At 47.8% G+C, this 57,671-nt stretch carries 49 protein-coding genes (1 of these 49 running past the window's edge); 38 read left to right on the top strand and 11 right to left on the bottom strand.

The window, feature by feature from the left end; translation table 11 throughout:
• Nucleotides 1-129: 129 nt before the first annotated feature.
• The 16 genes from C8R30_RS09640 (at nucleotide 130) to C8R30_RS09710 (ending at nucleotide 17,473) form a co-directional block, all read left to right on the top strand.
• Entirely contained in the window at nucleotides 130-363 is a 234-nt protein-coding gene (locus C8R30_RS09640; RefSeq protein WP_107790022.1) for a restriction endonuclease subunit S, read from the top strand.
• On the top strand, nucleotides 360-1,067 hold the full coding sequence (locus C8R30_RS09645) for a DUF3800 domain-containing protein (protein WP_107784150.1): 708 nt from the start codon (nucleotides 360-362) through the stop codon (nucleotides 1,065-1,067). Before C8R30_RS09640 ends, C8R30_RS09645 begins: the two co-directional genes overlap by 4 nt.
• 2 nt (nucleotides 1,068-1,069) lie before the next feature.
• A complete protein-coding gene (locus tag C8R30_RS09650) occupies nucleotides 1,070-1,558 on the top strand; it encodes a hypothetical protein (RefSeq protein WP_107790023.1) in 489 nt (162 codons plus the stop codon).
• A 139-nt stretch (nucleotides 1,559-1,697) separates the two neighbouring features.
• Nucleotides 1,698-4,166, top strand: coding sequence for a type I restriction endonuclease subunit R (locus C8R30_RS09655; RefSeq protein WP_258191986.1), 2,469 nt, complete (start codon nucleotides 1,698-1,700; stop codon nucleotides 4,164-4,166).
• Nucleotides 4,163-4,765: a hypothetical protein gene (locus C8R30_RS16430; protein ID WP_258191987.1), complete on the top strand. Its 603-nt coding sequence runs from the start codon at nucleotides 4,163-4,165 to the stop codon at nucleotides 4,763-4,765. The genes C8R30_RS09655 and C8R30_RS16430 overlap by 4 nt, the downstream gene beginning before the upstream one ends.
• On the top strand, nucleotides 4,755-5,480 hold the full coding sequence (locus tag C8R30_RS09660) for a M48 family metallopeptidase (RefSeq protein WP_258191988.1): 726 nt from the start codon (nucleotides 4,755-4,757) through the stop codon (nucleotides 5,478-5,480). The genes C8R30_RS16430 and C8R30_RS09660 overlap by 11 nt, the downstream gene beginning before the upstream one ends.
• Nucleotides 5,481-5,888: 408 nt before the next feature.
• Nucleotides 5,889-6,359: a hotdog fold thioesterase gene (locus C8R30_RS09665; RefSeq protein WP_090666528.1), complete on the top strand. Its 471-nt coding sequence runs from the start codon at nucleotides 5,889-5,891 to the stop codon at nucleotides 6,357-6,359.
• A 248-nt stretch (nucleotides 6,360-6,607) separates the two neighbouring features.
• On the top strand, nucleotides 6,608-10,384 hold the full coding sequence (hrpA, locus tag C8R30_RS09670; RefSeq protein WP_107790025.1) for an ATP-dependent RNA helicase HrpA: 3,777 nt from the start codon (nucleotides 6,608-6,610) through the stop codon (nucleotides 10,382-10,384).
• A gap of 268 nt (nucleotides 10,385-10,652) precedes the next feature.
• On the top strand, nucleotides 10,653-11,600 hold the full coding sequence (locus tag C8R30_RS09675; protein ID WP_090666524.1) for a DnaJ C-terminal domain-containing protein: 948 nt from the start codon (nucleotides 10,653-10,655) through the stop codon (nucleotides 11,598-11,600).
• Nucleotides 11,601-11,927, top strand: a complete 327-nt coding sequence (locus C8R30_RS09680; protein WP_181257798.1) for a chaperone modulator CbpM — start codon at nucleotides 11,601-11,603, stop codon at nucleotides 11,925-11,927.
• Between the two features lie 152 nt (nucleotides 11,928-12,079).
• Entirely contained in the window at nucleotides 12,080-13,201 is a 1,122-nt protein-coding gene (locus C8R30_RS09685; protein WP_090666522.1) for a D-alanyl-D-alanine carboxypeptidase family protein, read from the top strand.
• 14 nt (nucleotides 13,202-13,215) lie between these two features.
• A complete protein-coding gene (locus C8R30_RS09690) occupies nucleotides 13,216-14,067 on the top strand; it encodes a D-amino acid aminotransferase (RefSeq protein ID WP_107784144.1) in 852 nt (283 codons plus the stop codon).
• A 51-nt stretch (nucleotides 14,068-14,118) separates the two neighbouring features.
• Entirely contained in the window at nucleotides 14,119-14,385 is a 267-nt protein-coding gene (locus tag C8R30_RS09695) for an HP0495 family protein (protein ID WP_090666519.1), read from the top strand.
• Between the two features lie 53 nt (nucleotides 14,386-14,438).
• Nucleotides 14,439-15,056 carry a lipoyl(octanoyl) transferase LipB gene (gene lipB / locus C8R30_RS09700; RefSeq protein WP_258191989.1) on the top strand — a complete coding sequence of 206 codons (618 nt, stop codon included), beginning with the start codon at nucleotides 14,439-14,441 and terminating at the stop codon, nucleotides 15,054-15,056.
• Nucleotides 15,057-15,066: 10 nt separating this feature from the next.
• Nucleotides 15,067-16,011: a lipoyl synthase gene (gene lipA / locus C8R30_RS09705; protein WP_090666517.1), complete on the top strand. Its 945-nt coding sequence runs from the start codon at nucleotides 15,067-15,069 to the stop codon at nucleotides 16,009-16,011.
• A 22-nt stretch (nucleotides 16,012-16,033) separates the two neighbouring features.
• Nucleotides 16,034-17,473 (top strand): cyclic di-GMP-binding domain-containing protein, MshE-related, encoded by a 1,440-nt coding sequence (locus tag C8R30_RS09710; protein ID WP_090666514.1) that lies wholly within the window; start codon nucleotides 16,034-16,036, stop codon nucleotides 17,471-17,473.
• 464 nt (nucleotides 17,474-17,937) lie between these two features.
• Here C8R30_RS09710 and C8R30_RS09715 read toward each other — a convergent pair whose 3' ends face one another.
• The 5 genes from C8R30_RS09715 to C8R30_RS09745 all read right to left on the bottom strand — a co-directional run bounded on the left by C8R30_RS09715 (nucleotide 17,938) and on the right by C8R30_RS09745 (nucleotide 31,287).
• A complete protein-coding gene (locus tag C8R30_RS09715) occupies nucleotides 17,938-20,682 on the bottom strand; it encodes a multicopper oxidase domain-containing protein (protein ID WP_107790026.1) in 2,745 nt (914 codons plus the stop codon).
• A 43-nt stretch (nucleotides 20,683-20,725) separates the two neighbouring features.
• Complete coding sequence (locus C8R30_RS09720; protein WP_177182270.1) at nucleotides 20,726-21,742, bottom strand: multicopper oxidase domain-containing protein; 1,017 nt, start codon at nucleotides 21,740-21,742, stop codon at nucleotides 20,726-20,728.
• 679 nt (nucleotides 21,743-22,421) lie between these two features.
• Nucleotides 22,422-23,705, bottom strand: a complete 1,284-nt coding sequence (locus C8R30_RS09730; protein WP_338065853.1) for an efflux RND transporter periplasmic adaptor subunit — start codon at nucleotides 23,703-23,705, stop codon at nucleotides 22,422-22,424.
• Nucleotides 23,692-28,113 (bottom strand): CusA/CzcA family heavy metal efflux RND transporter, encoded by a 4,422-nt coding sequence (locus C8R30_RS09735; RefSeq protein ID WP_107790028.1) that lies wholly within the window; start codon nucleotides 28,111-28,113, stop codon nucleotides 23,692-23,694. Before C8R30_RS09735 ends, C8R30_RS09730 begins: the two co-directional genes overlap by 14 nt.
• An 843-nt stretch (nucleotides 28,114-28,956) precedes the next feature.
• Nucleotides 28,957-31,287: a heavy metal translocating P-type ATPase gene (locus tag C8R30_RS09745; RefSeq protein ID WP_107790050.1), complete on the bottom strand. Its 2,331-nt coding sequence runs from the start codon at nucleotides 31,285-31,287 to the stop codon at nucleotides 28,957-28,959.
• Nucleotides 31,288-31,583: 296 nt separating this feature from the next.
• On the opposite strand from C8R30_RS09745, the gene C8R30_RS09750 reads away from it, so the two are divergent.
• From C8R30_RS09750 to C8R30_RS09780, 7 genes are all read left to right on the top strand, one after another.
• A complete protein-coding gene (locus tag C8R30_RS09750) occupies nucleotides 31,584-31,853 on the top strand; it encodes a hypothetical protein (RefSeq protein WP_107790030.1) in 270 nt (89 codons plus the stop codon).
• Nucleotides 31,854-32,294: 441 nt separating this feature from the next.
• The gene (locus C8R30_RS09755; RefSeq protein ID WP_107790031.1) at nucleotides 32,295-33,080 is read left to right on the top strand and encodes a hypothetical protein; all 786 of its coding nucleotides are present in this window, start codon (nucleotides 32,295-32,297) and stop codon (nucleotides 33,078-33,080) included.
• Nucleotides 33,081-33,408: 328 nt separating this feature from the next.
• A complete protein-coding gene (locus C8R30_RS09760) occupies nucleotides 33,409-33,888 on the top strand; it encodes a hypothetical protein (protein ID WP_258191990.1) in 480 nt (159 codons plus the stop codon).
• Nucleotides 33,889-34,004: 116 nt separating this feature from the next.
• Nucleotides 34,005-34,499, top strand: coding sequence for a TlpA family protein disulfide reductase (locus C8R30_RS09765; protein WP_107790032.1), 495 nt, complete (start codon nucleotides 34,005-34,007; stop codon nucleotides 34,497-34,499).
• Between the two features lie 44 nt (nucleotides 34,500-34,543).
• A complete protein-coding gene (locus tag C8R30_RS09770) occupies nucleotides 34,544-34,774 on the top strand; it encodes a DUF4266 domain-containing protein (RefSeq protein WP_107790033.1) in 231 nt (76 codons plus the stop codon).
• 26 nt (nucleotides 34,775-34,800) lie between these two features.
• Nucleotides 34,801-37,446: a DUF3570 domain-containing protein gene (locus tag C8R30_RS09775; protein WP_258191991.1), complete on the top strand. Its 2,646-nt coding sequence runs from the start codon at nucleotides 34,801-34,803 to the stop codon at nucleotides 37,444-37,446.
• 241 nt (nucleotides 37,447-37,687) lie between these two features.
• Entirely contained in the window at nucleotides 37,688-38,608 is a 921-nt protein-coding gene (locus C8R30_RS09780; protein WP_107790034.1) for an FAD:protein FMN transferase, read from the top strand.
• Nucleotides 38,609-38,620: 12 nt separating this feature from the next.
• On the opposite strand, the gene ubiE is transcribed toward C8R30_RS09780, so the two are convergent.
• Both ubiE and C8R30_RS09790 read right to left on the bottom strand, forming a co-directional pair.
• The gene (gene ubiE / locus C8R30_RS09785; protein WP_090666495.1) at nucleotides 38,621-39,355 is read right to left on the bottom strand and encodes a bifunctional demethylmenaquinone methyltransferase/2-methoxy-6-polyprenyl-1,4-benzoquinol methylase UbiE; all 735 of its coding nucleotides are present in this window, start codon (nucleotides 39,353-39,355) and stop codon (nucleotides 38,621-38,623) included.
• 65 nt (nucleotides 39,356-39,420) lie between these two features.
• Nucleotides 39,421-39,792, bottom strand: coding sequence for a gamma-butyrobetaine hydroxylase family protein (locus C8R30_RS09790; protein WP_090666493.1), 372 nt, complete (start codon nucleotides 39,790-39,792; stop codon nucleotides 39,421-39,423).
• 124 nt (nucleotides 39,793-39,916) lie between these two features.
• Between C8R30_RS09790 and phoB the strand changes: the two genes are divergently transcribed.
• Nucleotides 39,917-40,642, top strand: a complete 726-nt coding sequence (gene phoB / locus C8R30_RS09795) for a phosphate regulon transcriptional regulator PhoB (RefSeq protein ID WP_090666491.1) — start codon at nucleotides 39,917-39,919, stop codon at nucleotides 40,640-40,642.
• A 248-nt stretch (nucleotides 40,643-40,890) separates the two neighbouring features.
• Nucleotides 40,891-42,273: a phosphate regulon sensor histidine kinase PhoR gene (gene phoR / locus C8R30_RS09800; protein ID WP_107790035.1), complete on the top strand. Its 1,383-nt coding sequence runs from the start codon at nucleotides 40,891-40,893 to the stop codon at nucleotides 42,271-42,273.
• Between the two features lie 8 nt (nucleotides 42,274-42,281).
• Here the strand turns inward: phoR and C8R30_RS09805 are convergent, their stop codons facing one another.
• Entirely contained in the window at nucleotides 42,282-44,258 is a 1,977-nt protein-coding gene (locus C8R30_RS09805; protein ID WP_107784134.1) for an aminotransferase class I/II-fold pyridoxal phosphate-dependent enzyme, read from the bottom strand.
• A 438-nt stretch (nucleotides 44,259-44,696) separates the two neighbouring features.
• On the opposite strand from C8R30_RS09805, the gene C8R30_RS09810 reads away from it, so the two are divergent.
• Nucleotides 44,697-45,110, top strand: a complete 414-nt coding sequence (locus tag C8R30_RS09810) for a CopD family protein (protein WP_107790036.1) — start codon at nucleotides 44,697-44,699, stop codon at nucleotides 45,108-45,110.
• 45 nt (nucleotides 45,111-45,155) lie between these two features.
• Here C8R30_RS09810 and C8R30_RS09815 read toward each other — a convergent pair whose 3' ends face one another.
• The gene (locus C8R30_RS09815) at nucleotides 45,156-45,608 is read right to left on the bottom strand and encodes a DUF2231 domain-containing protein (protein ID WP_181258728.1); all 453 of its coding nucleotides are present in this window, start codon (nucleotides 45,606-45,608) and stop codon (nucleotides 45,156-45,158) included.
• Here C8R30_RS09815 and coxB point away from each other — a divergent pair.
• The 4 genes from coxB to C8R30_RS09835 are packed head-to-tail and all read left to right on the top strand — an operon-like array spanning nucleotide 45,600 to nucleotide 49,989.
• A complete protein-coding gene (coxB, locus tag C8R30_RS09820) occupies nucleotides 45,600-46,352 on the top strand; it encodes a cytochrome c oxidase subunit II (RefSeq protein WP_219908841.1) in 753 nt (250 codons plus the stop codon). The genes C8R30_RS09815 and coxB overlap by 9 nt on opposite strands.
• On the top strand, nucleotides 46,345-48,861 hold the full coding sequence (ctaD, locus tag C8R30_RS09825) for a cytochrome c oxidase subunit I (protein WP_107790037.1): 2,517 nt from the start codon (nucleotides 46,345-46,347) through the stop codon (nucleotides 48,859-48,861). Before coxB ends, ctaD begins: the two co-directional genes overlap by 8 nt.
• A gap of 1 nt (nucleotide 48,862) precedes the next feature.
• Complete coding sequence (locus tag C8R30_RS09830; RefSeq protein WP_090666479.1) at nucleotides 48,863-49,213, top strand: hypothetical protein; 351 nt, start codon at nucleotides 48,863-48,865, stop codon at nucleotides 49,211-49,213.
• Nucleotides 49,210-49,989, top strand: coding sequence for a cytochrome c oxidase assembly protein (locus tag C8R30_RS09835; protein ID WP_107790038.1), 780 nt, complete (start codon nucleotides 49,210-49,212; stop codon nucleotides 49,987-49,989). The genes C8R30_RS09830 and C8R30_RS09835 overlap by 4 nt, the downstream gene beginning before the upstream one ends.
• 89 nt (nucleotides 49,990-50,078) lie before the next feature.
• Here C8R30_RS09835 and C8R30_RS09840 read toward each other — a convergent pair whose 3' ends face one another.
• Both C8R30_RS09840 and C8R30_RS09845 read right to left on the bottom strand, forming a co-directional pair.
• Nucleotides 50,079-50,450, bottom strand: coding sequence for a diacylglycerol kinase family protein (locus C8R30_RS09840; RefSeq protein WP_219908842.1), 372 nt, complete (start codon nucleotides 50,448-50,450; stop codon nucleotides 50,079-50,081).
• Nucleotides 50,451-50,630: 180 nt separating this feature from the next.
• Nucleotides 50,631-51,458: a thermonuclease family protein gene (locus C8R30_RS09845; RefSeq protein ID WP_177182267.1), complete on the bottom strand. Its 828-nt coding sequence runs from the start codon at nucleotides 51,456-51,458 to the stop codon at nucleotides 50,631-50,633.
• Between the two features lie 107 nt (nucleotides 51,459-51,565).
• Between C8R30_RS09845 and C8R30_RS09850 the strand changes: the two genes are divergently transcribed.
• The 8 genes from C8R30_RS09850 to C8R30_RS09885 all read left to right on the top strand — a co-directional run.
• Nucleotides 51,566-53,008: an alanine/glycine:cation symporter family protein gene (locus C8R30_RS09850; RefSeq protein ID WP_258191994.1), complete on the top strand. Its 1,443-nt coding sequence runs from the start codon at nucleotides 51,566-51,568 to the stop codon at nucleotides 53,006-53,008.
• 115 nt (nucleotides 53,009-53,123) lie between these two features.
• Complete coding sequence (locus C8R30_RS09855; protein ID WP_107790040.1) at nucleotides 53,124-53,933, top strand: ABC transporter ATP-binding protein; 810 nt, start codon at nucleotides 53,124-53,126, stop codon at nucleotides 53,931-53,933.
• Nucleotides 53,926-54,723 (top strand): lipid asymmetry maintenance ABC transporter permease subunit MlaE, encoded by a 798-nt coding sequence (gene mlaE / locus C8R30_RS09860; RefSeq protein ID WP_090666469.1) that lies wholly within the window; start codon nucleotides 53,926-53,928, stop codon nucleotides 54,721-54,723. The genes C8R30_RS09855 and mlaE overlap by 8 nt, the downstream gene beginning before the upstream one ends.
• Nucleotides 54,723-55,181, top strand: a complete 459-nt coding sequence (gene mlaD, locus C8R30_RS09865) for an outer membrane lipid asymmetry maintenance protein MlaD (RefSeq protein WP_107784127.1) — start codon at nucleotides 54,723-54,725, stop codon at nucleotides 55,179-55,181. The genes mlaE and mlaD overlap by 1 nt, the downstream gene beginning before the upstream one ends.
• Nucleotides 55,182-55,219: 38 nt before the next feature.
• On the top strand, nucleotides 55,220-55,840 hold the full coding sequence (locus C8R30_RS09870; RefSeq protein WP_090666465.1) for an MlaC/ttg2D family ABC transporter substrate-binding protein: 621 nt from the start codon (nucleotides 55,220-55,222) through the stop codon (nucleotides 55,838-55,840).
• Nucleotides 55,841-55,872: 32 nt separating this feature from the next.
• Nucleotides 55,873-56,172 (top strand): STAS domain-containing protein, encoded by a 300-nt coding sequence (locus tag C8R30_RS09875; RefSeq protein WP_090666463.1) that lies wholly within the window; start codon nucleotides 55,873-55,875, stop codon nucleotides 56,170-56,172.
• Between the two features lie 47 nt (nucleotides 56,173-56,219).
• A complete protein-coding gene (locus C8R30_RS09880) occupies nucleotides 56,220-57,134 on the top strand; it encodes an ABC transporter ATP-binding protein (protein ID WP_107790041.1) in 915 nt (304 codons plus the stop codon).
• Nucleotides 57,131-57,671, top strand: the 5' portion of a protein-coding gene (locus C8R30_RS09885) for an ABC transporter permease (RefSeq protein ID WP_107790042.1). The gene runs 215 nt beyond the window's last position; the window shows 541 of its 756 coding nt (coding positions 1-541); it begins with the start codon at nucleotides 57,131-57,133; its stop codon lies beyond the right edge, outside the window. The genes C8R30_RS09880 and C8R30_RS09885 overlap by 4 nt, the downstream gene beginning before the upstream one ends.

Below are 57,671 nucleotides of genomic sequence, written 5' to 3' on the forward strand. Positions count from 1 at the left end.
AATCAGAGATGGGTGCTGGGTGAAATTCGTGTTTTTTATGCGAATTCTCTTAAAAAACACAATTAGGAACATATTTGAAGGAATAATTTCATTGCACTTCTAGGAAGTGCTTAAAAATTAGGCAGCTCACTGTCGAAAAAATGGGGTTTTCGGGCTGACACTAACTATCCTGCTATAAATAGTTCAGATGTAAGAAAACTAGATATTCCTTTGCCACAAATGGACGAGCAAACTCATATAGCCAAAATCCTCTCCGATATGGACGCCGAAATCGCCGCGCTCGAAGCCAAACTCGCCAAATACCAGCACATCAAGCAAGGCATGATGCAAAACCTGCTGACCGGGAGGATACGCTTGATATGAGCGAAATTTTCAATATTTACTGCGATGAATCCTGTCATTTGGAAAATGATCATTACCGTTTCATGGTGTTGGGCGGCTTGTGGTGTCCAACGGAAAAAACCAGGGAAATTGCGGTTCGTATTCGTGAAATCAAACACAAACATCAAATACCACACTGCCGTGAATTGAAATGGAGCAAGGTGTCGGCGGCCAAGCTGGATTTATACCTGGATTTAATCGACTACTTTTTTGACGATGACGATCTGAATTTCCGGGTGCTGGTCGCGGATAAGTCGATACTGGATCACGGCGCTTTTAATCAAAGTCACGATGAATGGTATTACAAGATGTATTTTGACATGCTCAAAGTGATTTTTGACCCGGAATGTCGCTATCGGATATATCTGGATATCAAGGATACGCAAGGCGGCGAGAAGGTTCGCCGGTTGCACCGGGTACTTTGTAACAGTCAATACGACTTTTCCCAGAAAATTATCGAGCGTGTTCAGATTGTGGAATCTCATCATGTAGAACAATTGCAGCTGACGGATTTATTGATCGGCGCCATTTCTTATTTGCACAATCAGCCGGGAAGCAGTGAAGCTAAACAAACCATGATCGAACGAATCAAGCAGCGCAGTCATTATTCATTGCGTCAGCAAACCCTTTATAGAGAGAAGAAATTCAATTTGTTCATTTGGTATGGTCAGGGTGGACGGCATTGAGCATGCATCAAAGAGAATGGCTGCCGGGGTTAATTTTATTTTCGGATCATGATGGTGACTGGAATCGTTATTTAGCGACCATTTATGAAGCATTCCGCACCCAGTTTATTGTTTCAAGTCCTGAGTTTCGTGGCATAAGGTTGGGATTGAAACGTCACCCAATGATTCGGGGTAAAGAAGCAACTTTCTGGCATATGATTTCCGAGGGTAGTGTAGAGGAAGAACGGCTACCCGATTTTCGCCGCTGTGAACGCATTCGCTGGCCAAGGCCGGTGATTGAGCATGAAGCTCATCCTGCCGTGAAACTATGGAAGAATAAGCGCGGAGCAGAAACGCGCATTGTGATATGGCTGGAAGCTGAGAATTACCTAGTGATACTGAGCGAGCGCAAAGGCTACATTTTGCCTTGGACGGCTTATTTAGTGGAACAAGGTCACCAGAAACGGAAACTGCAGCGGGAATTTGAAAATTACCAAAATAATCCTTGGTAAAGGCTGGTTGCGCCCCTTTTAAAAAGACGCCCCCGTTACTCCTTCTACAACATGGTAGATGAGCTAAGTGCAGTATAGCGGCTACATTAATGAAAAACAATAGAGTAGATGTTAGATGAGGTCTGGCACGGCTTTGATTATGGATAAAATTGGAAAACCCGAACGCGCGACGCAAAACCGCGTCGTGAAGCTGTTCCGCGAGCAATTAGGCTACACCTATCTCGGCAATCTGGAAGACAAACCGGATAACAGCAACATCGAAGCGCCGCAACTGATGGGCTATCTGGCTGCCAGAGGTTATGATGACGATCAAATTAACAAGGCGCTGGATAAATTACAGACAACGGCCAACAACCACGGCCAGGATTTGTATCACAACAACAAGGCTGTCTATCAACTGCTGCGCTATGGCGTGCAAACTAAGACGGAAGCGGGGCTGCCCACCGATACGGTGCATGTGATCGACTGGCGGCATCCCGAAAACAACGATTTTTACATTGCCGAAGAAGTCACGGTATTCGGCGAAAAGGAAAAACGCCCGGATATCGTGCTGTACCTCAATGGTATCGCCATTGGCGTGCTGGAACTCAAGAACAGCCGCGTTTCCATCGGCGAGGGCATCCGCCAGAGTCTGGTGAACCAGAAGCCCGCATTCATCGGTGCCTTTTTCAGCACCCTCCAGATCATTTTTGCCGGTAACGATGCCGAAGGGCTGCGATATGGCACCATTGGTACGCCGGAGAAGTTTTTCCTCAAATGGAAAGAAGATGAAGCGGACGACAGCGGCTACCAACTGGATAAATACCTCGCCAGAATGTGCAACAAGCAGCGGCTGATCGAACTCATGTACGACTTTGTATTGTTCGATGGCGGTATCAAGAAACTACCGCGCGCGCACCAGTATTTCGGCGTCAAGGCCGCGCAGGCGCATGTGCGGCGCAAGGAAGGCGGCATCATTTGGCACACGCAGGGCAGCGGCAAAAGTATCGTCATGGTGCTGCTGGCCAAATGGCTGCTGGAAAACAATCCGCATGCGCGCATCGCCATCGTCACCGACCGCGATGAGCTGGACAAGCAGATCGAGCGCGTGTTCAGGGATGCCGGGGAAGCGATTTACCGCACGCACAGCGGGCGCGATCTGATGGCGCAACTGGGGCAGGCCAGGCCGCGTCTGTTATGTTCGCTGGTGCACAAGTTCGGCCGGCGCGGTGTCGATGATTTTGACGCGTTCATCGAGCAACTGCAAAGCCAGCCGTGTTATGCGGTCGGCGAATTGTTCATTTTTGTCGACGAATGCCACCGCACGCAAGGCGGCAAGCTGCACAAGACGATGAAGGCACTGCTGCCGGGCGCGGTATTCATCGGCTTTACCGGCACGCCGCTGTTGAAGAAAGACAAAGCCACCAGCCTGGAAGTGTTCGGCAAATATATTCATACCTACAAGTTCAACGAAGCGGTGCAGGACGGCGTGGTGCTCGATCTGGTGTACGAAGCGCGCGATATCGACCAACGCTTAAGTTCTCAGCAGAAAATCGACGCGTGGTTTGCCGCCAAGACCAAGGGATTGAACGATTTCCAGAAAGCTGAACTGAAAAAGAAATGGGGTACCATGCAGAACGTGCTCAGCTCCAAATCGCGCATGGATAAGGTGGTAACCGATATCGTCGGGGATTTCAGCGTCAAGCCGCGCTTGAGCAGCGAAATGGGCAATGCCATTCTGGTGGCGTCCAGCATATTCGAAGCCTGCCGGTACTATGAACTGTTCCAGGCCACCGAATTGAAAGGCAAATGCGCGGTGGTCACTTCCTACAATCCGCACTCCCGCGACATCACCACCGAAGAAACTGGCGCCAATACCGAGACGGACAAACAAGTGATCTACAATACTTACGAAACCTTGCTGAAGGGTGTCAAGGCCGAACCCGGCAAATCCAAAACGGAAAGCTACGAAGACCGGGTCAAAAAGCTTTTTGTCGATGAACCGGCAAATATGAAGCTGCTGATCGTGGTCGACAAGTTGCTGACCGGGTTCGATGCGCCCAGTTGCACCTATTTGTATATCGATAAATCGATGCAGGATCACGGGCTGTTTCAGGCGATCTGCCGCGTCAACCGGCTGGACAGCGACGACAAGAAATTCGGCTTCATCGTCGATTACAAGGATTTGTTCAAAAAGCTGGTCAACGAAAAAGGTACCGGCGCGATTCAGGTGTATACGGAAGCGCTCGATTACGATCAGTTCGAAGCCAAGGAATGCGATATCCTGCTGCAAGACCGGCTGAGCAAAGGCCGTGAATGGCTGGACCGCGCGTTGGAAGAAGTGGAGCTGCTGTGCGAGCAGGTGGAACCGCCCAAAGGCGATCTGGAATATATGCGTTACTTCTGCGGCAATCCCGAACTCCCGGAAGACTTGAAAGCGCGCGAAGTGCAACGAACCGCGCTATACAAAGCGACCGCCAACCTGCTCCGTGCGTATGCCAACATTGGCGACGACATGGAAGCGGCGGGTTACAGCCCAAGCGCTAGCGAACATATCAAGAATCGCGTGGATCACTACCTCAAACTGCGTGACGTCATCAAAAATGTTGCCAATGAAAAATCGATTTGAAAGCGTATGAAGCAGATATGCGTTATCTGATCGATCGTTATATCCAGGCGGAAGAGTCCGTGGTTATATCCCCGTTTGCCGATCTGCCCATTCTGGACATTATCGAGAAAAGCGGTATTGCCGAGGCGATCAGCACGCTGCCCGATGGCATCAGAGCCAATCGAGAAGCGGTGGCCGAGACCATCGAAAACAATGTGCGCAGCCACATCATCAAAAACCACCTGCTCGATCCGGCCTACTTTGAGAAGATATCGAAGCTGCTCGATGAAATCATTAAATTCAGAAAAGAAAATGCAGAGAAGTATAAAGAGTATTTGCAAAAGATTGCCGATCTTGCGCGCAAAGCTACCGCAGCGCAGCCGGACGACATGCCAACATCCCTGAATACCAAAGCCAAGCGGGTGCTGTATGGCAATTTAGGCAAAAACGAAGCGTTGGCGTTGCAAATCAATGACGCGGTGATGGACAGCAAGCAGGATGGCTTCCGTGGTAATCAGGCCAAAGAAAATGCGATTAAATACGCGATCTACAAAGTCGTAAACGATGTCGAAGAAGTCGAGCGTATTTTTGCGATCGTCAAACAGCAAAGTGACTACTGAAAACTTCACATTGAAACTGAATGAACTGGATATCGAAATCGTTCAGAAAAACATCAAGCATGTCCATTTGAGCGTCTACCCGCCGGATGGTAAAGTCAAAGTATCGGCCCCGCTCAGCATGGCGCCGGATACCCTTCGGGTGTTTGTCATTTCCAAATTGGCATGGATCAAGAAACAGCAATCGAAGCTGCGCGCCCAGCAACGGGAAGCGCCACGGGAATATCTCGACCGTGAAAGCCATTATGTATGGGGCAAGCGCTATTTGCTCAAAATTGAAGAAGCAGAAGCCCCGCCCAGAATAGAACTCAAGCACAACAAGCTGGTGCTTTCGGTTCGACCGGGAACAAATCCCGCAAGAAAGCAGGCTATTCTGGAAGCCTGGTACCGCGACAATCTCAGGCAAGCCGTTCCTGCATTGATCGAAAAATGGCAGCCGCGCATGGGCGTGCGCGTTAACAGATTTTATGTGCAAAGCATGAAAACCAAGTGGGGCAGTTGCAGCGTTCATTCGGGCAGCATTCGGCTCAATACCGAATTGGCCAAGAAACCGCGCGCTTGCCTGGAATATATCGTGGTGCACGAAATGACCCACCTGCTGGAACCGACGCACAATAGCCGTTTTATCGGATTGATGGATCGATTCATGCCGAAATGGCGGTTTTATCGGGACGAGCTCAATCGATTACCGGTCCGGCATGAAGAATGGGGGTATTGATCAATCCTGCTGCAACCTATAGCGCTGTTCGATCATCGTCCAATGGCGCTTGCTTGGATGACGTCTCATGTTGGGTTCGAATGCATTAATGCTGTCCTGGATATTTTATGGCTTTGATCGCCCAAACCGAATATTCTCCTTTATGAATCCGTCAATTGCATACGTGTTTCCGAATCCTTCCTATTCGCTCAAAGTATCATTTTCAAAACCTGCATAGTCATGAATAGCCTATTGATGCGCAGAATCCTCGGGGTTTTGGCCAGTGTTTTATTCGCCTGTAGGAGGATAGAAGATAGGCAGGGCAACAATGTCGCGTGCCGCGCATGGTAATCGCTTTATAATAGCGGGTTGGGTAGGATCATTGGCACATGATTCTTTTTTTGATTATCTAATTCGGAAGGTAAGTTGGTGAGCAAAATTTGGTTTAAAGATTACGCACTGGATTATCTGGAAGGGCTGCGCAATGCAAATATGGGCGTGCATATCGGTATTCAATTTACAGAAATTGGCCCCGATTTTTTAAAGGCAAGAATGCCGGTTGATAATAGAACCACTCAGCCATTTGGAATACTGCATGGAGGCGCAAGCTGCGTGTTGTCGGAAACGCTGGGCAGTGTATCGGCATGGATGACGATTGATCCGGAAAAATATCGAGCAGTGGGTGTCGAGATTAATGCCAACCATATTCGGGCAGTGACGCAAGGCCATGTGATTGGCATATGCACGCCTTTGCATGTTGGCCGCCGCACCCAGGTTTGGCAAACCGACATCACGGAAGAAGCCACGGGCAAGCGTGTGGCGATTTCCAGACTGACGGTGGCCATCATTGAACAAGGCACGCTGAGTAATCAAAAAGAGAAAGTAATTGTTAGTAAGTGAGCAATGAACATTGCCAGTCCATCCGAGTGCTTTGCCGGGTGATATTGATGATGGGCAAGCCATTTCTGCGATGAGCGCTATTTCCGGTGTGGGTTGCCGCCTTTAACGGTAGCTGCTCGGCTGTTAAGGCCTGGTTTTAGACCTGTTTTCGATTCATATAAATCTTACTGTAAAGCCCGTGTGTTCAGCGTATTGTTTGCAAATATGATCAGCGCCATGCGCAGTCAGAATCAACTGTTTTATTCGTCATGAAGCCATCGATTGCTATAGCAGATCTAGAGCGGCGGCGAGCCGGTTTACCCAAACCAACATACCCGGAAGAGCTGCCTGTCGTTGGTAAGCGCGAAGAGATCGCGCGTGCGATCGAGGCAAATCAGGTGGTAATCGTTTGCGGCGAGACGGGTTCAGGGAAAACGACGCAATTACCTAAACTATGCCTTGAGCTTGGGCGGGGGGTCGCAGGGTTGATCGGGCACACTCAACCCCGCCGCATTGCGGCGCGTACAGTGGCGATGCGGATTGCCTCAGAGCTCAATAGTCCTTTAGGCCATGCGGTCGGCTATAAAGTCCGCTTTTCCGATAGCGTCAGCAAAAGTACCTACATCAAGCTTATGACGGATGGCATTCTCTTGGCAGAGACGCAAGGCGATCCGCTACTGAGCGCTTATGACACCATTATCATCGACGAGGCGCACGAGCGCAGCCTCAACATCGATTTCCTGCTGGGCTATCTCAAGCAGTTGCTGCCAAAACGGCCTGACCTCAAGCTGATAGTGACGTCTGCCACGATCGATGCCGATCGCTTTTCGTGGCATTTCAACAACGCACCGGTGATCGAGGTGTCAGGCAGACTGTATCCGGTGGAAGTACGCTATCGTCCTATCAACGCGGACGATGAGGAGGCAGGGGATCTGCAGCAAGCCATTATGGATGCGGTTGATGAGCTGATGCGGGTAGGGGCAGGGGATACGTTGATATTCCTGCCTGGTGAGCGTGAAATCAGGGAAACGGCCGAGTCGCTGCGTAAGCATTCTTTCAGTCGTCCAGGTGGGGGAGCGGGCATTGAAATTCTGCCGTTGTTTGCCCGTTTATCATTTGCCGAACAGGAGCGTGTATTCAGGCCGGGCAACACTAGGCGTATCGTTCTGGCGACCAATGTGGCAGAGACATCGCTGACTGTGCCGGGTATCCGTTATGTGATCGATACGGGTTTGGCGCGTATCAACCGCTACAGTTATCGCAACAAAGTCGAGCAACTGCTCATTGAGAAGATTTCCCAGGCTTCCGCCAATCAGCGTGCAGGACGCTGCGGACGCGTAATGAGCGGCATTTGTATCCGCTTGTACGGGGAAGATGACTATTTGATGCGGCCGGAATTTACCGATCCGGAAATTTTGCGGTCATCGCTTGCTTCGGTCATTTTGCGCATGAAATCGCTCAAAATTGGCGATGTAGAGAATTTTCCATTCCTCCAGCCGCCGCTGCCGCGTATGATTGCCGATGGCTATCAGTTGCTGGCAGAGCTCGGTGCGGTGGATGACAGTAATGCGTTAACGGCAATGGGTTGGCGGCTTGCCAAATTTCCAATCGACCCGCGCATCGCCCGGATGATCCTGGCAGCCCAACAGGAAAATTGTCTGAGCGAATTGCTGATCATCGCATCTGCGCTGAGTTTGCAGGATCCTCGTGATCGCCCTTTCGATCGTCAGGAGGCGGCCGATCGCGCGCACGAGCCTTTTCGGGATGAACGGTCGGATTTTATGGGCTTCTTGAAGCTTTGGGAATGCTTCGATGAATGGCTCAAACATAAAAAATCGAATAAAAAGCTGATCGCTCAGTGTCAGGCGCATTTTCTTTCCTATCGTCGCATGCGTGAATGGCGGGAAATCCATGGGCAATTGCATACCCTGGTGCTGGAGATGGGGCTCAAACCCAATCAGATACCGGCTGGTTACGATGAAATCCACCGCGCTTTACTGGCCGGTCTGCTGGGAAACATCGGCTTCAAAACGGAAAATGAAGGCGAATATCTGGGCGCGCGCGGGATCAAGTTCTCGATTTTTCCAGGTTCGACGCTGAAAAAGGTTAAACCTAAATGGATCGTCGCAGCCGAACTGACAGAAACCACTAAACTTTATGCGCGCTGTGCGGCGGCGATTGAACCTGCGTGGCTGGAGCGCATTGCTGGAAGGCTTTGTAAAAAACATTATTTCGATCCCCATTGGGAAAAACAATCTGCGCAGGTTGTGGCGTATGAGCGCGTTACGCTCTATGGCCTGACCATCGTGCCTAAGCGGCGCGTATCCTACGGCAGGATCAATCCCAAGGAAGCCCGGGAAATCTTCATTCGCAACGCCTTGGTGGCAGGAGATTACGCCACTAAAGCACCTTTTTTCGAGCACAACCGGCGATTGATTGCAGATATCGAAGAACTCGAACACAAAGCGCGCCGACAAGACGTATTGGTCGACGAGCAGGAAATTTTTGCTTTTTATGACGCGATCGTCCCTGCAGCGATTTATGGTGGAGCCGCGTTTGAAAAATGGCGCAAACAGGCTGAGCAAACGGATCCGCAATTGCTATTTCTCACGCGTGAATACCTCATGCGTCATGCAGCAGGCAGTATTACCGATGTGCAATTCCCTGAAACGTTTAGCATCGATGGCCATATTTATCCCTTGAGTTATCGCTTCGAACCTGGGCACATCTTGGACGGGGTGACCGTCACGGTGCCACTGCCATTTTTAAATAAGCTGAATGCGGCGCGCTTTGATCGCCTCGTGCCGGGGCTGGTGCGTGAGAAAATCACATGGTATCTGAAAGCCTTGCCCAAACAAATCCGGCGCAATCTGGTGCCCGTGCCGGACTATGTCACCCGCTTTCTTGAAAGTGAGGAAACTCAAGAAACTAAAGGCGATGAACCTGCACTGCTCTCCGACGCGCTGGCGCGCTTTATCCAGGCTCAAACGGGCCTCAAGGTTCCCTTGGACAGTTGGGACGATAAACCGATGCCGCTGCATCTGAAGATGAATTATAAAGTGGTGGACGAAGCCGGGCAGGAGCTCGCCATGAGCCGTGATCTGGCGCAATTACAGGCGCAGCTTGGCCAGGCCGCTCAGTTAACTTTTGCGCAGTGCACTACAGCCAAACAGACCGGTATCGAACGTGATTCGCTGACGCGCTGGGATTTTGGTGATTTACCTGAGGAAATCGCTTTCACGCAGGCCGGTAAACAAGTTACCGGCTACCCTGCATTAGTCGATCAAACAGAGCAGGTCGCGATTCGTCTGTTCGATACGCGTGAAGCTGCTGACAGCAATATGCGTGCGGGCGTACGGCGATTATTGAGTTTTGAGCTAAAGGATAGAATCAAGCAGCTTGAAAAAAATCTACCCGGCTATAAGCAGGCTATTTTGCAATTGAGTCCTTTGCTTGATCCGGAAATACTTAAACGGGATATGCTCGAGGCTATCAGCGACCGGGCTTTCATTGGCGATGATCCGCTCCCGCGCAGTGAAAGCGAATTCATTGCCCAGAAACAGCGTGCGCGGCTACGCCTCAGCCCCGTCACGGATGCAGTCGCCAAGCTTATTCAGGGGATTGCGCATGACTACCAATTATTGAGGCAACGGCTCGATCAGACGAAAATCGGCAACCCCCGTCTTAGGACTGAGCTGGAGGATCAACTCAATCACCTGATTTACCAAGGTTTCTTACATGAAACACCGTGGGAGCGGTTGCCTCATCTGACGCGCTATCTAAAAGGGATGGTTTTGCGGCTCGATAAATATACGAACAACCCGTCACGCGATGGGCAGCATGCAGCCAGCGTTGCGTCGTTGTGGCACCAATACCTGCAGCGTTTGGAAAAGCACCGTAAGGCAGGCATCCATGATCCCCATTTGGCTGAATTCCGTTGGCAGATCGAGGAATTGCGTATTTCCCTGTTCGCCCAAGAATTGAAAACACCCTATCCTGTGTCGGTCAAGCGTTTGCAAAAATTTTGGGAGACTGTGCGTGAGTAAAGGGGGAGGATTGTTACTGAAATAAGGGCGTCATCAGTTACAAGCGGATGGCGGAAAATTATAGATAAAAAGGGATATCGCGGTGAATTTTGATCGTATCATGCTTAACTCCCGCAGAAATCATAAGCCAGGCTGGGATGAAAACGCGCCTTTTCCGGTTTTTACGGTTGATAGCGAGCTAGACAGTAGTCAAGATTAGCTTTAAATTTAATTGTTGTAAGCCCATTGCAAATTATGCATAGACAATCGAAAACGAGATAAAACATCAGTGGAATTCAAAGATTATTACAAGATTATGGGCGTCGCGCGCGATGCTACTCAAGATGAAATCAAACGTGCCTATCGTAAATTGGCGCGTAAATATCACCCCGATGTCAGTAAGGAACCTGACGCAGAGGTGCGTTTTAAGGAGATTGGCGAGGCCTATGAGGTACTCAAAGACCCAGAAAAACGCGCAGCTTATGATCAGTTGGGCACGAGCTGGCAAAGTGGTCAGGAATTTCAACCTCCTCCTGGGTGGAATCAAGGGTTTGAATTTCACGATGGCGGATTTGCGCATGCCGATGCATCTCAATTCAGCAGTTTTTTTGAAGCGTTATTTGGCAACCGTTTCAATACGAATAGAAGGTATCGGGATGAAGGTTTCGATATGCGTGGCAACGATACGCATGCAAAAATTTCGATTGACATCCAAGACGCCTACCTGGGTTCAGTTCGTACGATTACGCTCCAACATACCGAATTGGGCCCGGATGGGCGTCCGCAAGTGAAAACACGCAAGTTGAACGTTCGTATTCCAAAAGGCGTTCATCAGGGTCAACTTATTCGTCTGGCAGGCCAAGGGAGTCCGGGGATAGGCAAGCATAATGCAGGTGATCTTTACTTGGAAATCGCCTTTAATCCGCACCCCTTTTACAAAATAGAGGGAAAAGATGTCCTGTTAGAGCTGCCCGTTACACCGTGGGAGCTCGCTTTGGGCAGAGTAGTCAAAGTGCCTACGCCTACCGGTATGGTCGATTTGAAATTACCGCCAGGAACACAATCGGGGCGCAAATTGAGATTGAAGGAGCGCGGTATCCCGAGCAAACCCCCCGGCGATCTGTATGTCATTCTACAAATCGTCTTACCATCCGCCGACAGTGAGCAAGCCAAGGGGCTCTACGAGGAAATGGAGCGGAAGCTGGCATTTAATCCGCGCAGTAAATTGGGGGTGTGAATGATCGTAAATCAAAATATTATTGACGCAGTCATCGTCGAAGAGGGCGTGGAATTGACGCTCGATGAGTTGAGCCGTGCATGTGCCGTTAATGCGGAATGGATTGTCACACTGGTCGATGAGGGTATCCTAGAGCCTCTGGATATCGCTGCCAATCCGTGGCGCTTTAACGGTATTTGCTTGCGGCGCGTACGGATTATTCAACATTTACAACAAGATCTGGAAGTTAATTTGGCGGGGGCCGCGCTTGCATTGCAACTTCTTGAAGAAATCGATAGTCTTCAGCTCCGCATCACTGCGCTTGAAGCACATGTCAAAGGTAGCTGATCTATCGCTATGTGCGCTAGTGTGAGAAAAATCGGATGAAGGAAGTTTGTTGATGGCAACCAGGCCATGATGCAATAACGATCGATCTAAGGTACAGTCAGTTTATGAAATTTGATGAGCAAGCTATAATGAGATTTTTCAGTGTTGACTCTATGAGATGTTTATTTTGGTTGCTGCTATGTTTCTTGGTGTTGCCAGCTCACGCCCAGCAGCCTCCCCCTTTATCGGTAGCGGCAAAATCCTATACCCTCGTTGATTATCATAGCGGCCAAACGCTAGTCAGTCATAATGAGCATGAACGCCTTGAACCCGCGTCGTTGACCAAGTTGATGACGGCGTATGTGGTCTTTTCAGCTTTAAGAGAAAAACGCATTACGCTGGATCTGGTTGTGCCTGTGTCCAACACGGCTTGGAAAATGGTAGGCTCGCGCATGTTCATCGAGCCTAATAAACGGGTAACGGTCGACGATCTGATCCGCGGCATGATTGTGCAATCTGGTAACGATGCGTGTGTCGCGCTTGCTGAATTGATCGCCGGTTCGGAAGAAATTTTCGCGCACATGATGAATGAGCAAGCCGCGCGCTTGGGCATGGCCAATACGCATTTTACCAATTCGACGGGCCTGTCTCATCCTGATCACTACAGTACTGCACACGATCTTGCTTTACTGGCATCGGCCATTATTCGCGATTTCCCGGAATTCTATCCGCTCTATTCGCAGCGTGAATTTACTTATAATGGCATTACGCAATCTAATCGTAATCGTTTGTTGTGGTTGGATCCAAATGTAGATGGCATGAAAACCGGGTGGACGGTGGCCGCTGGCTACTGCCTCATTACCTCGGCGAAACGGGAAGAGCGGCGTTTGATCTCGGTGGTAATGGGAACGGCGACTTCCAATGTCCGTACTAAAGAAAGTCAACGTTTGTTGAATTATGGCTTTCAGTTTTTCGATACGGCCCATCCCTATAAAAAGCACCAGGAAATTACTGCGATCCAGATTTGGAAGGGGGCACAGAACAAGCTGAAAGTGGGATTGGACCGCGATATCTATTTTTCGCTACCTAAAGGACAAACCGATAAACTCAAAGCCAAAATGGAATACAAACAACCGCTGGTTGCGCCCATTGCACAAGGACAAGAAGTGGGCGTCGTTAGATTCAGTTTTGGAAATCAGGAGATTGCGACCTATCCACTCATCTCACTGGAAGCAATCGACACTGCAAGCATTTTTGGACGCGCGTGGGATAGCATCCAGATGCTTTTTAATTAGGGCATTATTGATAAATGATTTACCTTAATGGTAAGTTCTTGCCGATCGAGCAGGCATATATTCCGGTATTGGATAGAGGTTTTATTTTCGGCGATGGTGTGTATGAAGTCATACCTGTTTATTCCCGCAAACCTTTCCGTCTTACAGATCATTTATCCCGTTTGCAGCATAGCTTGGACGGCATACGACTTAAGAATCCCCATAGCGATGAGCAATGGCGTGAGCTTTTGGAACAGGTTATCGCTTGTAATGAAGGAGAAGATCAATATCTCTACCTGCATATCACGCGCGGTGTCGCTAAACGCGATCACGCCTTTCCAGTAGGTATTTCGCCTACCATTTTTATCATGAGCAATCCGCTGCCCGCACCTCCGCCGGAAATGCTGCAAAAAGGCATTCCGGCGATCACGGCACGCGATAATCGCTGGGGGCGCTGCGATATCAAGGCAATATCGCTTTTGCCCAATGTATTGTTACGGCAGCTTGCAATTGATTCAGGTGCGATGGAAACGATTTTATTGCGCGATGGCTATTTAACAGAAGGGGCGGCAAGTAATATTTTTATCGTGAAGAACCATGTATTGCTTACACCCCCAAAGAGCCATTTGATGCTGCCGGGCATCACTTATGATGTCGTTCTTGAGTTGGCGCAGGGTCATGCGATTCCCTATGAGATACGAGCGGTATCGGAGCAAGAAATACGTCTGGCGGATGAAATATTGCTCACTTCCTCCACCAAGGAAGTGATGCCTATCGTATCACTTGACGGAAAACCCGTGGGTACGGGTGAACCTGGGCCTATTTACAAGCAGCTTAGTCAGTGTTATCAGCAATATAAAGCCAGCATCATGCGTGGCCAGAATTGATTTTTTCTTAGTAAAAGAACAATTACCAGCTATCAAGATGCTTATCCCGTCATGACAGAACAAACATCACTCATTGAATATCCCTGTGATTTTCCAATCAAGATCATGGGGCGACACCATGAGGCGTTTGCCCAAACTATACTCATGATCGTTAAGCGTCATGCGCCGGATTTCGATGAGGCGACCCTTGAAGTCAGAGCGAGCCGGAACGGCGCTTATCTGAGCCTGACTTGTACGATCTGTGCAACCTCGCGCATTCAATTGGATGCGCTTTATCAGGAGCTTCATGATCACCCTATGGTGATGATGGTTTTTTGAACCTAAGTTGAGTTATTTATCTCAAAAATTCAATAGGTTGAGTGAAAAGAACCTTGTCATTCTTTTTTAAAGCGAGATATCTGGGTGTGGTCGATTATCCTGTCGCATGGCAAGCAATGAAAGATTTTACGGCTAACCGAGTCGATCGTACCCTGGACGAAGTCTGGCTCTTGCAGCACCCACCTGTCTACACCCAAGGGATTGCTGGCAAACCGGAACATTTGCTTTATCCGAACGATATTCCTGTCATCAGAACAGATCGTGGCGGACAAATTACTTTTCATGGGCCAGGACAACTGGTTGCCTATTTATTGTTGGATCTGCGCCGTTTACAGTTGAATGTGAGAGGATTGGTCCGGAAAATGGAAGACTCTGTTATTGATTTATTGGCAGACTATCGTATCGAAGCGAAAGGATGTCCCGATGCCCCCGGGGTTTATGTTGACGATGCCAAGATCGCTTCATTGGGATTAAAAATCAAGAATGGCTGCTGCTATCATGGCATCGCACTGAATATCGATATGGATTTAAAACCATTCTCAGCGATTAACCCCTGTGGATATGCAGGACTGAAGGTGACGCAGGCTAAAGATCTCGGGGTGGATGATGAAATCGGCGTGATAGGGCAGAAAATGTTGGAAAAACTTCAAATTAATCTTACCGGGAGGTAAATACAAGGCCATGACCACGAATACGCATGAAAGAGGTGTCGCTAAGACTGCACGTAATCCAGTAAAAATCAATGCGCAATCTCCCAGTGAGATACTGCGCAAACCATCCTGGATACGTGTACGTTCATCTAATAGCCAGACTTACGCTGAAGTCAAGCGGTTGTTACGGGAACATAAGCTGCATACAGTATGTGAGGAGGCGTCCTGCCCGAATATTGGCGAATGCTTTGGTAAGGGGACCGCCACTTTTATGATTTTGGGCGATCTTTGTACGCGCCGCTGCCCATTTTGTGATGTGGCGCATGGCAGGCCTATGCCTCCCGATCCTGGCGAGCCTATTCATTTAGCGCAATCGATCGCAGTGTTGAAGCTTAAGTATGTCGTAATCACCAGCGTAGATCGTGATGATTTGCGCGATGGCGGGGCGCAGCATTTTGCCGAGTGTATACGTCAAATACGCGTTCATTCTCCACAAACCAAAATCGAAATCCTGGTGCCCGATTTTCGAGGAAGATTGGCTGTCGCCCTGGAGAAACTGGCAGAATGCCCGCCCGATGTGCTTAACCATAACCTTGAAACGGTGCCACGATTATATAAGCAGTGCAGACCCGGTGCAGACTATGCCCATTCTCTGAAGTTGCTAAAGGACTTTAAAGCACTTTTTCCTGCAATTCCTACTAAATCAGGCCTAATGTTAGGGTTGGGAGAAGCCGATAATGAGATTGTCGATGTATTAAGAGATTTACGCGAACACAATGTCGATATGCTTACTATCGGTCAGTACCTTCAACCCAGCATCGGTCATTTGCCCGTCATGCGTTATGTCACACCAGAAGGTTTTAAAGAATTCGAGCGTATCGCGTTGGAAATGGGATTCAGTAATGCAGCATGCGGTCCAATGGTACGCTCGAGCTACCATGCAGATCAGCAGGCGCATGAAGTAGGGGTGAAATAGCTTTTAACAAAGGATAGATAGCATGGCTAAATCAATAGGCGAGTTACTCGTTCGTGAAGGTCTGATTTCTGAGGAGCAATTGGAACAGGCCGTTGCTCAATTTCGGCGTGACGGGGGGCGATTGGTCAATGCAATCCTATCTCTGGGTTTCATTACCGAAGAACAATTGGATCAATTTTTGCACTTTAACTTGCCGGTTCCACTCAAAATTGTCGATACCGGATTGAGTGAAGTATTTTTAGTCGATTTATTACTGAAGGCGGCTTATTTAGAGGCCGGCACATTTACGTTACAACGGATGTCGCAAGTGCTTTCGCTACCGTTTAGCGTGGTTGAAGAGTTGATCGAGTTAGTGCGGACCGATCATTTAGCCGCTATCCGTACTTCTTCTAGTTATACCAGTTCTACGCAGGTTCTTGAGCTTACGCAGCGTGGTCGAGAGCGGGCAGAAGCGGCTTTCAAAATCAGTTTATATGTTGGAGCCGCCCCTGTTCCGTTAGATGATTATGCATTTGTTCTCAGTCGGCAAAGTGTCCGGCAGATCGAGTTGGATAAAGAGTGGATCGATTCTTCATTGAGGCATCTAGTGATTGGTGACAAGCTGCTTCGCCAGTTAGGGCCGGCCTTTGCTTCCGGACGTTCAATTTTTCTATATGGGCCGCCGGGTACAGGAAAAACCAGTATCGCGGAGGGACTTGGAAAGGGAATTCCTGGGGAAGTTTTCATACCGCAATCGATTGAAGTATCGGGTCAAATCATACGTTTTTTTGATCCCGCAATTCACACGCCCATCGAAGACAAGAAGAACCGGGGTGATGCATCGCTTGATCTTAGAATGAATCTTACGCACGATCCGCGTTGGAAGAAATGCCATCGCCCGGTTGTGATGGTGGGCGGAGAGCTCACGCTCGATATGCTTGAATTACGCTACGACTATTCGAGTAAATTCTACGAAGCGCCTGTCCATATGAAGGCTGGCAACGGTGTTTTCATTTTAGATGATTTTGGCCGGCAAAGAATCGAACCCCGCCAACTGCTCAACCGTTGGATTATTCCCCTGGAGCGAGGTGTCGATTATCCGTCACTTCATACCGGCATGAAGTTCGAGATTCCTTTCGACCAGATTACGGTATTCAGCACCAACCTGAATCCATTGGAATTGGTCGATGAGGCATTTTTGCGGCGAATCCGCCATAAAATACATGTGCAGTACCAAACCGAGGCGGAATTCAAAGAAATCTTGCGGCGGGTGTGCCATAAACAAAATGTTCATTATGATAGTGAAGTGGCAGAATACCTGCTGAGCAACTACTACCTAAAGCAAAACCGTCCTTTAGTCGGCAGCCATCCACGTGATCTCATGGAGCATATCATCGACCAAGCTCATTTTTTACAACTACCGCCTACGTTTACTAAAGAAGCCATAGATTCTGCGGTGGCGAATTATTTTGTTGAGCTTTGAACCCAGATTCCGTTGATTGCTAATTCTGGCGCTGACATTATGAATATTCCAGCTTTGCAATAATTTTTACCTCCACCTTTTGGGCTGTCAACGCTACGATGCAGATTGCGCGATTTTATGAGCGCATGACTGCGTTGCAACTCCTTGGGATAGAGTGACTATTCTGTGTCGTTGCGCCGTGTCCTGCACTCCTAAAACCGCACACGCCGACCCGTCCAGCCGAGGGATCTAGGTTGAACTGAATCGGCGTAGAGGCCGTTAATATTTTCAAGGCAAAATAAAGCACGCCGTCACTGGCGCAGATTTGAGTGATCGCAAGGAATTTTGCAGTATTTCTCCGCAGATCTTGCCTAATCACAGTCCCAATTCCCACGGTAGCTGATAAAAAAAACGCTAACCAGAATTTCACTGGTTAGCGTAATGTTATGGCTAATCGTACTTTATTGTTTTATATCTGGCATGACTTAACGGATCGGGTTGCGTTGACTATCCGTCAGTCCTGCACCCCATTCTCCTGAGAGATTTTGCACCCAGCCGTTATAAACATTGGGAAGTGCAACAATTCCCTGACCACCATAGCCAGCAAGGCTACTTACTGTGTCATCATTTGCGACACCCGCATCCGCGACCATAGAGATCGAGCCGACAATATCGGCATCCGACAAATCGCCATCACCATTAGGATCAACATCGACAACAATGACTCTATTGGAGAATTTGCTGGTTACATAAGCATAGTAACCCCCATCTTTTTTAGCGCCAAAGTTTGCACCATGACAACCTGGATCACATGGCAGCATTTTTACGATAGTATCGGTTGCAGTATCGACGATTACGATTTGTCCGCCTGTAGCTGCGATCACGACGGCTTTACCATCGGGCGAGACCGGTGTTTGGATGGGCAACACGCCAACCGGGCCGGTAATCTCTCCCGAAATCGGGTTGTAATTTTCGATTAGATTAATGGTCTTCAATAACGTGCCGTCATTACCATCCAACACGCTTAAACTGTGGTGAAGCAAGTTTGTAGCATAAATTTTGCTGGAGTCAGGCATCATACCGATCGCAATCGGGTGCGGCCCAGGTGCACCTTCGCCAGTTTGTGTTCTTGCCACAATTTGCCCTGTTTCAGCATCATAAATACCGGCGTCGCTGGTATTGATGTTGGGGGTGATAATGCGTTTCCCATCTGCTGAAACCCAGTGACCGTGTGGATTGGCAGGCGCCTGCCCGTGATGCTGAGTTGGCATCATATAGTTGACTTCAGTCGTCCCGGCAGGAATGATGACAACACCATTTTCTCCATTGATCGCAACGGTTGCATCATCGTTATGCGGTAGCGTCATCACATGCGAGGGTGTATCACCAACACGCAGGTTTTTGATCAAAGCCCCTGTTTTCTGATCGATTAAAGTCAGTTTGGTATCGAACCATTGGGTTTGATAGATGACCGAATGATCGCGATTAGGCCACAGATTGTGTGGATTGTTCATGTTGATCTGAGGCAATGCGATTTTACGCTTGAGTGTCCAAGTGTTCGCGTCCAGAACGGTAATGGTTCCAGGTTTGGTTTTATTGGCCGTTTTCTCGAATTGCGTATTGATCCATACTTCGCCTACACCGGGTATGGCAGGATTGGATAAGGGCGGCAATATCATATCGTTGCCATATCTTGAGTCAAGCACAGCGATCAGCGGAACTTTGCCAATATCCACTACCACATCGACATTAGGATAGGCTACTTTCCAAGGGTCGCTAGAGGTGAAATCCTGCCAGTTTTCGGGCGTCGTAGCAACGAAGAACGTCCTCAAGAGACGGGTTGCCAAGTCACTGCTGGTGGGCAGATTCTTGATGCCGCTTACTAAATTGATCGTATTGCCTAGATCCAATCCGTCCGTTCCAGGGTTGTCAACGATCACCGCGCCAAACATATAGGGATGAATCTTGCAGGTAAATACATAGAGCCCCGGAATATGAAGCTCGACAATGCCACCGCCACGATAGGCTTTGGTCTGATCAAATGGAATCATAAAATGATCGCCACCCATTGAGTTGTCTTCGGCTTCGCTCGGCCATAAGAGCGTGGTGACCGTATGGACACCTTCTGTATCTGACATGATGAAGTGAACGCTACTGCCTGGCGGTACGATTTCCAACGATTGCGTTTTGGTCACGGGTTTCAACAAGTCGCCACGAGTGCTTCTGAACCAGCTGCCAGGCTCGTCGGACATAATAAAGGTAACTAGGCCAGGCTTATCGCTAGGGTTACCGAAAATCGCACCACTTGGCGATGCGCCTGCAATGCTGTCACCTGGTAATCCCGATTCGGCACTTACTACTTGGAGCTTGCCATTCATGCCTGATTCCATATGCGACATTACATGGCAGTGATATTGCCATACCCCTGCACCAACACCTGTGCCGGCTTTAATCGTAAAGGCATGGCTATCGGCTGGGCTATTCAATATCTTCACATCAATAATATGAGGCGGGGCAGAAGGGTTCTTATCCTCTGTTTCATCCAGCCAGCGGTGTGCATGCAAGTGGAAGGTATGGGACGGGCCTATTGCTAGCACATGGAAACGCACCAGTTGATTTTCTATCGCACTTAAAGTCGGATTGGTCCATAGGGGTTTCTGTGTCCCGTCCGCACTGATCTCGGTTCCCCAGAAAGTGGAGCCCACCATGAACATGACAAATTCTTTGTCGAGTTGAGCGCGGTTAGCGGAAATAACCGTTCCATCACCATCGACGTAGCTTTGTACTTTACCGTTTAGGTCATCGACTACGACTGCACCAAACAACCCAAGCAGTTGGTTGTCTTTGTCATGGTAAGGGAAGGTGCCCGTTTTATGCGTATTCAGCCGGTAGTTTTTTGTTTCACCGGGCGCTGCGGCATCGGTATTGCCAATAGAAAGGCCGGGAACATTGAATCCTACTTTGATACCTGGGCCATTCTTATGTGTTTCATTAATGAGTTGAACATTAACGACATCACCCCGTTTCACAAACAAGGTTGGTCCGGGGATGGTGATTTCGACAGGATAATTGGCAACAGCACCATCGCTGGTGTGACTGACCATCTTATAGCCAAATTGGCCATTGGGTAGCCGTTCGGCTGACAGGATGATGTTATGGGTTGCTGCCAGCGCGATCGAGGTCAGCAGCCAAGCTGTAAAAAACAGAGCTAGGTTCGTAATCGTTTTCATTTTTCTTCCATGAATAGGTGAATGCATGCTTTTCCTCTCTTCATTAGTCAGCAACAATGAAGTCGCCTTTCATGCCAAGCAGAGCACTAGAGAACGCGCTATCTTGGTAGCTAGCAGAGTGGGTAGCCTGAACTGCAAATACATGCTTTTCGAGGGGGCCGAGTACTTTATGGTTGATATTTTTACGTGATCCTGGGTCGGCCCATTTGTAGCTTTTAAGCTCGAATTGATGAAAATTAGTACCCAAGGCAATCAAATGAAACCTTACATAGCTGTTTCTTTGCGCCGTCAATGTGGGGTTGACCCATAATGGTGTTTGCTGACCGGTTGCGTTATCGATTTCCATTCCCCAGAAGGCGTCGTCACCAATATAAAGGACATAGTCTTTTTCTATATTGCTGAGAGAGATATTTTGTTCCGTTCCACTAATTTTTACTCGCTCTTCACCGGATGCAGGATTGACTATCAATGCGCCGAATAGGCCCTTGTCTTCGGCACCATTGTGGCTATTCATATTGTGATCATGGTAGGGCCAAGTGCCTGCTGTGCCCGACGCCGCTACCCAGCGATAGGTATACGACATGACGGGGGTGGCACTTTCGTCTTTGTAAAGATTGATATATTTCAACGTACCATCGCTATCGATATCATAGTGCACGCCATGTACGTGCAGGCTGACATGCTCTTGTTTTGGATTGTCAGGATCGAAAACATGCATGAGTTCAATCTCGGCTTCGTCACCTTCTTCAAGGACTATAGTCGGGCCAGGGATCGTTGCCGCGGTGCTATAGCGTGACGTCAAATTAGTTGTATTGCCATTTTTGTCTGTGACTTCGTGGTATTCCATACGATAAGCATAAAGTCCTCCTTCAAGCTCATCCGCATGCATCACGATACGATGAAGATTGCCGGCAACTGCCGCGCTTCCAAAAAATAGCAAAAAAACAGCAATCGGTACTATCGACCAGACGCTTAATGTAGTACGCCGATAAGCCGTTGGATCGTTACCGGGCGAGTGGACACTGCCCGCAGGAAACTCAGAACTGAGTTTTCTCCTCATTTTTGTCATCCTCCTTGTGATGGTTGTTATTTAAAGTGCAGTACAACTAATTAATCGGGCTAAAAAAATAGCAGTTACCGGCTTGCAGATGGCATACACATTTCATGAGATACCTATCAGTTACTCTATTTGTTGCTTAAGTCAATTAACTGATAATTGGTTAAGCAAATATCGTGCCATATAGTGAATATCTCTTTGCAGCAAAGGGATAACAGGCTGTTTCCGATTATTTATTTTGTATGGATGACGAGTGAAAGCTGTATGTAAAGAAAATCGACAATTTTTAAGGGCTGAATTTGCTTTTTATGCAGGAATCTTGAGGATGATTGAATGGAGAGTGCGACAAATTGTCGCACTTGAGAGTTTTATCAAGAATAATTCCTATGTAATATTTTTCGACAAATTTAAGCGATTATTCAAGAAGCGAATAAAATATTTAGCATGAGGATTTACTTAAACGCCCGTTATAGCAAGCGCTTCGCTAGGTTTAGCCTGCTTTTATAAATTCCGACAAACTAAACGACCACTGTCTTTTGCCGGGGATCGTTTAGTCGTCAGAAAAGATGAAATACCGCGATTGACTATTAACACTTATTACCCGAGTTAAACAAGTAAAGGCTGTACGCTAGGGTTGAACGGTAACTTTGCGGCGCCTATTGCTGGCTATTGCTGGCTAAGCTCAGTGCTCATGCGCCGTCTCACTTTTTTTCATTTCTGCAATTAGGTAATAGGCTTTATTCCAAGCAACTTTTGTTTCAATGGGTAGCGGTTCTAAAGGATCCACTTCGACCCAGCCTTCATGAGAGATGCCTTTTCTGATTTCTATGGGGCTGAATACCCATACCAGTTCGCCAGCCTCTTGGTGAGTTTCTGCCATAAAAATATAGGATTTACCTTCCTCAACAATGATGGCATCTTCTGGTAGCGCGTTCACTGACTCATTTCGCGTTTGGATTTTTCCATTGATATACATACCTGGGATAAGAAAGTATTCCTTCTGGTCGATTTTGGCATGGATATGGACTGCTCTTGGATTCTGCTCAAAATTTTTACCGACAGAAAAAATGGTTGCCGATAACGTTTTTCCTGGAACGGAAGTTACCGTGAAAAAGACTTTCTGGCCTTCTTTAACTTTGTAGATATCCTTCTCAAACACCAGTAAGTCGGCGTGTATATGATCATTATTGGTGATACTGAGTATCTCGGTTTGAGGGTCGACAAACTGTCCCGTTTGTATCGATACTTTTTCAATATAGCCATCAATAGGGCTGATCAGGGGTACATACTGAAAAATATTGCCCTCCCTGATTCTTTTTGCATCAATACTCAGTTGTTTCAATTGCGCCTCTAAACCTTTTGTTTCACCTATTATGGTGTGATAATCAGCGCGTGTTTGTTGGTAAACTTTTCCCGAGCTTACTCCTTCGTCATAAAGTCTTTTTTGACGGCCATATTCTTTCTCCAGGAATTGCATCTGGTTATAAGCTCTGACATAAGCAGTTTGGAGATTAGTTAGATTGGGGTGTGAAAGATAAGCCAGGATCTGCCCTTTTTTTACTTTTTCACCCTCTATTACTTTAATTTCGGTGACATTCGCCCCCAAAATAGCGGTGACGGTGGCCCGATGCTGCGGGAATAGTGCCAGTCGGCCATTGGCTTCTACCATGCCAGAAAGCGTTCGTTTGGGTATCGTATCGACTTTGATACCAAGGTTATTAAACTTGTGCATCGTAAGATGTAACGTATGCTCCTCTGCACCATGCGTTGCATGGTCATGCTTTCTTTCTTTATTGGCATGATTCGCAGTATGAGCGTGCATTTTATGGTTATGTTTTTCTATGCTTTGTTTGTCTGCCAGCTCTTGATGACAGCCGACGAATGAAATTGCTGCGATCAGCAATAAGAAAAATCGGTATTGCATAGATTTAAGCTTTGGCGTTTGCATTTTGTTATTCGTCAGCATTTTTTAAGAAGTACTCCAATTGGTAGCGGCTATCCAGATAATTGCCAAACGCATTCCAAGAGTCGATTTCAATGCGTATCGCTTCTCTCATGTTTTGCAAAAAAGAGACATAATCTATAGCGCCTTCCTGATAGGCAAAGATGGCGCCAGTCTGCTGTTCCTTGGCCATAGGAAGTGCCGTATCACGGTAATAGCGCCATGAATTCAACCATTTGATGTATTGCTCACGGATAGTTTGGTAGGCCGCATTGACCTCTAATCGAGTTTGGTGGAGATTTTGGGTGGCGATTGTACGTTCGATTTCTGCCGATTGTATCCTTCCCAGTTCCGGGCCGAAGAACAAAGGGATTTGAATTCCGGCCTGAAATTGATGTAAGCCTGAGTAACCCGCTATCTCCTGAGTGCCATACTGCAAATCAAGTTTGGGTAGAAACTGCGAACGCTTTTCTTTGATAGCGGCTTCTGCCACATTAACCTGCTGCTTGGAAACGGTCAGAAGAGGATGGTTATCCAATGAGTCCGTAATGAAGTCCAATGGATACGCTAGTTGATCAACAGCAACGTCAGGTACCGCATACAAAGTATCACCCGCAAACCATTGATTGAGTCGCTGCAATGCACTCAGATAATCGCGGTAAGCCTGCTCTTTCTGTATCTGCACTTGATTTCCCTGATTGGAAGTAGCCAGGTATTCCAACTTGGAGGTGGCCTCGACTTCAAGTTTTAATCGGGCTGCCCGCTCGATATCTGAGAAAATCGAACTTAACCTAAGATAGGCCAGATAATTGTTTTTAGCGGTATAGGCCATCGCCCAGGCTCGGCTTACTTCCCGTTCCACTTCTAGGATGGATAAGTTGAGGGCGTTCGCAGCTAAGGTCACTCGCTCCTTTTGTAATTCCAATTTGGGCGCAATTCCGAATAGATCGATTCGACTTTGTTTGATACCTATTCGCATGTAGGTCGCTTCAGAGCCTACCCCTATTTTTTCGCCAGCCGTAAAAATCGAGGTGCTACCCAGATCCCATGCAGTTTTCTTCAAAGCTTCCTGGTTTTCAATTTCCAATTTGGCTGCTTGTATTCTGGGATAATATGCCACAGCCTGTTTCCTGGCTTGTTCTAAAGTAATGGTAGGTAAATCGTCGACTGACTGCGCTTTCGCATGAGGGGGTGCAACGAATAGCATACTTAACAGCCCACAAGCTGCCAGTAATACAGGGAGTGTGTTTGTTGCCGCTCGTTGAGCGTTCTTATTGGGGTGAGCCTTGCTCTTGTTGCGCTTTTCTACAATGGCATAAAGTACCGGCAGCACTATCAGCGTAAACAGCACGGAAGTAAATAAGCCGCCTATGACAACAGTAGACAGGGGGTGCTGTACTTCAGCGCCAGCCGACACGGATAATGCCATCGGCAAGAAACCAAAAATATCCGTAGTGTCTGCAAGTAAGATAGGTCTGATTCTTTCTTTGGTTGCGGTCAGAATGCGTTCTTGAATATCGGATACGCCTTCTGCTTTTAAAGTGTTGAATCGGTCGATGAGCACCAAATCATCTAATACGGCTATGCCGAAAATAACGATAAAGCCGACGCCTGCAGAAATGCTGAAAGGCAAATCTCTTAACCAAAGCGCGAATATGCCTCCGATGGCGACCAGGGGAACGCCAATGAAAACGATGATCGTTTGGTTAACCGATTTCAGAGCGAAAAACAACAAAACGAAAATCAGAAATAAAACAATGGGCACCAAAATAGCCAACCTGGCTTTAGCGCTCTGCAAATTTTCGTATTCTCCGCCATAGGTCAAATAATAGCCTGGTGGCAGATCGAGTTCGGCATCCAGTTTTTGTCGAATATCTTGGACGACGGATTCCACGTCACGTCCTCGGGTATTCACGCCGACATAAGTTCTGCGGGATGCATTATCACGAGATATTTGCATGGGGCCCTGCACATAATCGATATCGGCTAATTCCTTGATTGGAATTTGATTGCCATCAGGTAATTCAATATAGAGATGACGTAAATCTTCTATGCTTTTTTGGTAAGCTTTGTCAAAGCGGATAACCATTTCAAAACGCTTTTCGCCTTCGAAAATGACCCCGGCTACCGCGCCTGCGAAGGCTGCACTGACATATTCATTCAGCTTATCGATATTCAACCCGTACTGAGCAAGCTTTTCGCGGTTGTAACGGACAGTCATTTGGGGCAGGCCGACGGTTCTTTCTGGATTCACATCGCCCACCCCTGGAACAGTCTGTATGATCTTGGCCATCTGTTCTGCTTTTTGCGCCAGTACATCGAGATTTTCGCCGTATAGCTTCACAGCCACATCTTCACGGACACCGGTTAGCAGTTCGTTGAAGCGCAGCTCAACCGGTTGACTAAATACCAGATTGACGCCTGTCAATTCGCTGTCCAGTTTTGCTTCAATTTTTTCTATAAGCGCTTCTTTGGATGTAGCCGAAACCCATTTACTGGTGTTCTTTTCCAGAATGATAAACATATCCGCGATATCCATCGGCATAGGATCTGTTGGAATATCGGCCACCCCAATCCGGGATAAAACGGTTTTGATTTCGGGGAAACTGCTCAACAAAATCTTTTCTATCCGATTAGATACGTCTATGGCTTCATTGAGGCCGCTACCAGGTCTGATCAGTGCTTGCATAGCGATATCGCCTTCATCCAACTGGGGGATAAACACTCCCCCCATTCTGGAAAAAATCAAAGCCGCCGCACCTAACAACGAAATGGTTATCAGCATGACAATGACTTTGTGTCGTAATGCACCTATCAGCAGTGGAAGGTATGCGCGTTGGAAACCATTTACGATCTTTTCACCGCATTTCTCGAGCCATCCTTCGACCCTGCCAAACCCGTGACTTTTTGCTGGCCTTAAGAACAAGGCTGACATCATTGGAACGTAAGTCAGGCAAAGGATAATGGCGCCCAGCATGGCAAACCCGAAGGTATAAGCCATGGGATGGAACATTTTGCCTTCGATTCCAGTAAGCGCCAGAACGGGAATAAACACGATCAAGATGATCATTTGGCCAAAAAAAGCGGTTTTCATCATGGAGCTTCCGGCGCGGTAAGCAAGTTTATCCATGACGTGTTGATCAATCATGAAATTACCCTTTCGAAGCTGTCTCTGAATTTCAAAAACGGTACGTTCCACAATGATCACTACCCCGTCGACAATAATCCCGAAATCGATCGCGCCCAAGCTGATCAGGTTGGCGGATACGTCAAATAGCCGCATCATGATGAACGCAAACAGTAAAGATAAAGGAATGGTGCTGGCCGTAATGACACCGCCTCTTACGCTACCGAGGAGAATCACCAGCACAAAAATGACAATAAGCGCACCTTCAGTCAGATTCTGGGCGACTGTACTGGTCGTTCGCTCGATTAACGCGCTTCTATCCAGAAAAGGCTTGATTTCCAGACCTTCTGGTAATGATTTCTGAATCTCAGCGATGCGCTTTTGCACATTCTGAATCACGGCATTAGAGTTCGCTCCTCTTAACATCAAAATCATGCCGCCTACCGCCTCACGGCCATCCTGAGTAAATGCGCCATAGCGTACTTGATGACCGAAATGGACCTTTTCCGCTATATCTCCGACCAGAATCGGGATACCCTTTTCATTTTTGATGAAAATATTTTTAATATCATCGAGCGAACGTATCAGGCCATCTCCACGGATATAGTTGGCCATATTGTTTTTCTCAATATAGGCACCGCCAGTATTGTTGTTATTTCTCTGGAGTGCCTCAAAAACTTCAGTAATGGAAATATTGTTGGCATTAAGTTTTTCGGGGTTAATGGCAATTTCATATTGCTTGATTTTTCCACCAAAAGAGTTGATGCCAACAACCCCTTCAACCAGTGCCATTTGCCGTTTTACAATCCAATCTTGGATGGTACGTAGCTCAGTAGGCGAATACGTCTTTTCATAGCCGGGTTTGGGCTGAAGCGTATATTGGTAAATTTCACCCAACCCAGTCGTGATGGGTCCCATATGCGGGCTACCGAATTGTTCAGGGATTTGTTGTCTGACCACTTCCAGTTTTTCCTGGACTAATTGGCGTGGTAAATAGGTGCCCATGCCATCTTCAAAAATGATGGTCACTACCGACAGGCCAAAGCGGGAAATGGAACGTATTTCTATAACGCCGGGTAGGTTTGCCATCGCCAGTTCCACTGGAAATGTGACAAATTGCTCAATGTCTTCAGTCGCTAGATTTTGTGAAACGGTAATCACCTGCACTTGATTATTGGTGATATCCGGGAGTGATCCCAGGTTCATGGTGAGCATAGAATAAATTCCTGCACCTACCAGGGCGAGCGTCAGCAGCCCGACAATGAGTTTATTTTTAATCGAAAAAGAAATTATGCTATTGATCATTTATTAATTCCATTCCCAGCTATAGCAAAGCATTATTCGATCCTAATGATCAGTCCATGCACACAACATTAGTGGTCACAAGGCAACGTCAAACCAAACTAATAATGGCCGAACAGGATAGCTTACTTGCTTAAGAATCAATGACCTTCATACCCGCAGCTATAAATAGGTAATCAGAGTCTAATCCCAACATTTTTATTAATTTAAATGCCGGAGCTATATAAACACATTAACTTATGTGCTAGCCGTGGATGATTTATCGAGGGGGACGAAATAGCGTATCCAGGAACAACTCAGGGATAGATTGTAGAATAAATTTTGTTAAATTTTCTTCTAAAGAGAGAGGTGTTAATAATGATAACTTTGTAAAGAAAAATGGTTGGTATGCCGCCTTAAGGCATGTGTCTGCTGAGAAATGGCTTGAATTATTTTTATCAACAAATTCGTTATGTAGGTGATCTTCCTGCATAATTTTGACTATGAATGGGGAGTGCTGGTGATTTTCAAACGCATGCATAAAAACTTCACCTTGCAAAGCCCACGTAAGTGAGTTTGCAAATAGGCTAATAAAAAGCCAAAGAGCCATGAAATTAGAAAAACGTACTCCCATAAAAAAATTCTAGCATAACTCTAGTGATGAAATAAACTATTTTTCTCGCCTTTTGGCCAATTCAGTGAATATTTATCTCTGAGTTGGAGTAAATACCCTGTCTATGCCAGGATATTTACTCCTACAATTTTTCAGTCGATCAGGACATTTTCTCCATGACTAAATGCGGCTGCCCCAATAGTCAAAGCATTCGCAGCCTGCAGGGCGCCTCGGTTTGTCATGGTCGAATCATCTTACATGTCTTCCCGTCGATAGGCTAACAGCCTCAGCGCATTGACCACCACTATCAGGGTCGAGCCTTCGTGGATCGCCACAGCCATGCCGATTCCAGCCAAGCCGGCGAGGGTAATGGGGATGAGCAGGACGACCACGCCCAGAGACAACCACAAGTTCTGGCGGATGATGCGCTTCGATGCGCGGCTCAGGGCCACTGCAAAGGGCAGTTTCGAGAGGTCGTCCGCCATCAACGCCACGTCCGCCGTTTCCAACGCGACGTCAGTGCCGGCGCCGCCCATGGCGATACCGACGGTGGCACGGGCCATGGCGGGGGCGTCATTGACGCCATCGCCGACCATGGCTACCCGGCCGTGGTGGGCCGCAAGCACCTCAATGGCGCGCACCTTATCTTCCGGCGTAAGGCTGGCTTGCACTTCGTCGATGCCGACCGCATCACCGATGGCGCGGCCCACGTGTTCGTTGTCCCCGGTGAGCATGATGGTCTGGCGGATGCCGATCTTGTGCAGGTGATCGAGCACCGCTCGTACGCCGTCACGCGGGGTGTCGGCAAATGCGAGCACGCCGAGGAAGTGGCCATCCGCCTGGATGAACATGGTGGTTCTGCCGGCTGATGTCAGCTGTGTATCGTGCTGAAGCAGCGTTTCCGGCAGCGATTCGCCTGCAAACAGCTTTGCGTTGCCGACGGCAATGTTTTTCCCGTCGAGCCGCGTGCGCAGGCCTTGGCCAGTGATGGTTTCCACCTCCCTTGCCTCGTTCCAGACAAGGCCACGCCGCTTCGCCTCCGTCACTACCGCCTGTGCCAGGGGATGGGCGCTGCGGGCCTCCACGGTGGCAGCAATTTTCAGCAGATTCTCTTCGCTGCCCTCTACGGCGACGACCTCCGTTACCTTGGGCTTGCCCACGGTCAGGGTGCCAGTCTTGTCGAAGGCGATGGCGTCGAGGCTACCAAGATTTTCTAGATGGGCGCCGCCCTTGATCAACACGCCGTCGCGCGCGGCGCGGGCGATACCGGCGAGCACCGCCGAGGGCGTGGCGATGGCGAGCGCGCAGGGTGAAGCTGCCACTAGTACCGCCATAGCCCGATAGAAGGATTCGTCGAAGGAATAACCGATCAGCAGTGGCAGCGCGACGAGCAGCGCAGTGCCCGCCAGTATCACGGGTACGAAGAGGCGCTCAAAGCGGTCGGTGAAGTGCTGCGTGGGCGACTTCTGCATCTGCGCTTCAGCCACCATCTCCACCATGCGCCCGAGCGTGCTCTCGCGAGCGAGCCGGGTTACTTCGACCACCAGAGCGCCCTCGCCATTGACTGTTCCAGCGAAAACGGGATCGTTTTGCTGCTTGTCCACCGGTATGGATTCGCCGGTGAGTGGAGACTGGTCCACCACCGAACTGCCCGACAGCACGCGACCGTCGGTAGGAATGCGACTGCCAGGCTTGATAATTACTCGATCGCCGCGCAGTAGCTCTTCCACCCGTATCTCAACTTCACCGCCGTCGCGCTGCACCAGGGCAGTCTTGGGTGCGAGTTCCGCCAATGCTTCGATGGCCGCACGGGCGCGGTCCATGGCCATGTGTTCGAGCGCGTGCCCCAGACTGAACAGGAACAGTAGCAGTGCGCCTTCCGCCCAGGCACCGAGTGCTGCGGCGCCTGCTGCCGCTACAATCATTAGGATGTCGATGTCAAAGCTACGGGTCTTCAGTCCCTGCCAGGCGTCGCGCAGGGTATAGAAGCCGCCTGCCGCGTAGGAGCCGAGCAAGAGGCCGAGCGACAGATTACCGGGCAAACCGGCCAGCTCCGTAAGCCAGCCGAGGAGCAACAGCAGACCGGCTGTGCCGCTGAAGATGATCTCGCGGTGCTCGGCGAACCAACCAGTCGCGCGGCCTTCCTCCAGCACCACATAGCCTAGGGCCGCGATGCGTCGGACGATAGCGGAACGTTCAATTTTCTCGCTGTCGTACTCCAGATGCAACCGTTCCGCAGCGTAGCTCACCGAGGCCTCCAGTATGCCTTCCATACGTTGTAGGGTGTGCTCAATCACTGTAGCGCAGATGGGGCAGCCCATACCGTCGATGCGCAGGCTCTCGTGGCGAAAGCGGTCGGCGATCTTAGCGCCAGCTGCTTGTGCCAGTTCGCGCACGCGGGCAACGCTGAAGTGCTGCGGGTCGTGATGCAGGCACAGGTGGGGGCTGTTGTTTTGGTGCACGAGATGTATTTTTTCCAACCCTTCAGCTTGTAAGAGTTCGATCAAGCGGCCTACACAGGTGTCGCGCTCATTGGGGACGTCTGGCAGGAGCAGGGCCAGTTCGATGCTGCATTTTTCGGTCATATTGCTCATCCTCGTGGTTTGCACTGTGTCCGAGGTTGGCTGCATTGGCTGCAAAACTAGCTGCCAGCCTCCGCGCCGCAGCCGGAACACTTTCCTGCTGATAGGGAATTGACACACTGCTAGTAAAATCGTACCCCGTCTGCATTGGCGCCGTCACAATTGAGGCAACGATTACTGCTATTGTTTCCCATCAAATAGCCAAGTATCCGTTCAAAGAATCTCATGATGTACTCCTTTTCGATCGAAAACCGGCAACGGCGGGGCCGGTACCTTGCAATCGCCAATGCTACCGTGCCGTGCTTGCAATTTTATGGCCGTCACGCAACCGATACCGCCTTGCCGATGTCCGCCACATAGATTCATTCCGATTCGACTTGGCCGGTGTGCTCGATGATCCCAACCAGTGCGTTCACCTGGTCGTTTTCGCAGATCAATTCGAGTTTCGATTCGTTGAGCACCTTCTCGGAGAGGTCGACCGCATAGTAGCTGGAGTTGGCATTCTGAAGTATCTCATGATTAAAATAATCGCTATTTCAGCCATTCCCATTTTCTTTCTCTATCTTTAAACCATCACTTTAATCCACTGCGTACGCAGTTCCCAGAGGGACCAGAATACATTTTTAGTGGACAGATTCATGGGCTTTTTCCGTGCGTGATGCAATCTAATTTTGTAATGACAAAAATTATATAAGCGGGGCACGAGTTTGCAAATGCGACATATTGTCGCACCTGTCAGTGGTTTTTATTATCGACTTAAAGTTGGCATGATTCAATTCTCTTTATTTTTATTAGTGAAATAGCATACTTTGCATCACCAGGAAGAATGCTCATAAGCAATACCTGCGACAATTTGCCGCATTGTGTGCAAAAAATATTTGCCTAATAATGCCCATGCTTTGTGTGGACATGCTTTACGTTAATTTGCATGGAATAAGGCAGAAAAATAGCTTGGATAGCTTATTTTTAAATATTTAATTGGTTCAATTAATTCTCATGAAAGGACTAAAATGATCAGAAATCGAAACACGGTGATAACGCTATCAGTGGTGGTTTCATTATTGGTAGTAGTGTGGAGTAATGCGCAAGCGCATACCCGATTTGAAATTAACACAACCAAAGAAGGTGTCCGAGTCGACAATAATATTATGATTGGGCATATTTGCACTAACGAGCCCGTCATTGGGCAAGTGATCGTTTTTCCGGATGTGACCACGGCGCTCGTCGATACCTCGCCAGATTCGAATGCCGCTTTACCAGCGGAGACATTTACTCGCTCCGATCAGCCCGCTACCGCTTTCATTCAAGGGCTCACTATTGCCGGTATCATGAGCCGGGATACTTTTAGTATGTCAGCTTTGATCCGTGATGCTACTGGCAACCCCATCGGGGTTTGGTCTGCTGGTGGATCAGTTCCTGAAAATAATTGGGTAGCTAAAACGCCGGTACGTATCAATCCGATCAATATCGTCGCTGAATCCTGCGCGAAGAAAGTCATTATTGCCCCTGCTATTGCCAATGTATGTCAGGTAACGAGCCTCAATGAGATCGATGCAAAAAATCCCGACCGGACAGATGTCGATTTTTGGACTGCACCGGATGCTGGCCATCCTAAATTCGATTCACCTGATTGGAATTTTCCAGCGCCTTTCACAGTAAACCGCGATCTTGAAGCAAATCCGTTACCGTCTAACTGCGGTGAAGGTGTTGCAGTCAGAATTTATCCATCTACAGCACAACTGGATCGGGATTTTCCGGTCGTCGTGGATGGCCAGCAAGTCTGGCCGGCACCTTGAGTGATTCGCTATATCGAATCATTCAGTTTTTAAGCTATAGCTTAGCCGTTTAAGAAGGTCAGCAGGTATTTCTGCTTTCTCACTGAGAGCCTGCTGACTGTTTTTTATTCGGTTTACTCTATAACAAATACTTAACTGAGGTGAGGGTGCGACAATTTGTCGCATTGTTATTTTATAGCCATAGTGTTAAACATAATTAACTGGTTAGGTACAAAAGGGTGTTATGAATATTGGGAAGCGAAAAGAAACGAAATGTTGAATATCCTAGATATATACTTTGTACGCACTTTACTTACGATTTACGCACATAGGCGTGGAGGAAAAGAAAATGAGCAGTATCTACTCAAAATTTAGCCATCTTTTATTGGTGATCACTATGTTAACTGCGCTACTATTATTTGGTCAGTCAAGAGTTAGTAAGGCGCACGAGATTGCCGGCCCCATTGACCCGACTGGCAATGTGCCAAGCTTTACGGCAGTCGCAATGGTTACTTGTTACGATGATGGCAACGGCCCTGCTGATCATTTGATCGCAAATATTAAAGATCTTCCCTCAAATCCCGCAGTCGAGGGTATGTTCGTCAATATGACGTTATTCAAGGGAAGCAAGGCGATAAGCGTAACCGATGTCGTGCCTGGAGATGATAATCCCAGTCAGTTTATTAAGTTAAGCGCAGGGAACGGAGTTTATTTCATGATCGTCAGCAAGACGAAAGCGGGAGCAAGGAGCGTTTTTGTCGATTATCACTGCAGGACTGCCAATGATGTGCATACAGGCACTGATATCGCCTTGAGTCATTATGAGTGAACGAGTTTCGGCTCAATTTGAGATCTTGTGTGTGATACCATACGCTATTTTTTATGGCGCTTGTAAATACCTGTTTGAAAAAAATCAGGTTGATGTTTTAGGGGAGGTATAGGACATTGACTCGATATCTATTTTTAGTTTTTTTTCTACTATCTCTGCCGGTTGCGGCTCATTTTGAAGGGGATACTCCTCCTCCTCATTGCAGTTTAAATTATCAGGATGGCTCACAGGTGCAAGATTGGCAAGCCATGAAAGGCCAGGTCATCTATATCGATTTTTGGGCATCCTGGTGTCCTCCTTGTGTCAAATCTTTTCCTTTCATGAATCAATTGAGTCAGGATTTTAAAGAGCGTGGCTTACAAGTGATCGGCGTCAATTTGGACGAGAAACGCGCCGAGGCCGAAGCGTTTCTCAATCAATATTCTCCCAATTTCACCGTCGTATTCGATCTGGATAAACAATGCGCTAAAGATTTTAATGTGATTGCCATGCCTTCGACTTATATCATAGACAAAAAAGGCTTTGTTCGGCATATTCATCGCGGTTTCCGTCCTAACGAGACTGAAACCATGCGCGAATTGATCGATGCGTTACTGAATGAAACCATCTAGCGCTTCATGGCGATAATTTGTATTTTCATGATAGACAATTTGCCATGAAGAAGTGTAGTAGCGTTTTCACATCGTTATTTTTGCTAGGTGTTATCACCATTCTGTCTGGCTGTAGCAGCGTTGCGCCATGGGAACGTGGTGTTTTGGCCAAACCACAAATGGCGCTGGATCCCCATCCGCTGCAAAGCGGCGTGCGTATGCATAATTATGGGAGTCGAGAAGGAGGGGCTGGCACGAATGCGGAAGGGGGAGGCGGTGGTTGTGGTTGTTATTGAGGGATATAACTGAATTCTAATGTAATGTGAGTAAATCTTCCCTGGATAAGCCAACACGACATGCTGCTGACCACCCCCAGCAGCTCGATACGCAACCCCGACATGTACAAGAAGATCAGGCCAGCAACAAATCGATTCTGCAGGCACTGACGTCTGCTGCGCTGGTTTTACCGGGTTTATTGGCTGCGCAAGCCCATGCTGCGGATGCGAGTAGCGGTAGTGTGAATTTTCAGTACAGCCGCTACCAGGAAAGTAAGCGCGATCTTTATTCGGTCCGTAGCGATCTGAAGCCTATCATGGTCGATACCTTGCATGGCAGTGGTACGTTCTTTCTCACGGATAGAATGAAATTATCTTTTGGGTATACGCAGGATACCTGGTCGGGCGCGACACCGCTCAGTTCCGTTCCATTTGCTTCCACAGCAGGGAATAGCGCCTTTACCCGAGTATTGCCGACTGGAGAGGTGGTGTCGGGCGCATCGCCTTTAGCCACTGGTACGGTGACGCTTGATCGCAACTTGAATCCGTTGAGGTTCGATACAGCTGGTAAACAGTTGGTCGATCCTCGTACCGTATTGGTGCTCTCCTCTGCTTCACCAGAGACCCGTAGTCAAGGGGATTTCAGGCTAGGCTATGAATGGGATGAAGCCACATTAAATCTGGGTGGCGGCCTTTCGGTCGAGAACGATTATGAGTCTGCTTATGGTAATGCCAATGGTCGTTTCGATTTCAATCAAAAACAGACGAGCCTGAAATGGGGGGCAGGCTATACCAGCAGCCGAACATCGGCGATCCTTGACCACGACACGCTGGGCTATGTAACCACTTTGGCTTATGCAGACCAAATCAAATCCCGCGACAACTTGCGCATATTGCAGGGGGATCGGCGTGACTGGACATCCAGTCTGGGGCTAACGCAGATATTGAGCAAAAATACGCTGGTTGACTTTAATCTGGGTTATACGCATAGCCGCGGATTCATGGAGAATCCGTACAAGGCGGTAACCGTGATTTTTGTAGACCCACAAACAGTGAGCCCCGATCCGGGCGATTCGATCCGCGGTAATTTACGTGCGGTACTTGAGCAACGACCGGATGTACGTAATCAGCTCGCTATCGGAGGCAAGCTTGTGCAATATATCAACCCGCTCGATGCGGCCTTACATGTCGCCTATAAATTTTCATTGGATGATTGGGGGGTCAACAGCAGTACTTTCGAAAGCGACTGGGTTCAACCCTTAGGTAACGGCTGGACCATCACACCGCGCATACGTTACTACTCGCAAAGCTCGGCCGACTTTTATCATCCTTACATCGTTTCTGATCAGGCCTTTACGAGAATCGTAGTCGATGAGCAAGGGGAGCCCCAGGTCGTTACCTATGATCCCAAGAAGCTGCCAAAGCATATTACCAGTGATCATCGCTTGGCGGGCTATGGCGCTTTAAGTGGCGGTGTGGCGGTAAACAAAAAGCTGACTTCCGGCATCGCGCTGGAAGCCGGGTTTGAGTATTACACACGCGCAAGCGCGTTGAAACTCGGCGGCAGCGGTAATAGCGGTTTTGCTGATTTTGATTATTATGTCGCCAATGCTGCATTGCGTATCGATATGGATACGATTAATTTCAGCCAGCGTAACCCACAACCTCGCTCTTCAAAACATCAGCACCACGATCACCTTGATCATGGCGGGGGACATCATATTCCTGCGGGTGTCATGTTTGGGCACATGCTGGATAAGCCTGGCGATGTCATGGTGGGTTATCGATTCATGTATTCGTGGCAAGCTGGGGATATGCTGCATGGAGCACGTAAAGCAAGCGATATCGATATCGTCAACTTGGCTTGCGGCGATAGCCAGCTTTGCAAATTTTCACCAGCTGACATGACTATGCGGATGCATATGCTCGATATCATGTACGCACCTACCCGCTGGCTCAATCTGATGCTGATGCCGCAATTCATGGACATGGAAATGAATTTGCGTGAGCTGGAAGGGCGTCCTCCTCCCGTTCCAGGAGATCATGAGCATAAGGGTGTTCCCCATAGTACCGGTGGAGTAGGCGACACCATCTTGATGTCGCTTATCAAACTAATCGATTTGCCAGGACAACGCCTGCACATGGGTTTGGGCTTCAGCGCTCCCACGGGAGAAACCGACCTGAAGCTCAGACGGATGGCCAAGAATGAAGGTGGATTGTTCCATTTTGATATGCAATTAGGCAGTGGCACTTGGGACTTCTTACCCAATCTGACCTATGCAGGCACCACCCACCGCTGGCACTGGGGCGCGCAACTATACGGTGCCAAGCGTATGGAAAGCAAGAATGAATCGGGGTACCGTTTAGGGGATATTTTTCAGGCATCAACCTGGGGAGGCATCCATTTGACGGATTGGTTGTCAGCATCCGTACGCGGCGTCTATACCCATCGTGGCAGAATCCATGGGGATTTCAATACATACAATGCACGGGTTGGGCCGATGGATTTTCCCGTCAATCAGGGAGGGCAATACTGGGATATCGGTTTTGGTTTGAGCGCAGCTGTGCCGACGGGTAAGTTTGCCGGGAACCATTTTGCTTTCGAATGGTTGCAACCTATACGCGATGATGTCAACGGTTTCCAACTCGAGCGCAAAGGCGCATTATCTGCGACTTGGCATTACAGTTTTTAACTTCATTCCTCAATCAAGCTTGATAGTGCTAGCTTCTCCTTGCCAAATTGTCTATGCGGTCTGCGATGGATCTTCGCGCACTGCTTGATGTTGAAATAGCGCATCATAATATTTGATCGGGCATCCATTCCATTACCTGGCATTATTCGATGAATAGCCTATAATTTTCAGTCGAACCGTGAAGTACTTAGATTAAGATTTAAGTTCGACAATTACCTAATGGGTTGATCAAGTATCGTCAATGAAACTTTATCGCTTCCCTTTCAAAGCTATGGGTACGCCTTGTGAGATACAGCTTTATGCTGCCTCAGAAACAAAGGCAGAGCGTGCTGCCGAAGCAGCGATCTCAGATATTCAGCGATTAGAAGCAACTTATTCCCGTTACCGGGAGGATAGTTTTCTCTCCGCAATCAACCGCGTTGCAGCGCAGGGCGGAACCATCACGGTCGATAACGAAACCGCTGGGTTACTGGATTATGCGGATACTTGCTATCGAGAGAGCGATGAGTTGTTTGATATTACCTCAGGCATTCTGAGGCGCGCCTGGAATTTCAAGTCAAATCAGCTTCCCGATGCATCGCTCGTTCAAGCTTTGCTGGATAAAATTGGCTGGCATAAACTTCGTTGGGTATCGCCGGTACTTGAGTTTCCATTGGTCGGAATGGAAATTGACTTGGGTGGCGTCGTTAAGGAATACGCAGTGGATCGTGCGGCCACCCTATGCTGGGATCGGGATATTCAGCATGGCATGGTAAATTTAGGGGGGGATATCAAAATTATTGGCCCTCACGCAGATGGTAGTCCATGGCGCATTGGTATTCGTCATCCTCGTCAACCGGAAGCACTATTACATACATTGGAGCTCTACTCGGGTGCGTTGGCGAGCAGCGGGGATTATGAGCGCTGCATTACGCTGAATGGCGTACGATATGGCCACGTGCTGAACCCTAAAACAGGGTGGCCTGTCAATAGAATGGCTGCGGTAAGCGTGATAGGCGATTTTTGTGTGATAGCGGGTAGTGCATCAACAATAGGGATGCTTAAAGAGCAGCAAGGGGGGAAGTGGCTCGCGCAGCTCGGACTGCCTCATTTATGGATAGACGTCGATGGGCAAGCCGGCGGCTCGCTCATCGAAGAAAGTAAAGATACCCGCTTAAGGTGAAGTCGTTCAGAATCAAAATTTGTAACCGCGGTGCAATGCGACCACGCCGGCGGTTAAATTGAAGAACTCCACGCGTTCAAAACCCACTTGCTGCATGAGCTGTTTCAACTCTTCCTGAGAAGGGTGCATGCGGATCGATTCGGCAAGATAGCGATAACTTTCTTCATCTTTGGCCACTAATTTTCCCATGATAGGAAGCATCTTGAACGAATAAGCATCATAAAAGGGCTGAAGCGGCTTCCATACTTTCGAAAACTCCAATACGACCAGTGATCCACCAGGGCGGAGCACGCGCAGCATTTCCTTGAGCGCAATTTCTTTGTGCGTCATGTTTCTGAGGCCAAACGCGACACTGACATGATCAAAAAAATTATCTGGAAAGGGTAATTTCTCCGCATCACATTGCGCGACAGGAATGGCTACACCTTCATTCAACATACGATCTCGGCCAATTGTCAGCATTGCATTATTGATGTCCGTTAACCAGACTTGCCCCGTTTCGCCAACTTGCTCGGTAAATAAAGCGGTCAGATCGGCTGTGCCTCCCGCAATATCCAGTATTCGGTCACCTGGTTTTGCGCCACTGACTTCGACAGCAAATCGCTTCCAGAATCGATGCAAGCCAACCGACATGAGGTCGTTCATCAAATTGTAGCGTGCTGCAACCGAATCGAATACTTCTGCAACTTTATGTGCTTTCTCCGTTTCAGATACCGTTTTAAAGCCGAAATGGGTGGTTTTTGTCATTTCAATTCAGATTAATGGATGATGTTGGTGAAATTGTGACATCAGGTTGAATCGGTTGAACTGCATTATTCGCGATCGATGCCCGCTTCTTTTAGCCGTTGCAAGTAACGCTGCCACATGGCTTCTTGATTCATCCCATAATTATAAAGCAAATCCCATGAGTAAAGCCCCGTATTATGGCCATCGGAAAAATTCAATTGAACGGCATAATGGCCTATGGGTTCGATATGCGTGATGGCCACATCTTGTTTGCCGGTTTGCAAAATTTCTTGTCCCGGCCCATGCCCTCTGACTTCTGCCGAAGGAGAAAAAACGCGGAGGAATTCACAGGATAGCTGAAATCTCTTGCCATCGTTAAAGGTGATTTCCAGCAGCTTGGATTTTTGGTGGAGTTTGATCTCGGTAGGTATGGGTGTATGTTTATTCAGTCCTGCCATTGGCGTCGCTTTAAAATATTGATAATGGCGATATATGACAATCTGAGTATTTGTCACAAAATTGCAATGATACCTTTATATTATCTCAAAAATTGCTATAAATTAATTTTGAGTGGAGTCATAGATGGCCGCAACCATAATGATCGTAGAAGATGAGCCTGCTATCCAGGAGTTGATTTCCTATAATTTGCGTAATACGGGATACGTCGTATTATGTGCGAGTAGCGCCGAGCAGGCCAGAGAAATGGTCAATGACGTCTTGCCCGATCTCGTGTTGCTGGACTGGATGCTTCCCAATATGAGTGGGCTCGAGTTTGCTCAAAAACTGCGACAAGGCGCTAGAACCAAAGCCATTCCCATTATCATGCTCACCGCACGCGTCGATGAAAGCGATAAAGTAGCTGGGCTGGAAATGGGTGCGGATGATTATATTACCAAGCCTTTCTCGCCTCGTGAGCTGGTGGCGCGTATCAAGGCCGTTCTGCGCAGACGTCTTCCCGAAGTGTCGGATGAAGTGGTAGAGGTAGGTGGATTGAAGCTTGATCCGACGACACACCGTGTCACGGTCAGTGATCAGGAGAGCGCAGCAAAATCAACAGAGATAGTTTTAGGGCCTACTGAATTTCGTTTGCTGCATTTCCTGATGACGCATACCGAACGCGTACATACCCGTAGTCAGTTACTAGACCGTGTCTGGGGAGATCACGTGTTTGTCGAGGATCGCACTGTGGATGTTCACATACGCAGGCTGCGTAGAGCGCTCGAAGATGTGGGTAAGGACGAGTTGGTTCAGACGGTCAGGGGGGCTGGCTACCGATTTTCTACGCGATGTGAAGTGGGGGCCGAATAAAAATCAACCCTCCTTTGTGGGGCATGTTAAGGCCTGTGATAAAATTTATTGATCAATAACTGCAGTTATTTCATTGACTTAACTGGCATCAACTTGTTTGGTTCTTCCTGAACTAAGTTGAGTTGGCATTTTTTTGTAGTGTTTTGGCGGTTTTTTCAAGCATAATACGCAGCGTATGCTTATAAATTCTTTTTCAGTATTGGCTGTTCAAGATGCTGTTGGTTTCTGATTTTCCCTGAGATTTCAATGTGGTTGATCTCTGGCGACGATTTACTGGTATTATTTTACTGATCATCATCACGGCTGTGATATGGGTTGCAGTCGATGCAGTTACTGCGCTGAGCTTCTTGAGTCTCATCTTGCTTGTAAAAACGATCCACCACACCTATTGCCTGACATCTCTCGATCGATGGCTTCAGCGTTTCAATCATGCTTCCATGGATGTTTCTACGATCGCTACCCTACCCAATAGCTTTGGTCCTTGGGGCGATGTGTTCATTCGGTTTTCTCGTTTCATACGGCGCTATTATCGAAGTCGTCAGAGTCTGAGCAAAGCGCTGGAGCGCTTGCAACGGGCTACTTCCGCTATGCCAGAAGGCATCGTTATATTGGATGAAGCAAACCGTATCGAATGGTGTAACCCTTCTGCTGAACTACACTTGGGCCTGGATTTGAAGCTCGATATCGGTCAGCATATAACCCATATCGTGCGACAGATGCAATTTGTGTCCTACTTATCTGCCGGGGATTACAGCAAACACCTGGTCATCAAGCAGTCACGCTATGAGGAAATGATCGTTTCACTTCAATTGGTTCCTTATGGAGATAAGGAGAAACTACTGATCAGCCGGGATATTACGCGTTTTGAAAAAATGGAAATTATGCGCCGGGATTTCATTGCTAACGTTTCTCATGAATTGCGCACCCCATTGACAATCATCGGGGGATTTCTAGAAACGTTGCTCGATGAAGAGATGCAAGACAGCGATATGGAAAAGCGCGCGTTGACGTTAATGGCTGACCAATCAAAGCGCATGCAACGTTTAGTCGAAGATTTGCTGACTTTGTCACGACTCGAAAATGCACAGAATACCCTGCATGAAGAAGTCGTCAATATTCCTGCACTGCTGCAAAGCTTGTATCAGGAAGCCCAATCGCTTAGTGTTGGACGTCACCGCATTACACTGAATCTCATGAGTGATGCACAACTATCAGGCAGTTTGGATGAACTACGCAGCGCCTTGGGGAATCTCGTTAGCAATGCTGTACGTTATACGCCCGAAGGGGGCGATATTTCACTGAACTGGGCGGAAGAGCATGAACAAGGCTTATTCTTTGTGCAAGATAGCGGAATCGGCATTGGCCCGGAGCATATTCCTCGTTTGACCGAGCGATTCTATCGTGTCGATCGCAGTCGTTCGCGTGAGACCGGAGGAACGGGCTTGGGGCTGGCAATCGTCAAGCATGTTTTGGGACGCCATCAAGCCCGTATGGAGATCGTCAGCGAAATAGGCAAGGGAAGCATTTTCAAAATCTGGTTTCCGGCAAAACGGCTGATCAAGCATTCGATACACAACAAACCCGCTGCACATGCCGATGTCTTACCAAAAACCATTCCACCCATGCTTTGATGCTTAGCTCAAGCTAACTTCTTTAAACCGCTTTCCTCGGCTGCCGTCAACAATCTCAAACAAGGCAAATAGCCATCATAAACAACACCATGTACTTCAACATGTTTTTGTGAACGCAGCATCCCGACTAAATAGCTTACGACACTATTAGTGATAGTCTGACCAGGTACCAGCACGGGTATGCCGGGGGGGTAGGGTGTAATCTGATCTGCACAAATTCTTCCTTCCATATTTTTGTTTACTCTATCGTCTTCATCCAGTAATGGAACGAGTTCTCCGCCACAGTAAAATGCGTCACGCGGCAGATAGCGCAACTCGGTAAAGCGGGGGATTTCCAGTGTCTGGTAAAGCCTGCGTGGTGCGCGCCCTTCACGAGCGATGCGCATCAGTGCATCGTAAAGACGCGACACCTTGCTGCGCGTGGTACCAATGGTCAGAAGAAGCGTCAGGGTATTGAAAGTAGATTTCTCGACTTGAATATTGTAATGCTCGAACAATTCCCGTATCAGTTCTTCAATGGTGAAACCACAGCGTGAGATATCGACCGTTACTTTGGTCGGATCGAGTTGGATATGGTCATGCTTCACTTCCTCGGGGAGTAGAGCGGGCAATTCCAGTACTTGAAAAACGCCTGTGGAGTTAATCTGAGCATACAATTCCTTGGCCAGTTCCAACGTGCGTGAGAGTAGCTTGTAACCTTCCAGCACAATTTGTTTGCGTGCGACATCAAGACTTGCAATCATGCTGTACTGTGGGCTGGTTGAAGTATGCATGTTGAAGTTTTCACGAAACAGATGCTCGTTGAAATCGGGATCATTGACATGAATCATGCTGGATTGGGAAAAAGCGGATAGCACCTTATGGGTGCTTTGTGTCACATAATCTGCACCTGCTTCGAGCGCAGTGGGGCGGAAAGTGGGATGAAAGCGCGCAAAGCCATACCAAGCTTCATCGATAATAACTTTGATTCCCTTCGCGTGTGCAGCTTCAATGATCGGAGGAAGATCGTAACGTAGCCCATCGTAAGTGCAACTGGTCAATATCAATGCCTCGGCATCGGCGTGCCGCTCGATGGCATCAAAGAGGGTTTGCTTGGATACCGGACCATAGATTCCAAATTTTTTGTTGACCGATGAATCGAGATAGACCGGGTAAGCGCCCGAGAGAACGACACCGTGGTGGACTGATTTATGGCAGTTGCGGTCCAGTAACAATTTGTCACCTGGCGCAAGTAACGTTTGGAAAATGACTTTGTTGGCCGTCGACGTACCATTGGTGGCAAAAAAGGTACGCCGTGCGCCAAACGCTTTGGCTGCGATCTTCTGAGCTTCAGCAATCACACCCGTAGGCTCCATCAATGAATCGAGCATCGGAACGGATACGGATAGATCGGCTCGAAAAATATGTTCCCCGATGAATTCGTAAAAATCACTTACCCAAGGGCTATCGCGCAATGAATCACCCGATGAATGACCTGGCGTATGCCAGGCATCTTTGGCCATTAGGACATAACGCTTGAGCTGGTCATAGAACGGTGTGCTTGCTTTTTCCTGCAATTGTGCGTTGAGGATACGGTATATGCCACGATAATCACGCTCCTCACGGTAGAAGTAGCCATCCACCGTTTCGGAAAAAAGCGCATCGACCACTTCATCTTCCTGTTCTTGTGCAATCAGGATATAAATGTTCAATTCAGGGCGGAAACGGGAAATTTTCTGTACCAACGCCAAGGCGGTCATTTGCAAATTGCGCACCCCTTTCCGTTCACTTTGCAGGGTATAAAGTTTATCGTCGACGACCAGGGCTTGAATGTCGCCATCTTCTTCTATCACCTGTAAAGCCTCATGGGCTGTCGTCACCCCGATAAACGTGATGCCCAATGGATTATCCATTGATTTAGCTGCAAGGTTGAGCCCCTTGACGAATGCTTTCAAAACCAATTTCTCATCATTAACGAGCAAAATGCGGCTAGTGGGCTTTTTCATGGCGTATGTATTATCAAAATTCACAAAGAATTATTGTGGGGTTGACAGCTTACATCTCTCATCCCTGGAAGTTCAATCTCTTATTAAATATGTGGGTTGGTACAACGCCCGCTCTTTATTAGCAAACATTAACATGGTTAAGTTTTTTTATAATTAATCAGCAGTTTAGGATTGATGACATGCCCATTGTTTTTCGAATGAATTCGATAGAGAGTCCGGCTGATAAAACATGATTATTTCCATAATGTTGACATCAACTAGATAAAGGTCGACACTTTCTAAAGCACAATGTGCAAGTAGGTGTGGAATGTCTGGAGTGTTAGGGTAAATGTTATCCTGATAGGGGAAAATAGCCCATCAGTTGTTAATAGACAATTTTGCAAATAATTTTATATCCAGGCCGACAGAGATGGACTCAATCATGCAAAAGGGACGATCATGCTCTGGCTCTTGCTATTACATATTTCTGCTGTGTTATGTTGGTGCGGAACCTTGTTGTATCTACCTGCACTGATAGCCGGTACGACATCTTTGCAATCAACCTCGGAGCAGCAGCGTCACATCAGGATGGTGCTGACGATTTATCGATTAATTCTGACACCTGCCGCGTTGATTGCCATTGTTTCAGGTACCACGTTATTCGTCGCGGGTGAGATTGCTGATGCATGGCTTATCTTGAAACTTACTCTCGTCGCGACCTTGGTGTTGTGCCATGCGCTTATGGGCTGGATGATCCTGCTTGTGCAGGAGTCATCCAACAGAAATATAGGGCCATTTTGTGCACTCATAGGGGCAGGAACGATCATACTGATATTGAGTATTATCTGGGTCGTACTGACCAAGCCCTTTTAGGAGCAAATCATGCGATATCTAGAATCCAACATATGGCAATATCAATCAAGATTTAGCATGAACGCCGACAGCATGCCGGTAAACCATTTGACCACCAAGGAGACTGGTGATGGTAAGCAGTGCCGCGGTCAGCAACGAGACATACAATCCCCATGGATCAAATACACCATCGGCCTTGTAACGCAACAACCAGTTGAACGAAGCCAGTGCCAGCGTCATCACGGCCATCAGCCCATGGATCCAGGCAATGGTCAGATTTCGGATTCGCGGCACGCTCAGCAAATCTATCAAGCCAGCCATTCCAGCCAACCAGCCAGCCAAGCTGCCCAGGCCTGCCAGCCACAGACCAACGCGTATCCAGAACGAGTCTTCTGTATAGAGATAGGCCAAATCAGCACCGACCAAGCCGAGCAGGAAAGCAACCGGAAAATGAATCACCATCGGGTGAATCGGATGCCCACCAATCGACATGCGACTAATAATAGGTTCTTGCATCATCGTTATCCTCCCCATTTGGAACCCGAAGCAATATGGAAAACGGTTATTCGTAGTTTAGCTCCGTTAGGGTTGATTAACATCTTTTTTTTTCTAGGTGGTTGCGCAGGCCCTCAATCGGCGTTAGATCCTTCCGGTCCATCAGCTCTTGCCATTGCCGATTTATGGTGGTGGATGTTTGGTTTTTCTGCTGCAATTTTATGCATTATCGTCATGCTATGGCTTTATGCAATGTGGCGCAAACCGCCATCGATGACGGAAACCGAGGCGTATCAGATCGGTAATCGTTGGATTATCGGGGGGGGCTTAGTGTTACCCATTGTCAGCCTTACCCTCTTACTTAGCTTTGGCATACCGATAGGCTATCGTTTACTACCGCTACCGCTAGAGGATCAAAATCCATTGCACATTGAGGTTATCGGACAGCAATGGTGGTGGGAGATCCGTTACGTCGATGCCGGTATCGTAACGAAGAATCAACTCCATTTGCCGGTGGGTAGGCCGGTTGACATTCATGTAAGCAGCATTGATGTGATCCACTCTTTCTGGGTACCAAAACTAGGTGGCAAAATCGATGCCATTCCTGGGCGCACCAATGTGCTGCGGCTCGAAGCTGATACAGTGGGGCATTTTCGTGGCCAGTGTGCAGAATTTTGTGGTAAAGGGCATGCTGAAATGATTTTGTTTATTGAGGCGCATACGCCGGAAAGCTTTGTGGCATGGATGGAGGGATATAAGCATGAATGAGAAAACCCAAAAATTGCCAGCCAGGCTCCATAACGATTTCATGAAAGTATGGGGTAACCCACAGGGTTGGCGCGCATTGACGATTGTCAACCATACGACGATCGGTATCCGTTTTATGGTTACAGGTGGCGTATTCTTCTTGATCGGTGGTTTGCTGGCAATGTTGATGCGCACACAACTCGCTTTGCCGGAGCAGGAAATCATTGGCCCGGAGCTATACAATCAATTATTTACAATGCACGGCACGATCATGATGTTTCTTTTTGCCGTGCCGATGGTCGAGGGGTTAGCGCTTTATCTGATTCCCAAAATGATTGGTGCTCGAGATTTACTGTTTCCGCGACTCAGTGCATTCGGTTATTGGTGTTATCTATTCGGCAGCATCATCTTATTATCGAGTCTGGTATTGGGTATTGCACCCTCTGCTGGCTGGTTTGTCTATACGCCATTGAGTAACGAAGTTTACTCTCCTGGGCCCAATATCGATTTTTGGCTACTCGGCATCACTTTTGTAGAAATTTCAGCCGTCTCGGCAGGTGTAGAGCTGGTCGTTTCCATTTTACGCAGCAGGACTTCTGGCATGGCGTTACTGCATATGCCATTGTTCTGTTGGTATATTTTGGTCATGGCTTTTATGATCGTATTTGGCTTTCCACCACTGATACTTGGTAGTATCTTATTGGAACTAGAACGGGCAGTGGGGATGCCTTTTTTTGATATTGCGCGCGGCGGTGATCCCATTTTATGGCAGCATTTGTTCTGGTTATTTGGCCACCCTGAGGTCTATATCATTTTTCTACCCGCGGCCGGTATTGTTTCTACCCTGATCCCTGTGTTTGCACGCCGGCCGATCGTAGGATATCGGTGGGTCGTATTGGCGGCGATCTCGACTGGTTTTATCAGTTTTGGTCTTTGGGTGCATCACATGTTTACAATCGGTATACCGCAGCTTGCACAAGCTTTTTTCTCGGTGGCCAGCATGCTGATCGCGATTCCAACTGGTATTCAATTTTTTGCCTGGATAGCAACGCTATGGACTGGCCGTCCTGTCTATCATATTCCGATGCTTTGGTTGTTGGGGTTCTTGGTTATTTTTCTGGCAGGTGGATTGACAGGCGTCATGTTGGCATTGGTGCCTTTTAACTGGCAGGTGCATGATACACATTTTGTCGTTGCGCACCTGCATTATGTGATTATTGGCGGCATGCTATTTCCTCTGATTGCAGGTTTGTACTATTGGTTGCCACATTTCTCCGGGAGGATGCCGTCCGATAAGCTTGCGCGCTGGGGATTCTGGCTAACCTTTATCGGCTTCAACATGACGTTCCTGATCATGCATCTGACAGGTCTGCTTGGTATGCCTCGCCGCATTTATACTTATGAAGCAGGTCTGGGGTGGGATTTGCCTAATGCCGTGTCGTCGGTTGGTGGTTTTATTCTTGCTATGGGAATTGCGATGATCTTGTTCGACATTATCTTGCATTTTCGTATTGGCCGTCCGGCGGGAGTCAATCCATGGCATGCCGATACGCTAGAATGGGCAACAAGTACGCCTCCACAGCCTTACAATTTCATTAGTCTACCGGCCGATCCAACCCGTCATCCAATGTGGACAGAAACCAGCTTGCAAGCGACCATTGCCGAGGGTCGGCATACGCTATCAGAAATCGATCATGGGCGGCGCGAAACCTGGGGCTCCGACCCCGTTACAGGCAAAATACGGGATATCATTCATTTGCCCGGTAATTCTTGGTTACCATTTTACGCGGCCCTAGTGCTGTCGGTGCTGTGTATCAGTTTATTGATTAGAACCTATGAAATCGCGCTTATCGCTCTACTGATCAGTTTGTTATTGTTATTGCGCTGGTCTTGGATAAATGGTGCGCACCCGGGAGCCGCTCCGGATGCGCGTGTGAAACCGGGGTATCCCCCTTTACATTCCAGAACGTTCGATAGTCCCGGCTTGTGGGGCATGGTTGTAACATTGTTTTCTGACGGTGCACTATTCTTGTCTTTGTTGTTCGGTTGGCTTTATTTATGGGTAATTGGGCCTAATTGGCAAGTACCCGATGCAGCGCCTTTGGCTTGGACAACTCTCGTGATTGCGGGCGTATTATTGAGTGGTGCTGCTTATTGGTATAGACGTGTCTTACAAAGACTTAAGGCTGGGGACGATCATTACCTGCAATATCAACTATGGGGAATAACCACTTTAGGTTTAGCACATTGCTGCATGCTGCTATGGATATGGACAACCGCACCATTGATGGTTACGCATACCGCCCATGATGCTGTGATTGCAGTGTTTCTAGCGTATCTGCTATTTCATGGCGGGCTGGCTGTTATCGTAACGGGATTGCAAGCAAAGCGTGTCGCGTACGGTTATGTTGGGAAATCAGTTCCCTATGAAGTAGCCGTTTTGGAACCGTGGTGGTTATATACGGTTGGCGTGTTCTGGATCAGTTTGCTTGTGATCTTACTGTTACCTAGCGCGTGGGGAGGAATGTGAAATGCTATCGCCTTTTCATCCACTCCAGCTAGCATTAGGCCTGGTCGTCTGGTTCACTTGGTTCGCCTTGATGTATGGTGCCTTGGCAACTGCCTGTGCGGTAGCCCCACCGTCAGCTGATCAAGGTACTTTAACCTGGATCAATGTCGCACTTTTGATCAATACGATCGTAATTACAGGGTTGCTGCTATACTGGGCCAGTATTTGCTGGCGTGCCGCACGTGCTGGAAATAAGCGTGAGAATACCTCCTATCTGTTTATCGCTAAACTGGGGGCGAGTATCAATTTGGTCGGCGCTGTCGCAACCTTCAGTCTGGGGGGAGTGGTATTATTGCTGCCGCCGTGCTTGTGAAATTTAGCTTATTTATCGTTACGATTCTACTTGCTGGCATGGCAGAGGCGCATGGTGGTAGCGAAGAGCCCGGAAAAGCTCATCTTCTAGATATTCTTGGGGGAGGTTTGCTGGCTATTTCATGGCTTTTGTATCTCGCCGGTACGAAGCGTATACCAGCCACTTTTCAGCAGAAGTGGCTATTCCATGGCGCTAGCCTAGCTGCCATCTTAATCATCATTGCTTCTCTGCATGGTTGGATGGATAGAAGTGCCGCATGGCATATGGCTGAGCATATGTGGTTGATGACGTTGATCGTGCCGCTTTATCTACTTTCGCGCCCTTTGCCACAATGGCTGGCGGTGAGCGGGCGGGTTGGCAGGAAGTTATTCAAGTCTTTATTTTATCTAACCCGTAACCCAATACAGGCAGCCTTCATACATGCCATAGCCATTTGGCTATGGCATATGCCAGGATTTTATAATAGTGCTTTAATTCATCCGGGGTGGCACTTCACCGGACATGCCTGCTTAGTGTTCAGCGCCAGCATATTCTGGTGGTCAGTATTAAGCCAGCGCAATTCGACTGCTTTTCTTGCATTGCTATTGACCGTGATGCATACGGGTATGCTCGGTGCTTTGCTTACCTTCTCTCATACACTACTCTACTTAGATGCTCATGATCTTCAGGACCAACAGTTGGCGGGATTGATCATGTGGGTCCCAGGCGGCTTACCCTATTTGGTAGCAAGTGTTTGGTTCAGCATGAACTGGTTGAAACGCAATGCAAGCAGGTAAACGATTGTGTAATCTTCACTTGAAGAGTGGTGCTGACAACCCAGCATCCATCTAGTGCGTGTAATTTATATCAGTGATCTTACGGCAGCCTAATGAAAGTAAGGCATAAAAACGATTAACCCGATAATCATAGCGCCTGCAGCACTGATCAATACTGCGCCTGCTGCCAAATCTTTGGATTTTTTAATGAGCGGGTGGGCCGTAGGTGAAGCGATATCACACAAAAATTCTATGGCTGTGTTTAAAGCCTCTGAAATCCATACCGCCATGATCGCCAGTATAATCAGACACCACTCGATGTAGTTGATTTGAAAAAATAACCCGCCACCGGTGACGAGCGTGGTCGCAATCAGATGAATTCTTGCGTTGTGCTGCGTTTTGATCAGGACTGCAATACCCGCAAAAGCATAGCGAAAGCTTTTTATCCTGGCGATAAATGAGAAAGAAGCCGTTTTATTCAAATTTTCCTCGCGACTTTGGAGATGTCCATTATTTAGTATTAAAACACGCATCGTGGCACAAAAATTATCGAATCATTGATTCATCTGCTAATTTCTTCATTCTGCAGGAGGGAGAAAATTACCTTTGGTTTAGAAATAGATGTAGCGCTGGCCCATTTTTGAGCGAAGGCATCGTCAAAATTAGCGTAAAACAAGTGCACTTGGGTGATGTATCTGAATCGAATAATGATCGTTTCTGCGTGACACCCAACCTCGTACTTCCAATGGTTTGTGAAGATAGGTTTCCAGTGGAGGAAATAATGAGAGGTGGTTATTGTCGATTCGAATATCGATTTTATCGTTAAAAATTAGGCGGCTGTATCGCTTGGTGCGCTTCAGCGAAGTAGCTGTGCCCAAGAAGCGCTGCCAGCCGCGTGATTTCTGCGATATTTTTGCTAGAGGGCGGGGGGTGTAATCCGATAAGGACCAAATCCCCAGCTGCTGTTTTTCTGCACGCTGCTGGGCTCTGATCATAGCATCAGCATGGCGGAGATTGGGTGGAAGCAAGTTAACGACAGCCAACCCCTTTTCAAGAAGCGTAAGATTAACGTGTTCACCATTGGGCAAGTAAAGGTGGGCGAGCAATCGGTTATATCGATCTTGCTTTTCTTGATCGTATTCCAGGTGAACGCGACGGCCCCCGATTTTATGTTGTAACCATGCTTTGGCAGCCATTCCGCCGGGTTCACCATCTCGATGGCGGCTTTGGATCTCGGGTGCATTGACGCCAAGCAATCTAACACGTTCGCCGGTTTTCAATACGAGGGTATCGCCGTCCAACACCTTGGCGACTTGATGTGAGGATCGCTGAGTAGACGTGGATAGGCGGATAGGCTTGGCGCCGGGCGTGGGAATATCCGAATAAGTGACACTTCCTCGCGCATCTTGCGAACGATAGATTGTATTGGCAGAGCAAGCAGTCAGGTTTAGGCAGATAAACGTTATCAGCAGGCGTGAGAATATTTTCATGATCAATTCTAGTGATGGCATTACTTTATAATGACCAAATTTGGTTTATTGCTAGAAAAGCCGTCATTTTACTATTTAACTGCTTGAAACCATTCTTTGAGAAATTAATGATGATGGAAATTGATAAAACAATCGATGCTGCTTTCGAACCCCTATCCAGTGCAGTTGCCTCGATTGTTTTTTATAGTGTATCCCTTATGGGATTGGATATTTCCTTGATTCTGGTTTGGTTGGTAGTCGCTGCATTGTGTTTCACTATTTACTTCGATTTCGTTAATTTTCGCTACTTTAGGCATGCGGTCGAGCTGCTGCGTGGCAAACACGACAACCAACAGGCTGATGGAGAAATTAACCGCTTTCAAGGTTTGATGACCTCTCTATCGGGCACAGTCGGACTAGGCAATATCGCCGGTGTTGCTGTGGCGATTTCTTTAGGAGGGCCGGGGGCGGCATTCTGGATGGCGGTGATGGGATTGTTCGCCATGTCGACTAAATTTGCTGAAGTCACGTTAGGTGTGAAATATCGGCAGCATGGTTCCAAGCAGCATCCAGAAAAAATTTCTGGTGGACCGATGTATTATCTGCGCAGTGTCTTTGAACGGTACGGAAAACGGCGATTAGGCCAATTTATGGCGGGGCTGTTTGCCGTGTGCTGTATTGGCGGCACATTAGGTGCCGGCAGCTTGTTTCAGGTCAACCAGGCCTATCAGCAAGCATTGATCGTAACAGGTGGAGATGCGAGCTTCTGGGCGAACAAGGGCTGGCTGTTTGGCTTATTGACTGCATTTCTGGTCGGATTGGTGATTCTTGGCGGTATTCAGTGGATCGCGGCAGTCGCGAGCAGAATCGTGCCGATTATGGCAATGCTTTATATGGTTACCGGAATGATTGTTATCGGAATACATTATGAAAATATTTTCGGGGCACTCCAGCAAATTTTTGAGCTGGCGCTGTGTCCCCAAGCAGGAATAGGTGCACTGATGGGCGCATTGCTAGTTGGCGTACAACGCGCTTCGTTTTCGAATGAAGCCGGTGTTGGATCGTCAGCCATTGCGCATTCTGCTGTGAGAACCGATAAACCGATTAGTCAAGGTTTGGTGGGCATGCTCGGTCCATTCATCGATACAGTCATCATATGCATGGTGACCGCTTTGGTAATCGTTATTTCAGGCACGTACATCGAAGGAAATGGCATGGAAGGAATTGCTTTGACGTCTCGTGCGTTTGCTTCTGCGATCGATTGGTTTCCGTATGTGCTAGCGATAACGGTTTTTTTATTCGCCTATTCCACTATGATTTCATGGTCCTATTATGGGCTGAAGTGTGCCACTTATCTTTTTGGAGAGGATGATAAGATAGAAACCATTTATAAAATGATGTACTGCGGCTTCATTGTGATTGGCGCTTCAGCTGAGCTATCCAATATCATCTTATTTACGGATGCGATGGTGCTCGCCATGGCTATCCCGAATATCATCGGTCTCTATCTACTTGCGCCTGAAATAAAGCGAGACCTTCAGGTTTATGCGCAAAGTTTCAAAGTAAAATAACTCTGAAACATAACTATTTTATAAATAATTGAAAGATGGCGTGATGAGCGAATGGATTCTGGATTAAAATTCGACATTCTGCTTAAATATATCAATCTACCATTCGTTGTATGTAATGTCAGAACATCTGATCGAAATCAAGGATCTCGCTTTTTCCTACACTGATCGTCCCATTCTTAAGCGTGTCAACATGACCATGTCGCGAGGACAGGTTATTGCCATTATGGGCGGGAGCGGCTCTGGCAAGACGACCCTACTGCGCTTGATTGGCGGGGAGGTCAAACCTTCAGCGGGTCATGTCGAAGTTGCCGGTCAGGTTGTCCATCAGCTCAGCAGAAACGAATTGTTCAAATTGCGCAGGAAGATGGGGATGTTATTCCAATTCGGCGCACTGTTTACGGATTTGAGCGTATTTGACAACGTCGCATTTCAAATGCGTGAACATACCAATCTGCCTGAATCGATGATCCGTGATTTGGTTCTGATGAAGCTGCATGCGGTCGGTTTACGCGGTGCTTCACATTTAATGCCCGCTGAATTGTCTGGCGGGATGGCGAGGCGCGTTGCTTTGGCGCGCTCCATTGCACTGGACCCTCTTTTGATTATGTACGATGAACCTTTTACCGGGTTAGATCCCATTTCTTTGAGTGTTATTGGAAGTTTGATCCGTCGTTTGACCGACGCGCTGGGCATGACTTCCATCATTGTTACACATGACGTACAGGAATCCTTGAAAATTGTCGACTACGTCTATTTTCTGGCGGATGGTGCGATTGCTGCGCATGGCACACCCGAAGAAGTCAAAGGATCAACGATGCCATTCGTTCATCAGTTTGTTCATGGAGAGGAAGATGGTCCGGTGCCTTTCCATTACCCTGCCGAAACGTATCGAAAAGATTTAAAGCTGGAGGTTCAATTTGTATAAACGTATTGCTGCTGGTATCCAGGCTATAGGCCATCGCGCCATCGATGGCATTTGGCGTTTAGGTTGCGCGGCGCGTTTTTTTATCTTGGTGTTGCTGAAATCAACAACCAGCTTTTTACGCTTTGGCCTCGTTATCAGAGAAATCTATTTCGTAGGTGTGTTGTCGCTCATCATTATCTTAGTATCCGGTTTGTTTGTCGGGATGGTGTTGGGATTGCAAGGTTATGAAACATTGCAGAAGTATGGCTCCGAATCAGCGGTGGGTACGCTCGTGGCGCTGTCTCTTGTACGTGAATTAGGCCCGGTGATGTCGGCATTGCTATTTGCCAGCCGTGCGGGTTCTGCGATCACCGCAGAGATCGGCTTGATGAAGGCGACCGAGCAACTCTCGGCGATGGGGATGATGGCAGTCGATCCGGTCGCTCGCGTGGTTGCGCCACGATTCTGGGCGGGTGTGATTTCCATGCCGTTACTGGCGGCTTTATTTTCTGTCATGGGTGTATTTGGCGGCTATTTAGTGACGGTCGTTTTTATAGGGGTTGATGAAGGTGCGTTCTGGTCATCCATGCAGAATGCGGTCGATTTTCGTTATGACATCGTAAATGGGGTGATCAAAAGCTGTTTTTTTGGTGTGGCCGTTGCGGCAATAGCTGTTTTTGAAGGATTCGATGCACCACCCACCGCTGAGGGGGTATCAGGTGCCACGACACGCACTGTGGTGACCTCTGCATTGGCAATTTTAGGATTGGATTTTGTTTTAACCGCATTTATGTTCAGAGGGGTAGACTGATGCAGCGAACAATAATGGATTTTTGGGTTGGATTGTTCGTATTGGCCGGCATGGTATCGTTATTGATACTTGGATTAAAAGTTGGCAATTTGACGAGTTATAACACAGGTGAGAGTTATACCCTTTTTGGGAATTTTGAAAATATCGGTGGTTTAAAAGTAAGAGCCCCTGTTAAAAGTGCAGGTGTCGTGGTGGGGCGAGTTACGGATATTCAGTTCAGTTTGGAAACCTACGATGCGGTTGTGACGATGGATATCAATTCATTTTACCGTTTTCCTAAGGATACTTTCGCAAGTATCCTGACCTCTGGATTACTGGGAGAACAGTATATTGGTTTGTCACCTGGAGGGGACGAGGAGATGTTGGAAGAAGGTGATAAGATCATGAAAACCAATTCAGCCATGGTTCTGGAGGAGATGATCGGACGTTTCCTATTTGACAAGGCTGCCGAAGATTAAACATTGCTGTAAGTAAAAATACATTTAATGAGGTGGATATGAAGCAACTTATTCAAAATACGATTTTATTGGTTGTTTTCTTCTGGCTGGCACTTCCAGTGCTGGCCAAGGAGATGGCACCCGACATTTTGGTAAAAAGCACGGTAGACGAAGTCATTGCCATTCTTAAGCAAGATAACGGCATTAAGAAGGGCGATAAGGATCGAGTGCTCGATTTGATCGAAACCAAAATACTGCCTCATTTCAATTTCAACCGCATGACCCGGCTGGCAATGGGTAAAAACTGGACCAAAGTTGATCCCCAGCAACAAAAAGTTTTGGTGGATGAATTCCAAACTTTGCTGGTAAGAACCTATTCCAACGCACTAACGAATTACCGTGATGAAATGATCGAAGTCATGCCGTTAACCACCCAAGCCGATGCTAAACGCACGACGGTCAAGACACGCGTTATTCAGGGGCGAGGTAGAGAGCCTGTACCTATCGACTATAGTATGGAGAAAACCGAAAGTGGCTGGAAAGTCTATGATGTGACTGTGGCGGGTGTCAGTCTGGTGACCAATTATCGTAGCTCTTTTAATAGCGAGATCAGAAGAACGGGTGTCGATGGTTTGATTGCTTCGCTCGTGAAAAAGAATAAATCCTTGGAAGGTCAATAAGCCTCCTGATCATATACTCCTTTGATGCCAGTATGACAATTCAGCGGGATGGTGGGAAGGTCGTCGTGCACGGCGCAATCCTTGTCGATAATGTTGTGGAAATGACTCAGCAGGGCTTTACTCTATTAGATGACGATCACTTGGTGGTTGATTTGAGTGAAGTGACAGAAGTTGACTCCTCAGCTGTCAGTATGTTGCTTGAATGGTTACGCATGGCGCAACGTCGAGACCAGCAGCTCCATTTTAAGAACCTTCCCGAGAATCTTGCGAGTCTTGTGCAGCTCTATGGTGTGAGCGATTTTATTCCGATTGATACCGGTATCCGGAAATAAAGAGAAATTCCTGATTAATCATAGCGCTGTTAACAGATCGTTCATTTATGGCTGCTGCTATTGAAATCCAGAAGCTAAGTAAGCGTTATGGCGATTTATTAGCTTTGGATAATATCCAGCTTACCATTGATACAGGCGAGTTCTTTGCTTTACTAGGCCCTAATGGGGCGGGCAAAACAACACTTATCAGTATTCTTGCCGGTTTGACAATAGCGAGTAGTGGCCAGGCAAAGATTATGGGACATGATGTGGTGGCCGATTATGGCCAATCACGGAGAAAACTCGGGGTCGTTCCACAAGAATTAGTCTATGATCCTTTTTTTACTGTAAGAGAATTGCTCGTCATTCAATCCGGCTACTATGGCATTCGCAAGAATGATGCATGGATTGATGAAATTTTGTATCGGCTAGACCTCACGCGCAAGGCCGATACCAATATGCGTGCGCTATCAGGGGGGATGAAACGGCGGGTTCTGGTCGCTCAGGCACTCGTCCACAAACCTCCTGTCATTATTCTGGATGAACCCACGGCGGGTGTAGACGTGGAATTACGTCAGGCGCTATGGCAGTTCATTAAACAACTTAACCGGGATGGTCACACGATTGTTTTGACAACCCATTACCTCGAAGAAGCAGAAGCACTCTGTAATCGGGTAGCTATGCTCAAGCAGGGCAAGATTGTGGTATTGGACAGTATTCGTAATCTCATCAAAAGTATCCAAGGGTTAACCGTTCAAATGCGTCTTTCTTGTGAGAAGTTACCCGCAGCTTTGCAGTCATGGCCAACAAGCAGCTCTGAAGGGTTCCATTATTTTAAGATGGAGAACTACCCGCAAATAGAGTTATTGCTAGCCATGTTACGGCAGGAAAACATTCAGGTATTGGAAATGCAGTTGCAGCAACCCGATCTGGAAGAAGTCTTTGTGAAAATCATGGGAGCACAATCTCTAGAAACACCATGATAGGTTTTTATACGTTATTTTATAAAGAGCTGTTGAGGTTCTGGAAAGTAAGCTTTCAAACTCTGTTGGCTCCCATACTCTCTAGCATGCTCTACTTGCTTATTTTTTCTCATGTACTGGAAACACGCATTCAGGTCTATCAAGGGGTTGCTTATACTACCTTTTTGATTCCGGGGCTCGTGATGATGACAGCCTTGCAGAATGCATTCGCAAATTCATCTTCTAGTCTGATCCAATCGAAAATATCGGGTAACCTTGTATTTATCTTATTGTCGCCGCTATCCTATTTAGAAATATTTCTGGCTTATGTCTGTGCATCGGTAGTACGCGCAATCATAGTGGGTTTGGGTGTTTATGGCGCAACCTTAATGTTGTTCGATACCCCTATGGCGCATCCTTTATGGGCATTATTATTTGTATTTACAGGAAGTCTGTTGCTCGGCTCACTAGGAATCATAGCTGGAATCTGGTCAGATAAATTTGATCAACTCGCGGCCTTTCAAAATTTTATTATCCTACCGCTGACTTTTTTATCCG

Origin of the sequence: Nitrosomonas nitrosa (genome assembly GCF_003051105.1) — a bacterium.
In the GTDB taxonomy this organism is placed as follows: domain Bacteria; phylum Pseudomonadota; class Gammaproteobacteria; order Burkholderiales; family Nitrosomonadaceae; genus Nitrosomonas; species Nitrosomonas nitrosa.

Excerpts from the sequence above, each read along its gene's own strand:
- C8R30_RS09645 (WP_107784150.1), top strand. The coding sequence starts at position 360 with ATGAGCGAAATTTTCAATATTTACTGCGATGAATCCTGTCATTTGGAA.
- C8R30_RS09650 (WP_107790023.1), top strand. The coding sequence starts at position 1,070 with ATGCATCAAAGAGAATGGCTGCCGGGGTTAATTTTATTTTCGGATCAT.
- C8R30_RS09655 (WP_258191986.1), top strand. The coding sequence starts at position 1,698 with ATGGATAAAATTGGAAAACCCGAACGCGCGACGCAAAACCGCGTCGTG.
- hrpA (WP_107790025.1), top strand. The coding sequence starts at position 6,608 with ATGAAGCCATCGATTGCTATAGCAGATCTAGAGCGGCGGCGAGCCGGT.
- C8R30_RS09680 (WP_181257798.1), top strand. The coding sequence starts at position 11,601 with ATGATCGTAAATCAAAATATTATTGACGCAGTCATCGTCGAAGAGGGC.
- C8R30_RS09685 (WP_090666522.1), top strand. The coding sequence starts at position 12,080 with ATGAGATGTTTATTTTGGTTGCTGCTATGTTTCTTGGTGTTGCCAGCT.
- C8R30_RS09690 (WP_107784144.1), top strand. The coding sequence starts at position 13,216 with ATGATTTACCTTAATGGTAAGTTCTTGCCGATCGAGCAGGCATATATT.
- C8R30_RS09695 (WP_090666519.1), top strand. The coding sequence starts at position 14,119 with ATGACAGAACAAACATCACTCATTGAATATCCCTGTGATTTTCCAATC.
- lipA (WP_090666517.1), top strand. The coding sequence starts at position 15,067 with ATGACCACGAATACGCATGAAAGAGGTGTCGCTAAGACTGCACGTAAT.
- C8R30_RS09710 (WP_090666514.1), top strand. The coding sequence starts at position 16,034 with ATGGCTAAATCAATAGGCGAGTTACTCGTTCGTGAAGGTCTGATTTCT.
- C8R30_RS09715 (WP_107790026.1), bottom strand. The coding sequence starts at position 20,682 with ATGAAAACGATTACGAACCTAGCTCTGTTTTTTACAGCTTGGCTGCTG.
- C8R30_RS09720 (WP_177182270.1), bottom strand. The coding sequence starts at position 21,742 with ATGAGGAGAAAACTCAGTTCTGAGTTTCCTGCGGGCAGTGTCCACTCG.
- C8R30_RS09730 (WP_338065853.1), bottom strand. The coding sequence starts at position 23,705 with ATGCTGACGAATAACAAAATGCAAACGCCAAAGCTTAAATCTATGCAA.
- C8R30_RS09735 (WP_107790028.1), bottom strand. The coding sequence starts at position 28,113 with ATGATCAATAGCATAATTTCTTTTTCGATTAAAAATAAACTCATTGTC.
- C8R30_RS09745 (WP_107790050.1), bottom strand. The coding sequence starts at position 31,287 with ATGACCGAAAAATGCAGCATCGAACTGGCCCTGCTCCTGCCAGACGTC.
- C8R30_RS09755 (WP_107790031.1), top strand. The coding sequence starts at position 32,295 with ATGATCAGAAATCGAAACACGGTGATAACGCTATCAGTGGTGGTTTCA.
- C8R30_RS09760 (WP_258191990.1), top strand. The coding sequence starts at position 33,409 with ATGAGCAGTATCTACTCAAAATTTAGCCATCTTTTATTGGTGATCACT.
- C8R30_RS09770 (WP_107790033.1), top strand. The coding sequence starts at position 34,544 with ATGAAGAAGTGTAGTAGCGTTTTCACATCGTTATTTTTGCTAGGTGTT.
- C8R30_RS09780 (WP_107790034.1), top strand. The coding sequence starts at position 37,688 with ATGAAACTTTATCGCTTCCCTTTCAAAGCTATGGGTACGCCTTGTGAG.
- ubiE (WP_090666495.1), bottom strand. The coding sequence starts at position 39,355 with ATGACAAAAACCACCCATTTCGGCTTTAAAACGGTATCTGAAACGGAG.
- C8R30_RS09790 (WP_090666493.1), bottom strand. The coding sequence starts at position 39,792 with ATGGCAGGACTGAATAAACATACACCCATACCTACCGAGATCAAACTC.
- phoB (WP_090666491.1), top strand. The coding sequence starts at position 39,917 with ATGGCCGCAACCATAATGATCGTAGAAGATGAGCCTGCTATCCAGGAG.
- C8R30_RS09805 (WP_107784134.1), bottom strand. The coding sequence starts at position 44,258 with ATGAAAAAGCCCACTAGCCGCATTTTGCTCGTTAATGATGAGAAATTG.
- C8R30_RS09810 (WP_107790036.1), top strand. The coding sequence starts at position 44,697 with ATGCTCTGGCTCTTGCTATTACATATTTCTGCTGTGTTATGTTGGTGC.
- C8R30_RS09815 (WP_181258728.1), bottom strand. The coding sequence starts at position 45,608 with ATGATGCAAGAACCTATTATTAGTCGCATGTCGATTGGTGGGCATCCG.
- ctaD (WP_107790037.1), top strand. The coding sequence starts at position 46,345 with ATGAATGAGAAAACCCAAAAATTGCCAGCCAGGCTCCATAACGATTTC.
- C8R30_RS09830 (WP_090666479.1), top strand. The coding sequence starts at position 48,863 with ATGCTATCGCCTTTTCATCCACTCCAGCTAGCATTAGGCCTGGTCGTC.
- C8R30_RS09845 (WP_177182267.1), bottom strand. The coding sequence starts at position 51,458 with ATGAAAATATTCTCACGCCTGCTGATAACGTTTATCTGCCTAAACCTG.
- C8R30_RS09850 (WP_258191994.1), top strand. The coding sequence starts at position 51,566 with ATGATGATGGAAATTGATAAAACAATCGATGCTGCTTTCGAACCCCTA.
- C8R30_RS09855 (WP_107790040.1), top strand. The coding sequence starts at position 53,124 with ATGTCAGAACATCTGATCGAAATCAAGGATCTCGCTTTTTCCTACACT.
- mlaD (WP_107784127.1), top strand. The coding sequence starts at position 54,723 with ATGCAGCGAACAATAATGGATTTTTGGGTTGGATTGTTCGTATTGGCC.
- C8R30_RS09870 (WP_090666465.1), top strand. The coding sequence starts at position 55,220 with ATGAAGCAACTTATTCAAAATACGATTTTATTGGTTGTTTTCTTCTGG.
- C8R30_RS09875 (WP_090666463.1), top strand. The coding sequence starts at position 55,873 with ATGACAATTCAGCGGGATGGTGGGAAGGTCGTCGTGCACGGCGCAATC.
- C8R30_RS09880 (WP_107790041.1), top strand. The coding sequence starts at position 56,220 with ATGGCTGCTGCTATTGAAATCCAGAAGCTAAGTAAGCGTTATGGCGAT.